Source organism: Pseudomonas sp. GM55 (assembly GCF_000282395.1).
Taxonomy (GTDB): Bacteria; Pseudomonadota; Gammaproteobacteria; order Pseudomonadales; family Pseudomonadaceae; genus Aquipseudomonas; species Aquipseudomonas fluorescens_CC.
On the sequence record NZ_AKJJ01000034.1, the window covers coordinates 230,686 to 288,356 of the forward strand.

Sequence of the window (57,671 nt, forward strand, 5' to 3'; positions counted from 1 at the left end):
GAGCCCTACCGGCCCCTGTGGCTGGGGCCGACCGATGACGGCGTGGCGGCGATGGTCAGTCTGCAAGGTATCAACAATCCGGCCCTGTTGCGGCTCCAGGGTGAGGATCTGCCCGGCGTGACCCTGGTGGATCGACTGGGTGAATTGAACGACGTCTTCGCGGCCACCCAAATCAGTGCCGCAGAACTGAAACTCGCCTCCTGCGTGTTGATCGTGTTGGTGCTGATCCTGCCCTTCGGCCTCGGCGGTGCGCTGCGTATCGTGTCCCTGCCGCTGCTGGCGGCGTTGTGCAGCTTGGCCAGCCTCGGCTGGCTGGGGCAGCCGTTGACCCTGTTCAGTCTGTTCGGCCTGCTGCTGGTGACGGCGATCAGCGTCGATTACGCGATCCTGATGCGCGAGCAGGTCGGCGGCGCGGCCGTGAGCCTGCTGGGCGCCCTGCTCGCGGCGTTGACCACCTGGCTGTCGTTCGGCCTGCTGGCAGTGTCGAGCACCCCGGCGGTGAGCAACTTCGGACTGTCGGTGAGCCTGGGCCTGATCTTCAGCTTCCTGCTCGCGCCATGGGCCGGTCGACAGGTGCATGAGCCCGCGGCCGTGGAGCGTGCAACGTGATGGTCGCTCTGTTCTGGGCAATGGCGCTGGCGTTGTTCGCGGTGGCGACCCGTGTCGGCCGGCATTTCGGATTGATTCCCATCGTCAGCCAGTTGCTGCTGGCGACCCTCGGCTTGCCGCTGCTGATGTATTTCTGGATCGAGCCCCACTGGCAATTGAGCGGTGCGCAGCTGGTGTCGCCGGGCTGGCTGAAGAACGTCTACAGCCTGAGCTTTGCCCTGTTGCTGGGCTACATCCTCAGCGATGTGATCGACCTGCAACTGGATCGCCAAAGCCTGAAAATCGCCCTGCCCAGCTTTTGCATTCCGTTTGCCTGCGGCCTGGCCACGGCTGTCTGGTTGTTGCCGCCGCAACCGTGGATCAGCTCGCTGGCCGTCGGCCTGCTGTTCGCCATCACCGCGATTCCGGTGTTGTACCTGTACCTGCGGCACATCGATTACCCACCCGCTGCCACCCGGCGCCTGGTGCAAACCGCGATCCTCATCGACCTCGCCTGCTGGACCCTGTTCGGCATCGCCCAGGGCAGCCTGCACCTGAGCAGCCTGCTGCTGCCACTGGCCGGCGCGTGCCTGCCGGTACTGCTGCGGCTGCTGGGCCTGCGCCAGACGTGGCTTTACAGCCTGGGCTTTTTCGCCCTGCTGGTGGTTGCTGAACACTACAAGCTCAATGCGCTGATTTTCGGCATCGGTTATGTGTTGATCATGGCCGCACTGAGGGCGCCGCTGGTGCTGCCGTTGCCTGCCATCTGGATGAGCCGTTTGCAGACGTACATCGCCATCCCGTTGATCCTCACGTTCGGCATCGTGCAGATCAACGTGCACAGCGCGATGGACAGCCTCGGCTGGATGCAATTGGCGGCCCTGCTGCTGTTGCCGATGCTGAGCAAACTGCTGGGCAACTGGCTTGGCCTCGGCTGGGCCGGGGCCTCGTTCAAGGGCGCCAGCCGCTGGCGGGAAAGTGTGCTGCTGAACATCCGCGGCTTGAGCGAGATCGTTTTTCTCAACCTGCTGCTGCAACAGCAACTCATCAGCCCGCCGCTGTACTTTGCACTGATGCTGATGGGCCTGATCGCCACGCTGCTGCCGGCCCTGACCGGCATGCACCGAATCCCCCTGAAAACCGCAGTTCCGGCAAGGAGCCCCCATGCCAACCGTTGAAATGGAAATTCGCCAGGTCGTGGTCATTGGCGCCGGTCCTTCCGGTGCCATCGCCGCCGCGTTGCTCAAGCGCAAGGGACACGATGTACTGGTGATCGAGCGTCAGCATTTTCCACGGTTTTCCATCGGTGAAAGCCTGTTGGCCCATTGCCTGGACTTCGTCGAAGAAGCGGGCATGCTCGACGCCGTCAACGCAGCCGGCTTCCAGCTGAAAACCGGTGCCGCGTTTGCCTGGGGCGAACGTTACAGCGCATTCGATTTCAGCGAGACGTTCAGCCACGGCAAATCGACGACATTTCAGGTCCAGCGCGCCGATTTCGACAAGCTGCTGGCTGATCAGGCCACGCTGCAAGGCGTGGAGATCCGCTATGGCGAAAGCATCGTCAGTGTCGACATTGATCCGGAAAAACCGCAGCTCGGCGTGCGCCGTGAAGACGGCAGCGAGTACCGCATCGAGGCTGACTTTCTGCTCGATGCGAGTGGTTACGGCCGCGTGCTGCCGCGCTTGCTCGACCTTGAGGCGCCGTCGAACTTCCCGGTGCGTCAGGCCGTGTTCACGCACGTTGAAGACCGTATCGACCACCCGGCCTTCGACCGCAGCAAGATCCTCGTGACCACTCATCCGACCCAACGCGACGTGTGGTTCTGGACCATCCCGTTCAGCAACGGGCGCTGCTCGGTCGGCGTGGTCGCCGCCGAGCAACGTTTCGCCGGCCGCAGCGACAATCTGGACGAGTGCCTGCGGGGCTTTATCGCCGAAACGCCAAGCCTGGCCGGCGTGTTGCAAAACGCACAGTGGGACACCGCGGCCCGAACCATCGGCGGTTACTCGGCCAACGTCAAAACCCTGCACGGCCCGGGCTTCGCGCTGCTGGGCAATGCCGCGGAATTCCTCGACCCGGTGTTTTCCTCCGGTGTGACAATCGCCATGCGTTCGGCGAGCATGGCCGCCGGAGTATTGCACCGCCAGCTGCAAGGCGAAGCCGTCGACTGGCAGACCGAGTTCGCCGAACCGCTCAAACGCGGCGTCGACACCTTCCGTTGCTATGTCGAAGGCTGGTACGCCGGGACCTTTCAGGATGTAATTTTCCATGAGAGCAGTTCGCCGGAAATCCGCGGAATGATCAGCTCCATTCTTGCCGGATATGCCTGGGACCCACGCAACCCGTTCGTCAGCGAGGCCCGGCGCCGGTTGAAGGTGATATCGGAATTCTGCGCAAGGGATGGGGCATGAACGACTTGAGCGACACTTACGTCGAAGAAACCCGTTTCGGCTTGTGGTTCCTGCGCAGCCGGATCTGGCAACACTATGTGCTGCGGGCGGCCATCAACGACTTGTGCAACCTGTTCAGCGAAGCGCTACCTGTCAACCCGGTGCTGCTGGATGCCGGTTGTGGCCAGGGCAAGTCATTCCCGCTGCTGCGCCAGGCCTTTGCGCCCTCGCGCCTGATCGGCATCGACGCCGACCCGCAGAGCCTGACCCAGAGCGCCGAGGAAGCGGCCCGCCAGGGCATGGACGTGGAGTTGATCGGCAGCGACTGCGCCAGCCTCAAGTTGCCGGACGCCAGTATCGACCTGCTGTTCTGTCACCAGACCTTCCATCATCTGGTGGAGCAGGAACTGGCGCTGGCCGAGTTCTACCGCGTGCTCAAGCCCGGCGGTTATCTGCTGTTCGCCGAATCCACCGAGGCTTACATTGATACCTGGGTGATCCGCTGGTTGTTCCGCCACCCCATGCACGTGCAGAAAAGCGCTGCGCAGTATCTGCAAATGATTCGTCGGCAGGGTTTCGAATTTACCGCGCAAAACGTGTCTTATCCGTATCTGTGGTGGAGTCGCGCCAAGGATTTCGGTCTGCTGGAACACTTGGGTGTGTGCAAGCCAAAACCCTTTGGCCAACGGGAAGAAACCCTGGTGAATGTGGTGGCGCGCAAGCCTTTTGAAGGAACTGTGTGATGTTCATTGCCAACCGCTTGAAACACCAAACCTGTGGGAGCGAGCTCGCTCCCACAGGGGTAACCGGTGTTATGCGATTTCTGTTACTTGCCGTAGCCCTGCTTTTGAGCGCCTGCGCCGGCCGGGCGCCGCTGCCCAAACACAATCCGGATCTGCCGTTGCCGCTGCAACTGCACATCCAGCGCTTGCAGGACGACAAGCGCCAGGACTGGGTGCTGGTGATCCAGCGCGAGGAGCCGGGTATTCGCTGGTCGATGATGGACCTGCTGGGCATTCCCCAGGCTCGCCAGAAACTGATCGACAAAACCTGGGAGTCCGATGGCTTTTTGCCGCCCAACCCGGAAGCGAGGGAGCTGTTTGCGGCGCTGCTGTTTGCGCTGACGCCAAAGGATGAACTGGCGACCAACTACCCAGCCGCCTGGCAACACGGCAGACAACGATCCCTGCCCGAGCGCTGGGACATACGCTACGCACAACCGCAGAACTTTGAATTGAAGCTTGCGAAAGGTCCGACCTATCAAGTCACGCCCCTGAGCGGTGAAGCGCCATGACGGCTTACCTCAATGCCCTCGGCTTGGTCTGCGCGCTGGGGCGCGACAGGCAGGAGGTTGCCCGCAACCTGTTTGCCGGCGACTGTGGCGGCATGCGCGAACAAGCCGGATGGGTGCCGCAACGCACGCTGCCGGTCGCAGCGGTCATGGGCGAACTGGCAACCCTTCCAGCCGACATGTCGCACCATCACAGTCGCAACAATCAGTTGTTGCTGGAAGCCACGCTGCAGATCCGCCCGGACATCGACAGCGCGATCCAGACTTACGGCCGCGATCGCATCGGTGTTGTGCTGGGCACCAGCACTTCGGGTATCGACGAAGCCAGCCAAGGCCTGGCGCATTACCTGCGTGAAAAGCAGTTCCCTGCCGAGTACGACTATCAGCAACAGGAACTCGGGGCGCCGGCAAACTTCCTCGCCGAGTGGCTGCAATTGAGCGGCCCGGCCTATGTCATTTCCACGGCCTGCACCTCCAGTGCCCGAGCCCTGATGAGCGCCCAGCGCCTGTTGGACCTGGGCATTTGCGACGCGGTGCTGTGTGGCGGTGTCGACACCTTGTGCAAGCTGACCCTCAACGGTTTTTCGGCGCTGGAAGCGGTCTCGGCACAGCGTTGCAATCCGTTTTCGGTGAACCGCAATGGCATCAACATTGGCGAAGCGGCGGTGCTGTTTTTGATGACCAAACGTGCAGGCGACAGCCAGCCGATTGCTTTGCTCGGCAGCGGCGCCAGCTCCGATGCGCATCACATTTCCGCCCCGGAGCCGACGGGGCGTGGCGCCCTGCAGGCCATGCGCAAAGCCTTGGTCCGGGCCAACCTGCAACCGGAGCAGATCGCTTATTTGAACCTGCACGGCACTGCCACCCCACACAACGACGCCATGGAAAGCCTGGCCGTGGCAACGCTGTTCCCGGCCGGCGTGCCCTGTTCGTCGAGCAAACCCATGACCGGCCACACCCTCGGTGCAGCCGGGGCGCTGGAAGCGGCGTTCTGTTGGTTGAGCCTGAGCGCAGACAACCGCGAGCATGCCCTGCCACCGCACGTCTGGGACGGGCAGCCCGACCCCGAACTGCCGCCACTGCAATGGGTGACCCCGGCCACTCGCCTGACGTCCATTGCACCCCGCTACCTGATGAGCAATTCCTTTGCCTTCGGTGGCAACAACGTCAGCCTGATTATCGGAGACGCCCCATGATTGACTGGCCGCTCGCCGAACTGCTGCCCCACGCTGGCGACATGATCCTCATCGATCGGATCCTGGCGTTCGATGAAGAGCAGATTCACACCCGCCTGACCGTCAAGCCCGATGGCCTGTTCAACCTCCCCGACGGCAGCCTGCCGGCCTGGGTCGGCATTGAGCTGATGGCCCAGAGCGTGGCCGCCTTTGCCGGCTGCCAAGCGCGTCAGCGCGGTGATGCGGTGGAATTGGGCTTCCTGCTCGGCAGCCGCAAATTCGAATGCAACGTTGAAAGCTTCCCGGCCGGTACCGAGTTGACCATCCACGGGATCCGCTCCCTGGAGGACGATAATGGCATGGGCGTGTTCGAGTGCCACATCAACGCCCACGGGATCCACGCCACCGCCCGTCTGAACGTATATCGCCCACCCCATGCCGCTCAATATCTCCATGAACCCGAAGGAGTCCAGTCATGACTGAATCCGTACTGGTCACCGGTTCCAGCCGTGGCATCGGCCGCGCCATCGCCTTGCGTCTGGCCCAAGCCGGGCACGACATCGTGCTGCATTGCCGCAGCGGCCTGGCCGACGCCGAAGCCGTCAAGGCCGAAGTCGAGGCCTTGGGCCGTTGTGCGCGCATCCTGCAGTTCGACGTGGCCGACCGCGCCCGTTGCAAGGAAGCTCTCGAAGCAGACGTGGAAACCCACGGCGCCTATTACGGCGTGGTGCTCAATGCCGGCCTGACCCGCGACGGTGCTTTTCCGGCCCTGAGCGAGGAAGACTGGGATGTGGTGATGCGCACCAACCTCGACGGCTTCTACAACGTGCTGCACCCGGTGATGATGCCGATGATTCGTCGTCGCGCCGCCGGGCGGATTGTCTGCATCACCTCGGTGTCGGGGCTGATCGGCAACCGTGGCCAGGTCAACTACAGCGCCTCGAAGGCCGGGTTGATCGGCGCGGCCAAGGCATTGGCGATTGAATTGGGCAAGCGCAAAATCACCGTCAACTGTGTCGCACCCGGTCTGATCGACACCGCCATGCTCGACGAAAACGTGCCGCTGGAAGAACTGATGAAAATGATCCCCGCACAACGCATGGGCACCCCTGAAGAGGTGGCCGGCGCGGTGAATTTCCTGATGTCGGCGGAAGCCTCGTACATCACCCGGCAGGTTCTGGCCGTCAACGGAGGCCTGTGCTGATGAAGCGCGTCGTCGTCACCGGCATGGCCGGCATCACCTCACTGGGCAGCGATTGGGACACCATCGCCGGCAACTTCGCGGCCAACCGCAGTGGCATCCGCCGGATGGACGAGTGGGATCGTTTCACCGAACTCAACACGCGCCTGGCTGGCCCCATCGATGACTTCAAGGTGCCCAGCCACTGGACCCGCAAGCAACTGCGCAGCATGGGCCGGGTCTCACGGCTTGCCGTGGGTGCGGCGGAGATGGCGCTGGCCGACGCCGGCCTGTTGGGCGACGAGTCAATCAAGGACGGGCGCATGGGCGTCGCCTGCGGTTCCTCGACCGGCAGCACCGACGAGATCAAGGCGTTCGGCAACATGCTGCTCAACTCGGTGGCCGAAGGCCTGAACGCCAACTCCTACGTGCGGATGATGCCGCACACCACTGCGGCGAACATCAGCATCTTCTTCGGCCTCACCGGTCGCCTGATTCCCACCTCCAGCGCCTGCACCAGCGGCAGTCAGGGCATCGGCTATGCCTACGAGGCCATCAAGTTCGGGCGTCTGCCACTGATGCTCGCTGGCGGCGCCGAAGAACTGTGCCCGACCGAAGCCATGGTCTTCGACGCGCTCTACGCCACCAGCCTGAAGAACGACACCCCACAGCGCAGCCCGCGCCCTTACGACACTGCGCGCGACGGCCTGGTGATCGGAGAAGGCGGCGGCATGCTGGTGCTCGAAGAACTGGAACACGCCCTGGCCCGTGGCGCACGTATCCATGCCGAGATCGTCGGTTTCGGCAGCAATGCCGATGGCCAGCACACCACCCGTCCCGAACAAATCACCATGCGCCGCGCCATGGAACTGGCCCTGGAAGACGCCGGGCTGAAACCTTCGGATATCGGCTACGTCAACGGCCACGGCACCGCCACCGAACAGGGCGACATCGCCGAGACCCTGGCCACCAGCAGCCTGTTCGGTGAACACATGTCGATCAGCTCGCAAAAAAGCTTCCTCGGCCACACCCTCGGCGCCTGCGGTGCGCTGGAATCGTGGTTCAGCATCGAAATGATGAACCGCGACCTCTATGCCCACACCTTCAACCTCGACGAAGTCGACCCGCACTGCGGCAAACTCGACTACCTGCGCGGCGAGTTTCGGCAGATGAGCAACCGGTACGTGATGAACAATAACTTTGCGTTTGGCGGGGTTAATACGTCACTGATTTTCAAGCGCTGGCCGTAACCTGAAATATTTCCCCTGTAGGAGCGAGCCTGCTCGCGAAAAACGTCCGGGCAACGCGTTCATTCAGGCTGCCCGCGTTATCGTTGACGTCCATCGCGAGCAGGCTCGCTCCTACAAAGGTTTACGGTGGATCAAGGTTATCCAGCACCCGATTCACCGCCATTTCCCCCAACATGATCGACTGCTGAATCCCCAACAGTGTGTGGCCCTGCGAGCCCTTCAGGTCTCTGGCGAAGTCACTGGCCATGACATTGGCTGATGCCAGCGACACGCAGGCGTATTCCAGCAGGGTGTGGTTGTCGATGTCGGGGGCGATGAGAAAAATTGGGCTGGGCCGATGTGGCGGGTCCGGATCGGTATCCGGTGGCTTTGGTGTATGGGGCATGATTCAGCGTCCTGAAAAAGAAGGGTGGCAGCTGTACGCAGGTTAGTAGACCGGTCCACATCAATCCGGCGCACCCGAAGGCGCCCTGCGCACAGCTACCGTCAAGGGCAGGTATAGAGATACCTGCCTATCAGGAGCGCCAATGCGCTAGATATGGAAAGCGGGCTACTAAACCCGGCCACTGACAATCAGTGACGCGAATCAAGTTAGCGATGCCCCTCAAAGCGCACAAGCCGGCGGATTCTGGAGTAGTTGTAGGCAGCGCCGCAAGGCGCTGTAGCCTGTCCGGAACAGTTCAGAAATGTCCCACAAACAGTGGTAAAGCTTCTGATCTTCTGTAGGAGCGAGCTCGCTCGCGATGGTCGTTAACGAAGACGCGTGCTTCCTGGATGCACGCGGCGCTCTTCAGTCCATCGCGAGCAGGCTCGCTCCTACAGTGCGAAAGAAACATCTACGAGCAATGAATCGCCACAAACCATGCCCCGCAAAGAAATGACACATTCGGAAACCGGAGTACGTCATTTCGGAAACGCCCCACAATCAGAATTTTGGGTTCGCGTTAGAGTCATGACCCTCTGCGATATCTCGGAACACACGCCACCATGATGACGATCAATACAAGCAATCCGGCGTTGTACATCACGACATTGGTAGCCTCCAGTGCGATGACCTATTACATGGTTTATTCAAATTTCATCGATGGTATCTACCCGACCGACCGGGACTCGATAGCGATTCCACTGGTTGCAACTACCGGGTTACTGGCGATGCTTTTACTGCTATCCCTAAGCCAATACCCCCTGTACAAGCAACTGAAGTCCGGAAAACCATCAAGCCTGATTGCAACTTCATTCGCGCTCCTTGCAACGACAATTTCATCCATGCTGCTTATCGAAAGCACAAATTACTGGTTCAGCCCGAATCACTTCACCCTTTCCACGCTGTACTTCATCACGCTCTCGACCTATCTGTTCCAACAATTCAAATTGTACAAAAGGCTCGTCTCGCCGCTAAAACAAGATTCCCAAAGGGGGTAATCCGGTTGATAGAGCATTCATCAGCGTTTTTACGCCACGGGCTCAACCTTGCGCGTCAACAACTCCACAAACGCCCTCGCCATCGGCGACTTCTGATCCTTGCGCTGAACTAGCCACACCGCCGACACCGCCGCCGGATCCAGCAGCGGTCGATAGACCACGCCATCAATGCGCATCCGCTGATAGGACGCCGGCAGCACCGACACACCGAGCCCCGCCGCTACCAACCCGATGATGGTCATCGCCTCACCGGCCTCCTGGGCGAAATGCGGGCTGAAGCCGGCGTCACGCGCCAGGCTGAGCAATTGGGCGTACAAGCCGCTGCCGTAGCTGCGTGGAAAAAACACAAAGGGCTCAAGGGCCAGGGCTGAAAGATACAAGCCCTCCTCGCTGCCCTCTACCAACGGGTGCTTGGAGCTCAGCACCGCGACCAGCGGTTCGCGCATCAGCTCGACCACGCTGAGGCAGTCCGGCAGCCCGAGCGGGCGCATGATCCCGACTTCAATCGACTCGTCCACCAGCGCATCGGCCACCTGGGTGCTGCTCATTTCCCGCAGGTTCAGGTGCACCGCCGGGAAACGCTGGCGAAACGAGAAGATCGCCTGCGGAATCGTCGAGTTGAAGGGTGCCGACGAGGTGAAGCCGATTTTCAGTTCACCCAACTCACCCAGTTGCGCCCGTCGCGCGACATCCGCCGCTTTGTCGACCTGCGCCAGCACCAACCGCGCCTCTTCGAGAAACAACCGACCGGCCTCGCTCAGTTCGACCCGACGATTGGTACGCTCGAACAGCCGGGCGCCGACTTCCTGTTCCAGCGCCTGAATTTGCTGGCTCAGCGGTGGCTGGGAGATGCCCAGCACCTGTGCGGCGCGGCCGAAGTGCAGTTCTTCGGCGACGGCGATGAAGTAGCGCAGATGACGCAATTCCATGAAAACCTCATTAGGTCGTAGAAGCTATCAAACAGGTCGAACAATATATTGGATTGAATCATTAGCCAGCTATATGCTTTTTTCATTGCCTGACCGGCTGCGCTCCTCCGAGGTCCACCGTGAAAACCGCTTCCGCCCCGCTTGCTCAAGTAGCTCCTCCCGCCGCACCGGACGATGTCGTCGTCGGACTGAAAGAGATCTACATCGAAAAAGGCACGCCGGCGTTCATGCGCACGGTGCTGGCGCTGTTCTGCGGCGGCTTCGCGACCTTCGCCCTGCTCTACTGCGTACAACCGATGATGCCGCTGTTGTCCCACGAATATTCCATCAACGCGGCGCAAAGCAGCCTGATCCTTTCCGTGGCCACCGGCATGCTAGCTTTCGGCCTGCTGATCACCGGGCCGATCTCCGACCGCGTCGGGCGCAAGCCGGTGATGGTCGCCGCGCTGTTCGCCGCCGCCCTGTGCACCATTGCCAGTGCGATGCTGCCGAGCTGGCACGCGGTGCTGGCGATGCGGGCGTTGGTGGGGCTGTCTTTGAGCGGCCTGGCGGCAGTTGCCATGACCTACCTGAGCGAAGAGATTCACCCGCAACACATCGGTCTGGCGATGGGGTTGTACATCGGCGGCAACGCGATTGGCGGGATGTGCGGGCGCCTGATTACCGGGGTGTTGATCGACTTTGTCAGTTGGCACACGGCAATGCTGGTGATCGGCGGCCTGGCCCTGATTGCGGCGGCGGTGTTCTGGAAAATCCTCCCCGAGTCGCGCAACTTCCGCGCCCGCTCGTTGCACCCGCGCAGCCTGCTCGACGGCTTCACCATGCACTTTCGCGATGCCGGCTTGCCGCTGCTGTTCCTTGAAGCCTTTGTGCTGATGGGTGCGTTCGTCACACTGTTCAATTACATAGGCTATCGTCTGCTGGCCGAGCCGTATCACATGGAACAGGCGTACGTCGGGATGCTCTCGGTGGTGTACCTGTCGGGTATCTACAGCTCGGCGAAAATCGGCGCCCTGGCCGACAAGCTCGGTCGACGCAAAATGCTCTGGAGCACTATTGCCCTGATGATCGCCGGCCTGGCCCTGACGATGTTCACGCCGCTGCCGCTGGTGATCATCGGCATGCTGGTGTTCACCTTCGGTTTCTTCGGTGCCCATTCGGTGGCCAGCAGCTGGATCGGCCGCCGCGCCACCAAGGCCAAGGGGCAGGCGTCGTCGCTGTACCTGTTCAGCTACTACGCCGGATCGAGTATTGCAGGCACGGCGGGTGGGGTGTTCTGGCATCTGGGTGGCTGGAACGGCATCGGGCTGTTCATTGGCGGGTTGCTGGTGGTGGCGTTGCTGATTGCGTTGAAATTGGCAAAGCTGCCGCTGCTGGGCGGCCACACCTTGTAGGAGCAGCCGGTCGACGCTCGATTGCTCGCGAAAAACGTCAACGATAAGCCGGGTTGCCTGACGAACCGAGGCGCTCTGACGTCCATCGCGAGCTAGCTCGCTCCTACAAGGATCGTGGAGATACAAAAACGCCCGGCATTGGCCGGGCGTTTTTTATTGGGTGCTGATCACTCGTGATACTGCGCCGACAATTCATGCACGGCACGCAGGAACGCACCAGCATGTTCCGGATCGACTTCCGGCGTGATGCCATGGCCGAGGTTGAACACGTGGCCGCTGCCTTTGCCGTAGCTGGCCAGAATACGTCCAACTTCAGCGCGAATGGCTTCCGGTTTGGCGTAGAGCACGGTCGGGTCCATGTTGCCTTGCAAGGCAACCTTGTCGCCGACACGGGCGCGGGCGTTGCCGATGTCGCAAGTCCAGTCCAGGCCGAGGGCATCAGCGCCGGCGTCGGCAATGCTTTCCAGCCACAGGCCGCCGTTCTTGGTGAACAGGATCACCGGTACCTTGCGACCTTCGTGTTCGCGGATCAGACCGCTGACGATTTTGCGCATGTAGGCCAGGGAGAATTCCTGATACGCCGCGGCGGACAGGTTGCCGCCCCAGGTATCGAAGATCTGCACCGCTTGTGCACCAGCCATGATCTGGCCATTGAGGTAGCTGGTGACCGACTGTGCGAGCTTGTCCAGCAGCAGGTGCATGGCTTGCGGGTTGTCGTAGAGCATGGCCTTGGTCTTGCGGAAGTCTTTCGACGAGCCGCCTTCGACCATGTAGGTGGCCAGGGTCCACGGGCTGCCAGAGAAGCCGATCAACGGCACACGGCCATTGAGTTCGCGGTGGATGGTGCTGACCGCGTCCATCACGTAACCGAGGTCTTTCTGCGGATCGGGAATCGGCAGGGCTTCGATGTCGGCGAGGGTGCTGACGACTTTCCTGAAGCGCGGACCTTCGCCGCTTTCGAAGTACAGGCCTTGGCCCATGGCATCGGGGATGGTCAGGATGTCGGAAAAGAGGATCGCCGCGTCCAGTTGCGGATAGCGGTCGAGCGGCTGCATCGTGACTTCGCAAGCGAACGCCGGGTTCATGCACAGGCTCATGAAATCGCCGGCCTTGGAACGGCTGGCGCGATATTCAGGCAGGTAGCGGCCGGCCTGACGCATCATCCACACGGGGGTGACGTCTACGGGTTGCTTGAGCAGGGCGCGGAGGAAACGGTCGTTCTTCAGGGCAGTCATGTCGGCATCCGGAAAAAAAGTGAGGGCATTTTCTCAGAGCCGGGCGCAAAAGGCACGGATGCAGGTCAGCCTTTTGTCTATCGGGTCAATTTGTCGCAATGGAACACGGTTTTCGTCACACAACAAAACACTGTGGGAGCTGGCTTGCCAGCGATACAGACACCTCGGTTTGTCAGATAGACCGAGGTGATGCTATCGCTGGCAAGCCAGCTCCCACAGGTATTGCATTTCAATCTGTTGGAAAGTGATCAGACGCCCAGGTAATCCAGGATCCCTTCAGCCGCATTGCGGCCTTCGAAGATCGCCGTCACCACCAGGTCGGAACCGCGAACCATATCGCCACCGGCGAAGATTTTCGGGTTGCTGGTCTGGTGCTTGTACTGACCTTGCTCGGGCGCAACAACGCGGCCCTGGCTGTCGGTCTGGATCTCGAACTGCTCGAACCACGGCGCCGGGCTTGGACGGAAACCGAAGGCGATGACCACGGCGTCAGCCGGGATGATCTCTTCGGAACCCGGGATCGGCTCGGGGCTGCGACGGCCACGGGCGTCCGGCTCGCCAAGACGGGTCTCGACCACTTTCACGCCTTCGACCTTGTCTTCACCGACGATGGCAATCGGCTGGCGGTTGTAGAGGAACTTCACGCCTTCTTCCTTGGCGTTCTTCACCTCTTTGCGCGAGCCCGGCATGTTCGCTTCGTCACGACGATAGGCGCAGGTCACCGATTTGGCACCCTGGCGGATCGAAGTACGGTTGCAGTCCATCGCCGTGTCGCCACCGCCCAGTACCACGACCTTCTTGCCTTTCATGTCGACGAAATCTTCCGGCGACTTTTCAAAGCCCAGGTTGCGGTTGACGTTGGCGATCAGGAAGTCCAGCGCGTCGTACACGCCCGGCAGGTCTTCACCGGCAAAGCCGCCCTTCATGTAGGTGTAGGTGCCCATGCCCATGAATACGGCATCGTATTCTTCGAGCAGTTGCTCCATGGTCACGTCCTTGCCCACCTCGGTGTTGAGGCGGAATTCGATGCCCATGCCGCTGAAGACTTCGCGACGATTGCTCAGTACGGTCTTTTCCAGCTTGAACTCGGGGATACCGAAGGTCAGCAGGCCGCCGATTTCCGGGTTCTTGTCGAACACCACCGGGGTCACGCCGCCGCGCACCAGCACGTCGGCACAACCCAGGCCCGCCGGGCCCGCGCCGATGATCGCGACACGCTTGCCGGTCGGCTTGACCTTGGACATGTCCGGGCGCCAGCCCATGGCGAACGCGGTGTCGGTGATGTACTTCTCCACCGAACCGATGGTCACCGCGCCGAAGCCGTCATTGAGGGTGCAGGCACCCTCGCACAGACGGTCCTGCGGGCACACCCGGCCGCAGACTTCCGGCAGGGTGTTGGTCTGGTGCGACAGCTCGGCGGCCTGGAGGATGTTGCCCTCGGCCACCAGCTTCAGCCAGTTGGGAATGAAGTTGTGCACCGGGCACTTCCATTCGCAATACGGGTTACCGCAACCCAGGCAGCGGTGGGCCTGGTCGGCCGACTGCTGGGGTTTGAACGGTTCGTAGATTTCCACGAACTCTTTCTTGCGTTGACGCAACAGTTTCTTCTTCGGATCCTTGCGCCCGACCTCGATGAACTGGAAGTCATTATTCAGACGTTCAGCCATTTTAAAACCTCATCAAACTCTTCAGGCGCATATCACTGCGGGTTGGCACGGGTGCTGGAAAGCAACGATTTCAGGGAGGCAGCCTTTGGCTTGACCAACCAGAAACGGCGCACGTAATCGTCGAGGTTCTCGGCGAGTTCACGACCCCACTCGCTGTCGGTTTCCTCGACGTACTCGTTCAGCACGCGTTGCAAATGGCTGCGGTAGGCTTCCATCGCCTCGCCGCTGATCCGCTGGATTTCCACCAGTTCGTGGTTGACCCGGTCAACGAAGGAGTTGTCCTGGTCGAGCACGTAGGCGAAACCGCCGGTCATGCCAGAGCCGAAGTTGTAACCGGTCTTGCCCAATACGCAGACGAAACCACCGGTCATGTACTCGCAGCAGTGATCGCCAGTACCTTCCACCACAGTGTGGGCACCGGAGTTACGCACGGCGAAGCGTTCGCCAGCGGTGCCAGCGGCGAACAGCTTGCCGCCAGTGGCGCCGTACAGGCAGGTGTTACCGATAATGGCACTGTCCTGAGTACGGTAGACGCTGCCCTTCGGCGGAACGATCACCAGCTTGCCGCCGGTCATGCCCTTGCCGACGTAGTCGTTGGCGTCGCCTTCCAGGTACATGTTCAGGCCGCCGGCGTTCCACACGCCGAAGCTCTGCCCGGCCGTGCCCTTGAAGCGGAAGGTGATCGGCGCATTCGCCATACCCTGGTTGCCGTGCTTGCGCGCGATTTCGCCGGAGATCCGCGCACCGATGGAACGGTCGCAGTTGCAGATATCCAGGGCAAATTCGGCACCGCTCAGGTCGTTGATCGCCGAGGTGGCCATGTCGACCATTTTCTCGGCCAGCAGGCCTTTGTCGAATGGCGGGTTGCGGTCTACACCACAGAATTGCGGTTTGTCCGCCGGCACGTGGTCGCTGCCCAGCAACGGGGTCAGGTCCAGGTGATGTTGCTTGGCGGTCTGGCCTTCGAGGACTTCCAGCAGATCGGTCCGGCCGATCAGCTCTTCGAGGGAACGCACACCCAGCTTGGCCAGCCACTCACGGGTTTCTTCGGCGACGTAGGTGAAGAAGTTCACCACCATGTCGACGGTGCCGATGTAGTGATCCTTGCGCAGCTTCTCGTTCTGAGTCGCGACGCCGGTGGCGCAGTTGTTCAGGTGGCAGATGCGCAGGTACTTGCAGCCCAGGGCGATCATTGGCGCGGTGCCGAAGCCGAAGCTTTCAGCGCCGAGGATCGCAGCCTTGATCACGTCGAGGCCGGTTTTCAGGCCGCCGTCGGTCTGTACCCGGACTTTGCCGCGCAGGTCGTTGCCGCGCAGGGTCTGGTGGGTTTCGGCCAGGCCGAGTTCCCACGGAGCGCCCGCGTATTTGATCGAGGTCAGCGGCGATGCACCGGTACCGCCGTCGTAGCCGGAGATGGTGATCAGGTCTGCGTAGGCCTTGGCCACGCCGGCGGCGATGGTGCCGACGCCCGCTTCTGCGACCAGCTTCACCGAGACCAGCGCCTGCGGGTTGACTTGCTTCAGGTCGAAAATCAGCTGCGACAAGTCTTCGATCGAGTAGATGTCGTGATGCGGTGGCGGCGAAATCAGGGTCACGCCCGGCACTGCATAACGCAGCTTGGCGATCAGGCCGTTGACCTTGCCGCCGGGCAGTTGACCGCCCTCGCCTGGCTTGGCGCCCTGGGCGACCTTGATCTGCAGCACTTCAGCGTTGACCAGGTACTCCGGGGTTACACCGAAACGGCCAGTCGCCACTTGCTTGATTTTCGAGCTCTTGATGGTGCCGTAGCGCGCCGGGTCTTCGCCGCCTTCGCCGGAGTTGGAACGCGCGCCGAGGCGGTTCATGGCTTCGGCCAGGGCTTCGTGAGCTTCCGGCGACAGGGCGCCCAGCGAAATACCGGCGGAGTCGAAGCGCTTGAGCACCGATTCCAGCGGTTCGACTTCGCTCATGTCCAATGGAGTGTCGAGGGTTTTGACTTTCAGCAGGTCGCGGATCATCGACACCGGACGGTTGTCCACCAGCGACGTGTATTCCTTGAACTTGCTGTAGTCGCCCTGTTGCACGGCGGCTTGCAGGGTGTTGACCACGTCCGGGTTGTAGGCGTGGTACTCGCCACCGTGGACGAACTTCAGCAGGCCACCCTGCTGGATCGGCTTGCGCGGGCTCCAGGCTTCGGTGGCCAGGGCTTTCTGCTCGGCTTCGATGTCGACGAAACGCGCGCCCTTGATGCGGCTTGGAACGCCCTTGAAGCTCAGGTTGCAGACTTCTTCGGACAGGCCGATGGCCTCGAACAACTGCGCACCGCGGTACGAAGTGATAGTCGAGATGCCCATCTTCGACAGGATCTTGAGCAGGCCCTTGGTGATGCCTTTACGGTAGTTCTTGAACACCTCGTAGAGGTCGCCCAGAACTTCGCCGGTGCGGATCAGGTCACCCAGCACTTCGTACGCGAGGAACGGATAAACGGCGGAGGCACCGAAACCGACCAGCACGGCAAAGTGATGCGGATCGCGCGCAGTCGCGGTTTCCACGAGGATGTTGGAGTCGCAACGCAGGCCTTTTTCGGTCAGGCGATGGTGCACCGCGCCGGTAGCCAGGGAAGCATGGATCGGCAACTTGCCAGGGGCGATGTGACGGTCACTCAAGACCACCTGGGTACGACCGGAACGCACGGCTTCTTCAGCCTGATCGGCAACATTGCGGATCGCCGCTTCCAGACCGACGCTTTCGTCGTAGTTGAGGTCGATGATCGCGCGCTCGAAGCCCGGGCGATCGAGGTTCATCAGCGAACGCCACTTGGCCGGGGAAATGATCGGCGAGCTGAGGATCACGCGCGAGGCGTGTTCCGGCGACTCCTGGAAAATGTTGCGCTCGGCACCGAGGCAGATCTCCAGCGACATGACGATGGCTTCACGCAACGGGTCGATCGGCGGGTTGGTAACCTGCGCGAACTGCTGGCGGAAGTAGTCGTACGGCGTACGCACGCGCTGGGACAGCACGGCCATCGGCGTATCGTCGCCCATCGAGCCCACGGCTTCGTAGCCTTGCTCGCCGAGCGGACGCAGCACCTGGTCGCGCTCTTCGAACGTGACCTGGTACATCTTCATGTATTGCTTGAGCTGGTCGACGTCGTAGAACGCCGAACCGTGGTCGTTGTCTTCCATGGTCGCCTGGATGCGCAGGGCATTCTTGCGCAGCCATTGCTTGTACGGATGACGGGACTTGAGGCGGTTGTCGATGGCGTCGGTATCGAGGATCTGCCCGGTTTCGGTGTCCACGGCAAAGATCTGGCCAGGTCCCACACGGCCCTTGGCGATCACGTCTTCAGGCTGGTAGTTCCAGACACCGATTTCCGAGGCCAGGGTGATGAAACCGTTCTTGGTGGTGACCCAGCGCGCCGGACGCAGACCGTTACGGTCGAGCAGGCACACCGCGTAACGACCGTCGGTCATGACCACGCCGGCCGGGCCGTCCCACGGCTCCATGTGCATCGAGTTGTACTCGTAGAACGCACGCAGGTCCGGGTCCATGGTCTCGACGTTCTGCCACGCTGGCGGAATGATCATCCGCACGCCACGGAACAGGTCGATGCCGCCGGTGACCATCAGCTCGAGCATGTTGTCCATGCTCGAAGAGTCGGAACCAACGCGGTTGACCAGCGGGCCGAGCTCTTCCAGGTCCATCAAATCGTTGGTGAACTTGGTGCGACGGGCCACGGCCCAGTTGCGGTTGCCGGTGATGGTGTTGATCTCGCCGTTGTGCGCCAGGAAGCGGAACGGTTGGGCCAGCGGCCATTTCGGCAGGGTGTTGGTGGAGAAGCGCTGGTGGAACACGCAAATCGAAGTTTGCAGGCGCTCATCGCTCAGGTCCGGATAGAAGGCGGTCAAATCCGCCGGCATCATCAGGCCTTTGTAAATGATGGTCTTGTGGGAAAAGCTGCACACGTAGTGATCGACGTCGGCGGCGTTGGCCACGGACGAACGACGACGGGAGGTGAACAGCTTGACGGCCATATCCTGATCGCTCAGGCCTTCACCGCCGATGAACACTTGCTCGATTTGCGGCAGGCGCTCAAGGGCCAGGCGGCCGAGGACGCTGGTGTCGATCGGCACTTTGCGCCAGCCGACCAGTTGCAGGCCGGCAGCCAGGATCTCGCGGTTCATGTTCTCGCGAGCGGCTTCGGCCTTGACCGGGTCCTGGTTGAAGAAAACCATGCCCACCGCGTATTGCTTGGGCATTTCGACGCCGAAGGTTTCCTGGGCGATGGCTCGCAGGAACACGTCCGGTTTTTGAATCAGCAGACCGCAACCGTCACCGGTCTTGCCGTCGGCATTAATCCCACCGCGGTGGGTCATGCAGGTCAGGGCCTCAATGGCCGTTTGCAAAAGGGTATGACTGGGCTCGCCCTGCATATGGGCTATCAGGCCGAAACCGCAGTTATCCTTGAATTCATCTGGTTGGTACAGACCTGCTTTCATAGACACTTTCTCACCAGGCTGCCTCTGATCGAGGCAAATTTCTTTTCAATTCAACCACTTGCCATCCGCGCCGAACGTACGCCAGCTTTGCGGGGGCAAAAGGGAGGTCATTGTACACACCGACACTTGGCCCCACAAATTTGACGACGAAATGTCGCAAATCCATGTCGCATTTGTGAAAGGTTTAAAGCGATCTGCTGTGCTAGTCAAAACTTTTTTTTATTTTGACCGCAACGACTCAAAGACTACTGTGACGCAGACACCACAAGGCACGCAGCCCGGAGGGCTGCGCGCACTTGTAGAAATTTTGAGGTGCTTGGAGAGGCGGCCTGGGTAAGGCCGCCGAATCTTCAGCGAGTTGTTGCCAGTTCCTGTTGGACGCTGGCGACAGTGCGAGGCCAAGGTTTACCAGCCTGAACCTTCGCTGGCAAGGCCTTGATGGCGGAAACGGCTGCATCACGATTGGCGAAGTTGCCGTAGGTGATCACGTAAAGCGGCTTGCCATTGAGGACTTTCTTGAAATAACGGTACTCGCCGCCCTGCTCCTTGACGAAGCTTTGTGCGGCAGTTTCGGAACTGGTGCCGAGGATTTGCACCACGTAGTTGCCCGGCGCTTGACCTGCGTACCAGGTGCCGCCTGCAGCCTTGGCCACCGGAGCCGGTTTCTCGACAGGCTTGGTCGCCGCAGCAACGGCTGGCTTGGCTGGCGCCGGTGCAGGCTTGGCCACTGGAGCAGGCGCTGGCTTGGCGGTGGCGATCTGAGTCGGCGCAGGGGTCGGCTTGGCCGCTGGCGTCGGTGCAGGGCCAGCAGGAACGCCCACAGGCGGTGCTGTGGTGGTAACGGTCGGCGGCGTAGCGCTGGAACCTTCGACCGGCACGCCATCGTCACCCTCGGTGATGCCGCCCGCGGCTTCAGCGAGCGGGCCACGCATGACCGGTTGCGAGTTGCCGACCAACGGCAACGGCATCGGTTGCGTGTTGCCGGCAAATTCGACGGCCGGAGCACCGCCATTCGCTGTCGGCTGACCCTGACCGAGCGGCAGTTGCGCCTGCTCGTTGGCCGGTGCACCCGTGGTCGGTGCCTTGTTGCGACCCGGCATCAACCAGGCGGCAGCTACCGCGACCACGACAACAGCGGAAATCGCCAATACGTGTTTCTTCGGCATATTGAACCCCATTTTTGGACGCTTGACCGCTGTGCGGCTGGCGATCATGGCTTCGATCATTGCATCGCGGGCCGCCTGGTTGATGCTGCCAGGCCAGCCTTCGGAGCTTTCGTGAATATCAGAGATCTGATCTGCGGTGAAAAGTTCGATACCGCGGCCAGCGCCTTCAAGCCGCTGCTCCAGATATTCGCGGGTTTCTTCCTCGGTGTAGGGTTGCAGTTCGATGACATGGAAACGCTCTTCCTCGAGGTGCAAAGCCTCAAGCTGAGCAATCATCGAGGATTCACCGAACAGGAACACATGCGGACGGCCTTCAGGCGCGCCGGCAGCCAGGATCATCAGAGCCTCGAGGGCGGACTCGTCGAGCTGTTCGGCGTCATCGACCAGCAGATAGACTTCTTGCCCGGTCAGAGCAAGCTGCACCACTTGCGCCAGAATGGCGTCAACATCAGCCTGGCCGACGTTCAGCGCCTGGGCCACCTGGCGCAACACCCCGGCCGCATCGCCGGCACCGCGGGCAGAAACCACCACACTTTGTACCGATTGCTTGTTGGTGCTGGCGACCAGGGCCTGACGCAACAGGGTCTTGCCACTGCCCTCGGGACCGGTGACCACCAGCAGCAACTGGCTGTAACGGGCCAAGTGATGCAATTGTCCCAGCACGGGCTTGCGCTGGGCCGGGAAAAATTTGAAGCCAGGCACCCGTGGAGCAAAAGGGTCATGACTCAACTGGTAATGGCCGAGGAAAGCCTCGTCGGCATGCAAACTAGTCATCGCGTTCTTATTAACCTTTAAGCTGGGCCAGGGCGCGGTAGTCTGCCCCCAGCGTGGCCTGTAGAACCTCTTTCGGATAATCGTCGGTCACCACCGCTTCACCCATGTGGCGCAGCAGCACCAGGCGCAAACGACCGTCGATCACTTTTTTATCTATGGACATGTGTTCGAGGAAATCGGCTTCTGTCATCTCTTCTGGCGGAATGACCGGCAGCCCCGCACGCTGGAACAGACGAATGCCGCGATCGCGCTCCTGCTCGCTGATCCAGCCCAGTCGCGTGGACATTTCCAGCGCCATTACGGTGCCAGCAGCCACAGCCTCACCATGAAGCCACACACCATAGCCCATGTGGGTTTCGATGGCGTGGCCAAAAGTGTGGCCCAGGTTCAGCGTGGCACGAACACCCGTCTCTTTCTCATCGGCACCGACCACCGCCGCCTTGGCCGCGCAGGAACGCTCGATGGCATAGGTCAGGGCTTGCTGATCCAGGTTGCGCAGACGGTCGACGTTGTCTTCGAGCCAGGTCAGGAACGGCTCATCACAGATCAGACCGTACTTGATGACTTCGGCCAATCCGGCGGACAGCTCGCGCGCCGGCAGGGTATTGAGGCTGGCGGTATCGATCAGCACCACATTCGGCTGATAGAAGGCACCGACCATGTTCTTGCCCAGCGGATGGTTGATCCCGGTCTTGCCGCCCACCGAAGAGTCGACTTGCGACAGCAGCGTGGTCGGAACCTGGATGAAATCGACGCCGCGCTGGTAGCAGGCGGCGGCAAAGCCGGCCATGTCCCCGATCACACCGCCACCGAGGGCGATCACCGTAGTGCGGCGATCATGCCGGGCGGTCAGCAGGCCGTCGAAAATCAGTTGAAGGGTTTCCCAGGTCTTGAAGGCTTCGCCGTCGGGCAGCACCACGGAAATCACCGAGAACTGCGCCAGGCTGCGGGTCAGACGCTCGAGATAGAGCGGCGCAACAGTCTCGTTGGAGATGATCGCTACTTGCCGTCCGCGAATGTGCGGGGCCAGCAGCTCAGGCTGATCCAACAAACCTTCGCCAATATGAATCGGGTAGCTGCGCTCGCCTAGATCGACCTTGAGTGTCTGCATGTGTCCCCACAGTGAAGATGAATCAGGCGTCCTGCCCTGAGTTAACGAATATCCACGGCCTCTGCTGGTGTGACGCCGTTCGGTAGCCATCCGCCACAACCTTGAGCGGTCATGGCGGGACGCCGAGGATAGCGCATTTCGCGTGGCGCTTTAACGGGGTGGCAACTGCTGCAGGCGCTCCAGAATGTCGAGTACGACCATACGTGGCGGCCGCTCATCGGTTTCGACCACCAGGTCGGCAATTTCCCGATAAAGCGGATCGCGGATCGCCAACAGATCCCGAAGGGTCTTGGCCGGATCGGCAGTACGCAACAATGGCCGATTGCGGTCGCGGGCCGTGCGGCCGACCTGCTGCTCGACCGAGGCATGCAGATAAACCACCCGCCCACCGGCATGCAGTGCCCGACGATTGGCTTCGCGCATGACCGCGCCCCCACCTGTCGCCAGCACCACACCGTCGTAATCGCACAGTTCGGCAATCATTGCCTGCTCGCGATCACGAAAGCCCGGTTCGCCTTCCTTATCGAAGATCCAAGGGATATTGGCGCCCGTGCGCAATTCAATTTCCTTATCGGAATCTTTGAATGGCAGGCGCAGTTCTTTGGCCAGCAACCGGCCGATGGTGCTTTTTCCAGCCCCCATCGGTCCAACAAGAATCAAATTTCGCACAGAATCAATGACTCACAGCAATCGCCTGGTTATTCATGATACGCGGAGTGAGGAATACCAACAGCTCGGATTTTTTCTCCGAAATCACATCACGCCGGAAAAGGCGGCCAAGATACGGCACATCGCCAAGAAATGGCACCTTATCTACGACCTTGCTCTGAGTATTTGAGAATACGCCACCAATGACGATGGTCTCGCCATCGTTGACCAGGACCTTGGCGTTGACTTCGTTTTTCTTGATGGGCGGCACATCCTGGACCTTGTTCAGATAGTCCGGCTCGTCCTTGGTCACCTTGACCTCCATGATGATCCGATTATCGGGCGTGATCTGCGGCGTCACTTCCAGCGACAGTGAAGCCTCCTTGAACGACACCGAAGTTGCGCCACTGGAACTGGCTTCCTGATAGGGAATCTCGGTGCCCTTGAGGATTTTGGCGGTCTCCTTGTCGGACGTGACCACCTTGGGTTGCGAGACGATTTCCCCGTTGCCGGTTTTTTCCATCGCCGTCAGCTCCAGGTCCAGCAAGACGTTATCGGTGATGAACGCGATGCCGATTCCCGATGTGTTGTTGACCGCGCCCATGTCGACGAACGGTGAATTGGTACTGGTACTGCCGGGAGTGCCAATGGTCGACGACCCATTGACCCCGTTGCTGACGCCGGAGGTGTTCCAGTTGCCCCTGTTCTGTATCGACCCACCCCAGCGCACCCCGAGGCTTTTGTCATAGTCGACGTTGGCTTCGACGATCCGCGCCTCGATCATCACCTGACGCACCGGGATATCCAGCTGCGTGACGATCCTGCGCAGCTCATCAAGCCGGTCCTGGGTCTGGTAAGCGATGATGTTGTTGGTGCGCTCATCGACGGTGATCGACCCCCGTTCGTCGGGTTTCGCTTCGGCACTGGTCACCGACTGGAAGAGCTTGGCGATATCCGCCGCCTTGGCGTAATTCACCTGCAACAGCTCCCGACGCAATGGCGCCAGATCGGCGATCTGCTTCTGTGATTCCAGCTCCTGACGCTCACGGGCAGCAATTTCATCGGCCGGCGCAACAAGCAGGACGTTGCCGACCTTGCGCTTGTCCAGCCCCTTGGTTTTCAGCACCAGATCCAGCGCCTGATCCCAAGGCACGTTCTGCAAGCGCAACGTGATGCCACCCTGCACGGTGTCGCTGGCCACCAGATTGAGGTTGGTGAAATCGGCGATCAGTTGCAACACCGAACGCACATCGATGTCCTGGAAATTCAGCGAAAGCTTCTCGCCGCTGTAGGCGTGCTGCCCGGCATTGCGCTTTTGCAGGTCGTCGACCGTCGCCGGGCGAACGCTGACCGTAAGCTTGCTGTCGGTCTGATAGGTCGAGTAATCGAACGTGCCACCCGGCTCAATGCTGATGATGGCTCGATCGCCACTCGCGCTGGCATTGACGAATTGCACTGGCGTGGCGAAATCCTTCACATCCAGACGCACGCGCAACGGCTCGGGCAATCGGGTCTTGGCAAACCCGACGATGATCTTGCCCTCGCGCTCTTGTATGTCAGGCGCCATCGATGGATCCGACAAGTCGATCACCACATTGCCTTCGCCCTGTGTGCCTCGCTGAAAATCCACACCCCGAATGGCCTTGCCTGCCGTTACAGCGGCCCGTGCCGGAACCGGCATTGCCGTGGCCGCCGGCCTGGGTGTCGACGACTTGCTCCCCTGTCCGACAACCACCAGCAGATTGTTGCCTTCAATTCGCGAGTCGTATGGGGCCGGCTGGGCCAGGTTGATGATCAATCGCGTACGGTCTCCGGCCTCCATCACCGTTGCACTGCGGGCATTTCCACTGCCGAGATCGCGAGTCTTGCTGGCCAACTGACTGGCGACACCCGGCAAATCCAGCGCAATCCGGGCCGGCGACTCCGTCGTGTAGCCGTGGGGTACCGGGGGCGGCGCATCGAACGACAACTTCAACTCGACACGGTCTCCCGGCAGCGCAGCGACATCCAGCGCCCTGAGATTGGCCGCTTGTACCATCGGCGACAGCAACGCTATCCATAGCGAAAGGCCGAAGGTTGCGAAAATCCTGTTCATTATTCGAGTTCCACTATGAGTGCTCTTTCAAAGGGATGGTCCGGGGACGCTCCAGCCACGCGCCCTGACCATCAGGGACAATTTCAACCACATCGACTTGCGAGCCGCTGATCGCAACGATCCGTCCGTCGTTACGCCCCAGGTAATCGCCGACTTTCAGCCGGTGCACCCCACCCGCCCCGCGCAGCAGGGCGTAAGAGCCTGTTGCATTGGAAAGGGTGCCGACCATTTCAAACTGCTCGATGTTGAAACCTTCGAGGTATTGCTTGACCCGACCAGTGTCGGGTTTGACGTTACGTGAACCCCGCCGCTGAGCCGCCGGATCAGCGCTGCTCTGCGGTGAAAACGGGCTGCGCAGATTTGCCGCGTTGTAGGTGAATGTCGGGTAAGACCGGAATACCGGCGCTGGTTCAATCCTGTCCGGCCCACGCTGGCGCATTTCGTTCATGTACGCGTCCAGATCGTTGTAGTCATCGCCGCCGTCACAACCGGACAGTGCAGACAGCAACACCACCACCGAAAAACATCGCGCCAGCCTCATTGATGCTGCCCCTTGTCGTTGTAGCGGTAGGTCCTGGCGAGGATGCTCAAGCGCAGTTTCGGACCACCCTGGGGGCTGACGGGGGCAAGGTCGAAATCGTGCAAAGTGACGATCCGCGGCAACCCGGCCACACCACTGACAAAGGTGGCCAGAGCGTGGTAATCCCCGGTGACGGTGAGCTGGATCGGCAGTTCGATGTAGAACGGCTGGGCGACCTCCGGCAGCAGCTTGATTTCTTCGAACTCCAGGCCACTGCCCAGACCGGTACGAGTGATGTCTTCCAGCAAGCCGGGCACTTCGGTGTCGCTGGGCAGTTGCCGCAACAGCATGCCGAAGGAGTTCTCCATTTCCTTCAACTGCTGGGTGTAGAGGCCCAGATTCGCCGCCATGCGGGCCTTGCCAGCGAACTGTTCCTTGAGTGTCGACTCTTCCTCGCGCTTGAGATCGAGTTGGCTCTCAAGGTCGCGAGTGGAAAAGTTGTAGCCCAGGGCCAGCACCAGCAGCATGAGCAAACCGGCCACCAGAAACTTGATCGCCGGTGGCCAGGAACCCATGTTGCCGGTATCCAGATCATTGATGTCGATCCTGCGCAGCCCTTCGAGCCAATCGGATGGCCTCATTTGCCCTCCTCCGGTGCTGCGGGTCGAGTCTGGCGAACGGTCAACTGGAAGACGCTGGCCGGTTCCACCTGACCGGCAGCGGTGGCCTTGACTTCGGTCAGGCTCGGCGCCTCGAACCAGTCTGATGCCTCGAGGTTGCGCATCAAATCTGAAACACGGCTGTTCGATTGCGCAGCACCGGTGATGGACAAGGCTTTCCCGGTCATTTTCACTTCGGTGAAATACACGCCGTCGGGCAGGGCTCGCGCCAACTGGTCAAACATTCGCCCGCTGATTTGGCGATTGCCTTGCAGGTCCCGGATGATGCGCATGCGCTCGATCAGTTGCTGACGGCGCGCCTTGAGCTCATTGATCTGTGTGATCCGCTCATCGACCACGGCGATTTGCTTGCCGATGTAATCGTTACGGGCGATTTGCCGGTCGATGGCGCCGCTGATGGCCTGGTTGGCGACCAGTACCGCGCCTGTCGTACCTGCCATCACGGCCACCAGGACCAGCAGGAAGCGCTTGCGGCGTGCCTCACGCCGCTCTTCGCGCCAAGGCAGAAGGTTGATCCGAGCCATCAGTCAAAGCTCCTGAGGGCAAGACCACAGGCGATCATCAATGCCGGGGCATCACTCGCCAGGGCAGCACCATTGACCTTGCTGCCCAGAATCATTTCGGAAAAAGGATTCGCAACCTGGGTCGGCGTACCCAATTGCTGCTCGACCAAACGGTCCAGCCCCGGGACCGACGCGGTACCGCCAGCCAGCAGGATATGGTCGACGGCGCTGTATTGCCCGGAGGCGAAGAAAAACTGCAACGAGCGCGACACCTGCTGCACCAGCGCCTCTCGAAATGGCTGCAAGACCTCACCGGCATAGTCATCCGGCAGGCCGCCCTTCTTCTGTGCCAGGCCCGCCTGCTCCAGCGTCAGGCCATAACGACGCTGGATTTCCTCGGTCAACTGCCGACCGCCGAACAGTTGCTCACGGGTGTAGATAATCCGCCCGTTGTGCAGCACGCTCAGGGTGGTCATGGTGGCGCCGATATCCACCACTGCGACCGTCAAACGTTCCCCGGAGACCGCGAGCCGACTGGCCAGCAAGCCGAACGAGCGCTCCAGCGCGTAGGCCTCGACATCGACCACGCGGGCGGTCAGCCCTGCCAGTGTCAGGGCGGCTTCGCGGACTTCGACGTTCTCCTTGCGGCAAGCGGCGAGCAGCACGTTGACGCGCTCCGGATTGCGCACGGAGGTGCCCTGGACTTCAAAGTCGATCGCAACTTCATCCAGGGGGTAAGGAATGTACTGATCGGCCTCGATCTTCAGCTGGCTTTCCATCTCGTCTTCGCAAAGCCCGGCATCCATCTCGATGGTCTTGGTGATCACGGCCGAGCCGGCCACGGCCACGGCCACGTTCTTGAGGCCGGTTCTGGCCCTGGCCAGCGCGCGAATGAGGGCCAGTCCCACACCTTCGAGCTCAGCGATGTTTTTCTCGATCACAGCGCCGACCGGCAACGGCTCGATCGCATAGGCCTCGACCCGGTAGCGCTCGCCCTGACGGCTCAACTCCAGAAGCTTCACCGAGGTGGAGCTGATATCGATTCCCAGGAGCGTACTGGATTTTTTGTTGAAGAGTCCTGGCACTACCGATTCCCTATGACTTTCCGTGAGTTACGGACTCTGCAATGTCCATTGCGTTCAATCCGCCCGTCTTGACAGCAGCGCCAACCACGCTCCCGATCAGAAAAATGCTTATAATGCCCAGCGTTTTTTTTCCGCATTTGCTCAAGCGCGGGTCGTTCTCATTTAGCCTGAACCCTGTTGCCCAATTCATTTTTGCCCTGGATATCCAAAAGCCTTGATTCGTCTGCTGAAGTTTTTCGGTTGGTCCATCGTCGCGGTTTTCTGCGGACTCCTTCTGGGTCTGAGCGGGGCGTACCTGTACCTTAGTCCCGGGCTGCCGTCCGTGGAGGCGCTGAGAAGCATCCAGTTGCAGATTCCTTTGCGGGTCTACAGCAGCGATAACAAGTTGATCGCAGAATTCGGCGAAATGCGCCGTACACCGATCCGTTTCGCCGACATTCCCCCCAATTTCATCAATGCGTTACTAAGTGCTGAAGACGACAACTTCGCCAACCACTACGGCGTCGATCCGAGCAGCCTGATGCGTGCCGCGACCCAACTGGTCAAAAGCGGACACATCCAGTCCGGCGGCAGCACGATCACCATGCAGGTGGCGAAGAACTTCTTCCTGAGCAGCGAACGCAGCTTTTCGCGCAAGACCACCGAGATCCTGCTGGCCCTGCAAATCGAACGACAGCTGACCAAGGACGAGATCCTCGAGCTGTACGTCAACAAGATCTATCTGGGTAACCGTGCGTACGGCATCGAGGCGGCGGCGCAAGTCTATTACGGCAAATCGATCCGCGATGTCAGCCTGGCGCAGATGGCGATGATTGCCGGCCTGCCCAAGGCGCCGTCGCGCTTCAACCCGCTGGCCAACCCGGCGCGCAGTAAGGAACGTCGCGACTGGATCCTGGGGCGCATGTACAAGCTCGGAAAAATCAGCGAGGCTGACTACACCGCAGCGGTCAACGAGCCGCTGAACGCCAGCTATCACGTGCCGACCCCGGAAGTGAACGCCCCGTACATCGCCGAAATGGCCCGCGCCGAAATGGTCGGACGCTATGGCAGCGACGCATATACCGAAGGCTTCCGCGTCACCACCACGGTGCCGAGCGACCTCCAGGAACTGGCCAACACCGCGGTCCACGAAGGCCTGATGACCTACGATCAGCGCCACGGCTATCGCGGACCCGAATCGAGGCTGCCGGGCAAGACTCGCGAAGCCTGGGCAACCGAGCTGACCAAACAACGCACCATCAGCAGCCTGGAACCGGCCATCGTGATGCAGGTCGACAAGAACGGCCTGCAAGTGCTGACCCGCACCGGTCAGGAACACGTGAACTGGGACACCATGAAATGGGCCCGGCCGTTCCTGAATACCAACAGCATGGGCGCCAACCCGAAACAACCGTCGGACGTGGCCCAGGTCGGCGATCTGATTCGTGTGCAGCGTCAGCCGGACAATTCGCTGAAGTTCAGCCAGATCCCGCAGGCCCAGGGCGCGCTGGTGTCCCTGGACCCACAGAACGGCGCCATTCGTTCGCTGGTCGGCGGATTCGCCTTCGAGCAGAGCAACTACAACCGCGCATTGCAGGCCAAGCGCCAGCCGGGTTCGAGCTTCAAACCGTTCGTCTACAGCGCCGCACTGGATAACGGCTACACCGCCTCCAGCCTGGTGAACGACGCACCGATCGTGTTCGTCGACGAGTACCTGGACAAGGTCTGGCGTCCGAAGAACGACACCAACACCTTCCTCGGCCCGATTCGCCTGCGTGAAGCGCTGTACAAGTCGCGCAACCTGGTGTCGATTCGCTTGCTGCAAGCGATGGGCGTCGGCAAGACCATCGACTACATCACTCGTTTCGGCTTCAACAAACAGGACCTGCCACCCAACCTGTCCCTGGCGCTGGGCACCGCGACCCTGACGCCCATGGAAATCGCCACCGGCTGGAGCGCCTTCGCCAACGGCGGCTACAAGATCACCCCGTACATCATCGACAAGATCGAAAGCCGCAACGGCGACACACTGTTCGTCGCCAACCCGCCGAGCGTGCCTCAGGGCGGCGCGGCCAGCGACGGCATTGCCGCACCAGCCCCGCAAGCCTTCACGGTCAACGTAACGCCGGGCGAAGTCCCAGGCACTACGCCGACGCCACAAGCACCCGCCGTGGCTGAACGCATCATTGACGGGCGCACCACGTACATCCTCAACAGCATGCTCGAGGACGTGATCAAGCTCGGCACCGGTCGCCGTGCACTGGCCCTGGGCCGCCCCGACATTGCCGGCAAGACCGGTACGACCAACGAGTCCAAGGACGCCTGGTTCTCCGGCTACAACGCCGATTACGTGACGACCGTGTGGACCGGTTTCGATCAACCGGAAAGCCTGGGTCGCAAGGAATTCGGCGGCACCGTCGCACTGCCGATCTGGATGAACTACATGGGCCCCGCGCTCAAAGGCAAACCGCCGCATACGCAACCTGAGCCGGAAGGCATCCTCAGCCTGCGAGTCGACCCGGTTAGCGGCCGCGCGGCCAGCCCGGGCACGCCAGGTGCCTACTTCGAGCTGTTCAAGGCCGAAGATACGCCACCGTCGGTCAACGAAATCGGCAGTGGCACGGCACCGGGCAGCCCGTTGCCAGCGGACGAACAGGCGCCGATCGATTTGTTCTGATCCTGATCCGCTGAAAAGCCCCGCCTTCGTGTGAAGTGCGGGGCTTTTTATTGCGCAGCGATTTTTGCATCGCCCGACCCGGCCTCTTCGCTGGCAAGCCAGCTCCTACAGGTACGCGCAATTCTTGTAGGAGCTGGCTTGCCAGCGAAGAGGCCATCAGAAACCCCACAAAACCTTCAGGCACAAAAAAGCCCCGACTCTCACGAGCCAGGGCTTCTGGTTGAAGCGCTACAACGGCTTAGCCGTTGAACACGTCATCCACGCTTTTCAGCGGGTAGTTCTTCGGATACGGCAGGGTCGCCACACCGGTCTCGATGGCGGCTTTGGCCACGGCATCGGAGATCAGGGTGATCAGACGGGCATCCATTGGCTTCGGAATGATGTACTCACGACCGAATTCCAGCTTGATGCCGCCGTAGGCGTCGCACACTTCCTGAGGCACTGGCAGCTTGGCCAGTTCACGCAGGGCGTTGGCCGCAGCCACTTTCATTTCTTCGTTGATGCGCTTGGCGCGAACGTCCAGGGCACCACGGAAGATGAACGGGAAGCCCAGTACGTTGTTGACCTGGTTCGGGTAGTCCGAACGACCGGTGGCCATGATCACGTCGCTACGGGTCGCGTGTGCCAGCTCCGGGGAGATTTCCGGATCAGGGTTGGAGCACGCGAACACGATCGGGTTGGCCGCCATGGACAGCAGGCCTTCAGGGCTCAGCAGGTTCGGGCCGGACAGGCCTACGAACACGTCAGCGCCTTGCAGGGCGTCAGCCAGGGTGCGCTTGTCGGTCGCGTGAGCGAACACCGCTTTGTACTGGTTCAGGTCGTCACGGCCGGAGTGGATCACACCGGTACGGTCGACCATGTAGATGTTTTCGATGTTGGCGCCCATGCTCACCAGCAACTTCATGCAAGAGATGGCGGCAGCGCCGGCACCCAGGCAGACGATCTTGGCTTGCGGCAGGGTTTTGCCAGCGATTTCCAGGGCGTTGATCATGCCGGCGGCGGTCACGATAGCGGTGCCGTGCTGGTCATCGTGGAATACCGGAATATCGCACTGCTCGATCAGAGCGCGTTCGATTTCAAAGCACTCTGGTGCCTTGATGTCTTCCAGGTTGATGCCACCGAAGGTGATGGAGATGCGCTTGACGGTGTCGATGAAGGCCTGCGGGCTTTCGGAGTCGACTTCGATGTCGAAAACGTCGATGCCGGCGAAGCGCTTGAACAGTACGCCTTTACCTTCCATCACTGGCTTGGAAGCCAATGGGCCGAGGTTACCCAGGCCGAGAATCGCGGTGCCATCGGAAATGACTGCAACCAGGTTGCCTTTGCCGGTGTACTTGTAGGCCAGTTCAGGATCGCGGGCGATCTCGCGTACTGGTTCGGCTACGCCCGGGCTGTAGGCCAGCGACAGGTCGCGAGCGGTAGCAGTGGCCTTGGTGAGCTCGACACTCAGCTTCCCTGGACGAGGATTGGCGTGATATTCGAGAGCGGCAGTTTTCAGATCAGACATTTTGGCATTCCGCTTTTACTGTTGGACAGACTGGTCAGCGAGGATACGCGCCTCGCAAAGTCCCCACAAGACTGACCGGTCACCCCTGTCAAGCGCCCCGCCCTACGACTTTGGGCCAAGAGCCACGGCAGACAAGGGCTAGACTGCTCACAATCAGCAGAAAAAATGTCTACAATTTTTTATCACTGTTCCGCTTGGAGCATTGCCGGGTCGGTCAAGGGCAACATCCAGCGTGCCTGGCCTTCCTTGAGACCGCCTTTGCGCGAGCGATCCAACACCCAGCCGCGCGCTTCGACCTGCCTGCCCTTGAGGCTTTCCAGCGAATTCACATCGAAACGCGCCAGCAGATTGGGTGCAACGCGCAATACAACCGAATCCTGTAACTCGATCCAAACTCCGCCGCGATTGCGTTGCACCTTGCTCACACGACCGCTGAGCACGGCAAAACCGGAAGTGCTGATCTGCTCCGCTTTCAGTACAGGCGACTGGCGCCAGACACCCAGTCCGGCCTGTCGAGCATTGCGCTCGGCGGCTTGCTGACAGGCGACCAGATCGACATTCGGCGCCACCGCCACCTGAAAACCCAGGCCTTCGGCGAGCATTTGCGCTTCCAGGTTGGCGCCGTCTGCACCGTAGACATGGGCCAGAGTGCGGCCGTAATGGTCCTTGCTTTCTTTGCCAGGCACCAACCCGACCCGACCGTCGCTCGCCGCCACCAAGGCCTCGAGGCGTTTGCGCGCGGCCACGGCGAACGGTTCGTCGGAACGGCCCTTTTTGCCCAGCTCCGGCGTGTTCAAGCCGATCATGCGCACATTGCGGCCATCGCTCAGGCGCAGGGTGTCGCCGTCCACCACCCGCTGCACCGCAACGGGCGTCAGGCCGCCTGGCGCCGGGCAAAAGGCCTGAGCGGCGGACAGCCAAATTGCAGACATAAAAAAGGCGCCCGCGAGGGACGCCTTCTTCATCAGCATGGAAAAACCGTGGCGGTTTCCCAAGTTGATCGGCCTTAGGCCTTTTTCGCGCCGAAAGCACCGAAACGGTCGGCGAACTTCTGTACGCGACCACCGGTGTCCAGAGTCTTCTGCTTACCGGTGTAGAACGGGTGGCATTCGTTGCAAACGTCGATCGCCAGGGCTTTGCCGAAGGTCGAACGGGTTTCGAACTTGTTGCCGCAGCTGCAGGTAACAGCAACTGCTGGGTATTCTGGATGGATATCAGCTTTCATGGTGTCTTCCTCAGGCTAGCGTGCCGCCACCCAACACTATTGTTGAATACCGCACGTAATTAGGCCGCGGATTCTACCAGACAATCCTGATCACGCAAGCTGTCGCTTCTACCGACCGTCTGCTAGGCTCCCGCCCCTGTAGGAGCGAGCTTGCTCGCGAATGCGTCGTGTCAGATGACATGGATTCCGCCTGACACGCCCTCTTCGCGAGCAAGCTCGCTCCTACAGATTGCGTGCCTTCTTTGTTTCCGCCGATCGAGATCCCCCCGCGTGCCCGACGCCATTCTGCGCCTCGCCCTGCCTTCGCCGCTGCGCCGCCTGTTCGACTACCGCGCTCCGGCCGGCGTCCTGCGCAGCCAGTTGCACCCAGGCATGCGCCTGCGGGTACCGTTCGGCCGGCGCGAGATGATCGGAATCCTGGTGGAAGTCACCAACTCCAGCGAAGTGCCGGCCGAGAAACTCAAGCCGGCCCTGGCCCTGCTCGACGTTACCCCACCGCTGCCGCCCGCGCTGTTCAAGCTGTGCCTGTGGACCTCCCAGTATTACCAGCACAGCCTCGGCGACACCTTGAGCTGGGCGCTGCCGGTGCTGCTGCGCCAGGGTGAGCTGGCCGAAGCGCGCCAGGAACGTTTCTGGTCCGCCGCGCCGGGCGCCAGCCTCGATGATCCGCGCATCGCCCGCGCCCCGCGCCAGCGCGAAGCCTTGGCTACGCTGGCCCAGCATCCTCACGGCGTCGCCCATCAATTGCTGAGCAAGCTGATGCTGAGCAAGGACAGCCTGGATTTGCTGCTGGCCAAGGAGCTGGTGCAAGTCGAGATCCGCCGCCACGCTCCCGGTGCACGCCACGAACACTGGCTGGCGCAACCGGAACTCCCGCTGAATCCGGAGCAGCGCGCCGCCTATGAGGCGATTCGCGCCGGCTTCGACAGTTATCACGCGTTCCTGCTGGCCGGCGTCACCGGCAGTGGCAAGACCGAAGTCTATTTGCAGTTGATCCGCGAAACGCTGGAGGCCGGCAAGCAGGCATTGGTGCTGATCCCGGAAATCAACCTGGGCCCGCAGACCCTGGCGCGCTTCGAGCAACGCTTCAATGCCCGTATCGCGCTGATCCATTCGGCGGTCAATGACCGCGAACGCCTCGACGCCTGGCTGGCCGCCCGGGACGGCGAGGCCGACATCATTATCGGCACGCGCTCGGCCCTGTTCACGCCGATGAAGAACCCCGGCCTGATCATCATCGACGAAGAACACGACGGCTCCTATAAACAGCAGGAAGGTTTGCGCTACCACGCCCGCGATCTGGCACTGGTGCGGGCGCGACAGGAACGCATCCCGATCGTCCTCGGCTCCGCCACCCCTTCGCTGGAAAGCCTGCACAACGCCTACACCGGCCGCTACGGGCTACTGCGCTTGAACGAGCGCGCCGGCGGCGCCAAGCAGCCGCGCTTCCTGCGCCTGGATGTCAAAAGCCGCCCGCTGGACAGCGGCATTTCCGGGCCGATGCAACAAGCCATCGGCCAGACCCTGGCCGCCGGGCAGCAGGTCCTGGTGTTCCTCAATCGCCGCGGCTTCGCCCCGACCCTGTTGTGCCATGACTGTGGCTGGATGTCCGAGTGCCAGCGCTGCGATGCGCGGATGACCGTGCATCAGCGTTACGGCGAGTTGCGCTGCCACCACTGCGGCTACGTCGAACGCGTGCCGCGCCAGTGCCCGAAGTGCAACAAGGTCGATCTGCGCCCCGTTGGCGCCGGCACCGAACGGGCCGAGGAGCGCCTGGCGATTCTGTTCCCGGACTATCCGGTGCTGCGGGTCGACCGCGACAGCACATCGCGCAAGGACGCGATGAACCAGTTGTTCGCAACCATTCAAAAAGGCCAGCCGTGCATCCTGATCGGCACGCAAATGCTTGCCAAAGGCCACCATTTTCCACGGGTGACGCTGGTGTCGATCCTCGACGCCGACGGCGGCCTGTTCTCCGGCGACTTCCGTGCCAGCGAGCGCATGGCACAGCTGATCGTCCAGGTCGCCGGCCGCGCAGGCCGTGCCGAAGAGCCGGGCAAGGTGATTATCCAGACGCACCTGGCCGACCATCCGCTGCTGGTGCAATTGACCGAGCAGGGCTATTTCGCCTTTGCCGAACAGGCCTTGAGCGAACGCCGCGCGGCGGGTCTTCCGCCGTTTGCGCACTTGGCGCTGCTACGAGCCGAGGCGCACAAACCAGGGCAGGCCGAAGGTTTCCTGGATGAGGCGTGCAGCGAGGCCGAGCGTTTGCTGGCTGAACAGAACCTGACCGGCATCGAGCTGCTGGGGCCGGTACCGGCACCGATGGAACGCCGGGCCGGGCGTTACCGTGCTCAGCTACTCTTGCAGGCCACGGCTCGGGCGCAGCTGCATCGGTTGCTGGCCAGTTGGCTGCTGGTGCTGGAACAGATGCCGAGCGGGCGGGCGGTGCGTTGGTCGCTGGATGTTGATCCGGTGGATTTGTATTGATTGGGAGATTGCCTTCGCTGGCGAGCCAGCTCCTACAGTAGTCACATCGGGTCTGTGCAGGTGCTGGCTTGCCAACGAAAGCGGCCAATTTGTCACCACACATCCACATCCTGCCTGCTAAGGTTGGCAAGCCCGACTTCGCAACGGATAATGCCCAGTTTTTCCACCAGCGCACGATGCGCCGCCGCGCCTGCGGTCGAAAGAGAAGACCATGAAAGACACCATTCGCCAGCTGATCCAACAAGCCATCACCCAACTCGTCAACGAAGGTGTGTTGCCTGAAGGCCTGTCGCCGGCGATCCAGGTGGAAAACTCCCGCGACAAGAAAAACGGCGACTTCGCCAGCAACATCGCCATGATGCTGGCCAAGCCGGCCGGCATGAAGCCTCGCGATCTGGCGGAAAAAATCATTGCCGCGCTGCCGGCTGACGAAAACGTCGCCAAGACCGAAATCGCCGGCCCTGGCTTCCTGAACTTCTTCCAGAACACCGACGCCCTGGCCGCACGCCTGGATGCCGCCCTGGCCGACGCCAACATCGGCGTGCGCAAGGCCGGCCCCGTACAGCGTACCGTGGTCGACCTGTCGGCTCCGAACCTGGCCAAAGAGATGCACGTCGGTCACCTGCGCTCGACCATCATCGGCGACGGCGTGGCCCGTGTGCTGGAGTTCCTCGGCGACACCGTGATCCGTCAGAACCACGTCGGCGACTGGGGCACCCAGTTCGGCATGCTGATGGCTTACCTGCAGGAAAACCCGATCACCAGCGACGAACTGTCGGACCTGGAAAACTTCTACCGCGCCGCCAAGCAACGCTTCGACGAATCCGAAGAGTTCGCCGACCGCGCCCGTGGCCTGGTGGTCAAGCTGCAGGCCGGGGATGCCGATTGCCTGGCGCTGTGGACCAAGTTCAAGGACATCTCGCTGTCCCACTGCCAGAAGATCTATGAACTGCTCAACGTCAAGCTGACCATGGCCGACGTGATGGGCGAAAGTGCCTACAACGACGACCTGATCAACGTGGTCAACGATTTGAAGGCGGCGGGCATGCTGGTCGAGAGCAACGGTGCCCAGTGCGTGTTCCTCGATGAGTTCAAGAACGCCGACGGCGACCCGCTGCCGGTGATCATCGTCAAAGCTGACGGCGGCTATCTGTACGCCACCACCGACCTGGCGGCCGTGCGCTACCGCAGCGGCAAACTCAAGGCCGATCGCGCGCTGTACTTCGTCGACCAGCGTCAGGCCCTGCACTTCCAGCAAGTGTTCGCCGTGGCGCGCAAGGCCGGTTTCGTGACCCATCCGATGGAAATGGAGCACATGGGCTTCGGCACCATGAACGGTGCTGACGGCCGTCCGTTCAAGACCCGTGATGGCGGCACCGTGAAGCTGATCGACCTGCTGACCGAAGCCCAGGAACGCGCCTATACCCTGGTCAAGGACAAGAACCCGGAACTGGCCGAAGCCGAGCTGCGCAACATCGCCAAGGTCGTGGGCATCGGCGCGGTGAAATACGCTGACCTGTCCAAGCACCGCACCAGCGACTACAGCTTCAACTTCGACCTGATGCTCAATTTCGAAGGCAACACCGCGCCGTACCTGCTGTACGCCTACACCCGCGTGGCCGGTGTGTTCCGCAAACTCGGCAAGGACTTCAGCGAAGTCGAAGGCCAGATCGTTCTGGAAGCTGCGCACGAACACGAGCTGGCGGCGAAACTTGCGCAGTTCGGTGAAATCCTGAACAACGTGTCCGAAAAAGGCACCCCGCACATCCTCTGCACTTACCTGTACGACGTCGCCGGCCTGTTCTCCAGCTTCTACGAGAACTGCCCGATCCTCGCCGCCGATACCCCGGCACAAATGCAGAGCCGCCTGCGCCTCGCCGCGCTGACCGGACGCACTCTCAAGCAAGGCCTGGAACTCTTGGGCCTGGAAACTCTGGAGCGTATGTAAGTTGGCTGCCAAGAAAAAACCTGCACCCAAGCGTGGCGCCAGCCGTTACCAAGCTCCTGCAAAACAACCGATTCCGGGCTGGCTGTGGATGGCCATCGGCCTGACGGTCGGCGCGTTCATCGTATTCCTGATGAAACTGGAACCGGGCAAGGGCAGCGACACGGTCAAGCGTGAAAAGGTCGAGCAACAGCAACAGCAGAAAGCCACCAAGATCGCCGAGGCCAACAAGACTCCGCCGAGCCCGACGCAGCCGGTGAAGCCGAAGTACGACTTCTACACCTTGCTGCCGGAATCGGAAGTCATCGTGCCGCCGGATGCCGTGCCGGAAAAAACCCTGCCGACACCACAAGTGCCGGCCATCCCGACAACGCCGGTCACCCCGGCCGAAGCGGCGAAAATCGACACGGCTCGCGCCCAGGCAGCTCTGGCCGGGATCACGCCGCCGCCAGCGCCTCCGGTCAAGGCGGCGCCGGTGACCAGGTTCTTCCTGCAGGCCGGTTCGTTCCGCAAGGAGGCCGATGCGGACAAGGTTCGGGCGCAGATCATCCTGCTCGGCCAGGCTGTCTCGGTCGAGTCCGGCACGGTGAAGGACGAAACCTGGTATCGGGTTCTGGTCGGACCGTTCAGCAACCGCGAACAACTGACCACCGCCCAGAAACAATTGGCCGGCGCCGGCTTCAGCAATCTGTTGTTACAACAACGCCAGAGCCGCTGAATCCGTCAGGACTACCGCGCCATCGTTCTTCGCTGGCAAGCCAGCTCCTACAGAACATTCGTCAAACCTTGTAGGAGCCGGCTTGCCGGCGAAGGCGTCCTGGCGGACAACACATCCTCCACCCGCGTCCAACCGCTCGTCCCTCGCTTCACCCCGCAGTTGAAATCCTCTCCACCACCCCCATATGTGTTGGGATAAGGCATTTTCGCCCCGCTGCGTGGAGACTCTTCCCTTGACCACCATCGTTTCAGTTCGCCGCCACGGCAAAGTCGTCATGGGCGGCGACGGCCAGGTTTCCCTCGGCAATACCGTGATGAAAGGCAACGCGAAAAAAGTTCGTCGCCTGTACCACGGCCAGGTCATCGCCGGGTTTGCCGGTGCCACCGCTGACGCCTTTACCCTCTTCGAACGCTTCGAAGGCCAGCTTGAAAAACACCAGGGCCATCTGGTTCGCGCCGCTGTCGAACTCGCCAAGGAATGGCGCACCGACCGTTCCCTGAGCCGCCTTGAAGCCATGCTCGCGGTCGCCAACAAGGATGCCTCCCTGATCATCACCGGCAACGGCGACGTGGTCGAGCCCGAAGAAGGCCTGATCGCCATGGGTTCCGGTGGCGCCTACGCCCAGGCCGCTGCCAGCGCACTGCTGAAAAAGACCGACCTGTCGGCCCGGGAAATCGTCGAAACCGCCCTCGGTATCGCCGGCGACATCTGTGTATTCACCAACCACACCCAGACCATTGAGGAGCAGGACTGCGCCGAGTAAGCCCGTGCAGCCCACCGCACCACGGCCCATTCTTGCTTGAGGTCCACTGAATATCATGCCCATGACCCCCCGTGAAATCGTCCACGAACTCAACCGCCACATCATCGGCCAGGACGATGCCAAGCGCGCCGTCGCCATTGCCCTGCGCAACCGCTGGCGCCGCATGCAGCTGCCTGAAGAGCTGCGAGTTGAAGTCACGCCAAAGAACATCCTGATGATCGGCCCGACCGGTGTCGGTAAAACCGAGATCGCCCGTCGCCTGGCGAAACTGGCCAACGCACCGTTCATCAAGGTCGAAGCGACCAAGTTCACTGAAGTCGGCTATGTCGGCCGCGACGTCGAATCGATCATTCGTGACTTGGCCGATGCCGCGATCAAGCTGCTGCGCGAGCAGGAAATCACCAAGGTTCGCCACCGTGCCGAAGACGCCGCTGAAGAGCGCATCCTCGACGCCCTGCTGCCTCCGGCACGTATGGGCTTCAGCAGCGACGATGCCCCGACACAGGATTCCAACACCCGCCAGCTGTTCCGCAAGCGCCTGCGCGAAGGTCAGCTGGACGATAAGGAGATCGAAATCGAAGTCGCCGAAATGACCGGCGTCGATATCTCCGCGCCACCGGGCATGGAAGAAATGACCAACCAGCTGCAAAGCCTGTTTGCCAACATGGGCAAGGGCAAGCGCAAGAGCCGCAAGCTCAAGGTCAAGGAAGCGCTCAAGCTGGTGCGCGACGAAGAAGCCAGCCGCCTGGTCAACGATGAAGAGTTGAAGGCCAAGGCCCTGGAAGCGGTCGAGCAGCACGGCATCGTGTTCATCGACGAAATCGACAAGGTCGCCAAGCGTGGCAATACCGGTGGCGTCGATGTATCCCGCGAAGGCGTGCAACGCGACTTGCTGCCGCTGATCGAAGGTTGCACTGTCAACACCAAGCTGGGCATGGTCAAGACCGACCACATCCTGTTCATTGCTTCCGGTGCGTTTCACCTGAGCAAGCCGAGCGATCTGGTGCCGGAACTGCAAGGTCGCCTGCCGATTCGTGTCGAACTCAAGGCCCTTTCGCCAGAAGACTTCGAACGCATCCTCAGCGAACCGCACGCCTCGCTCACCGAGCAATATTGCGCGCTGCTGAAAACCGAAGGCCTGGGCATCGAGTTCCAGCCGAGCGGCATCAAGCGCATCGCGGAGATTGCCTGGCAGGTCAACGAGAAAACCGAAAACATCGGCGCCCGTCGCCTGCACACCTTGCTCGAGCGCCTGCTCGAAGAGGTGTCGTTCAGCGCCGGCGACCTGGCCAGCGCCCATGACGACAAGGTGATCCAGATCGACGCCGACTACGTCAACAGCCACCTGGGCGAATTGGCGCAGAACGAAGACCTTTCCCGTTATATCCTGTAGTCATGTGAGACCTTTGTAGGAGCTGGCTTGCCAGCGAAGGCGATCGCGAGGACGCCTTCGCCGGCAAGCCAGCTCCTACAAAGGGTCGCTACCGTTCCACACAAACGGACTTCAGGCCATGACCCAACTCCCAACCGACATCAAGCTGCACAAAGCCTCGAAAACCCTGTCGCTGAAATACGCGTCCGGCGAGGAATACACCCTGCCCGCCGAATTCCTTCGCGTGCACTCTCCTTCCGCCGAGGTCCAGGGCCACGGCAAACCCATCCTGCAATTTGGCAAGATCAACGTAGGCCTGACCAAGGTAGAACCGGCCGGTCAGTACGCACTGAAACTGACCTTCGATGACGGTCACGACAGTGGTCTGTTTACCTGGGAATACCTCTACGAACTGGCGCGACGTTATGACGCACTCTGGGATGACTATCTGGCCGAACTGAAAGCGGCTGGAAAAACCCGCGATCCGAACGAATCCGTCGTCAAGCTGATGCTCTAGTCTGAGCTTCTTGCTCTTTAGAGGGCATTTTCTAATTTCATCTGTTTGAATGCTTGGCCGCGAGGTCAGTCATTGGCCTGCTTGCGAAAAAAATTAAACTCGGGTAACCAATGGAACTGGCAAGTTCCCTGCAGTGCTCTCTGCGAACTAAAAAGCAGCGATGCAGAATTAACGGTCACCCGAGCAGTAGTACCTGGCCTTGGCTGTGTGACTACACAGCAGGACCCCGGTACTCGTCTCAGGACAATGGAGCGTCGTAGATGAGTAACAAGAATAACGATGACTTGAAGTATCAGGCCTCGGAAAACACCTTGGGACTGAATCCTGTCGTTGGGCTGCGTGGAAAAGATCTACTGGGTTCTGCTCGAATGGTGCTCAGGCAGGCCATCAAACAACCGATTCACAGCGCCAGGCATGTCGCTCATTTCGGCCTTGAACTCAAGAACGTGCTGTTCGGCAAATCCGAACTTCAACCGACCAGCGATGACCGCCGCTTCGCGGATCCGGCCTGGAGCCAGAACCCGCTCTACAAACGTTATCTGCAAACCTACCTGGCATGGCGCAAGGAACTCCATGACTGGATCGAAGACAGCAACCTGCCGCCCAAGGACGTCAGCCGCGGGCACTTCGTGATCAACCTCATGACCGAAGCCTTCGCCCCGACCAACACGGCGGCCAACCCGGCGGCGGTCAAGCGCTTCTTCGAAACCGGTGGTAAAAGCCTGCTCGATGGCCTCTCGCATCTGGCCAAGGACCTGGTGCATAACGGCGGCATGCCGAGCCAGGTCAACATGGGCGCATTCGAGGTCGGCAAGACCCTTGGCGTGACCGAGGGTGCGGTGGTCTTTCGCAACGACGTGCTGGAACTGATCCAGTACAAGCCGATCACCGAGCAGGTGCATGAACGCCCACTGCTGGTGGTACCGCCGCAGATCAACAAATTCTACGTTTTCGACCTGAGCCCGGAAAAGAGCCTGGCGCGATTCTGCCTGCGCAACAACGTGCAGACCTTCATCGTCAGCTGGCGCAACCCGACCAAGGAGCAGCGCGAGTGGGGCCTGTCGACCTACATCGAAGCGCTCAAGGAAGCGGTTGATGTGGTCACCGCCATTACCGGCAGCAAAGACGTGAACATGCTCGGCGCCTGCTCCGGCGGCATCACCTGCACCGCGCTGCTGGGCCACTACGCCGCAATCGGCGAGAACAAGGTCAACGCCCTGACCCTGCTGGTCAGCGTGCTCGACACCACCCTGGACAGCGACGTGGCCCTGTTCGTCGACGAGCAGACCCTCGAGGCCGCCAAGCGCCAATCGTACCAGGCCGGAGTGCTGGAAGGCCGCGACATGGCCAAGGTCTTCGCCTGGATGCGCCCCAACGACCTGATCTGGAACTACTGGGTCAACAACTACCTGTTGGGCAACGAACCGCCGGTATTCGACATTCTGTTCTGGAACAACGACACCACCCGCTTGCCTGCGGCGTTCCATGGCGACCTGATCGAAATGTTCAAAAGCAACCCGTTGACCCGCGCTGATGCACTGGAAGTGTGCGGCACGCCGATCGACCTGAAGAAGGTCACCGCCGACATCTTCTCGCTGGCCGGCACCAGCGACCACATCACGCCGTGGCGCTCCTGCTACAAGTCGGCACAACTGTTCGGCGGCAACGTTGAATTCGTGCTGTCCAGCAGCGGGCACATCCAGAGCATTCTGAACCCGCCGGGCAATCCGAAATCGCGTTACATGACCAGCACCCAAATGCCCGCCGATGCCGATGACTGGCAGGAAGAGTCGACCAAGCACGCCGACTCCTGGTGGCTGCACTGGCAGGCATGGCAGGCACAGCGTTCGGGCAACCTGAAAAAAGCACCGGCAAAACTGGGCAACAAGGCCTACCCGGAAGGGGAAGCCGCACCGGGCACTTACGTGCATGAGCGGTAACTGACACACCTCGCCCTACTGTAGGAGCGAGCTCGCTCGCGATGGACGTCAACGATAACGCGCACGGCCTGGTTAACGTGTCGTCCTCGCGTTTTTCGCGAGCAAGCTCGCTCCTACAGGGGATGGGGAAGAATTCAAGAGAGCGACCCACAGGGCCAGAAGCATGCCGCAACCCTTCATATTCCGTACCGTCGAGCTGGATGGCCAGACGCTCCGCACGGCGGTACGCCCCGGCAAGCCTCACTTGACGCCCCTGCTGATTTTCAACGGCATTGGCGCCAACCTGGAGCTGGTGTTCCCGTTCATCGCGGCGCTGGACCCGGACCTGGAAGTCATCGCTTTCGACGTACCCGGCGTCGGTGGTTCATCGACACCGAACCGGCCGTATCGTTTTCCGGGGCTGGCCAAGCTCACGGCGCGGATGCTCGACTATCTCGACTACGGGCAGGTCAACGTCATCGGCGTGTCCTGGGGTGGTGCCCTGGCCCAACAGTTCGCTTACGACTATCCGGAGCGCTGCAAGAAACTCGTGCTGGCGGCGACGGCGGCGGGTGCGGTGATGGTGCCGGGCAAGCCGAAAGTGTTGTGGATGATGGCCAGCCCGCGACGTTACATCCAGCCGTCCCACGTGATCCGCATTGCGCCGATGATCTACGGCGGCGCTTTCCGTCGCGACCCGACGCTGGCCGCGAGCCATGCGGCCAAGGTGCGCTCAGCCGGCAAGCTCGGTTACTACTGGCAGCTGTTCGCCGGTCTCGGCTGGACCAGCATTCACTGGTTGCACAAGATCCGCCAGCCAACCCTGGTACTGGCCGGCGACGATGACCCACTGATCCCGTTGGTCAACATGCGCTTGCTGGCCTGGCGGATTCCCAACGCCCAGTTGCACATCATCGATGACGGGCATTTGTTCCTGATTACCCGGGCCGAAGCGGTGGCCCCGATCATCATGAAATTCCTGGAAGAGGAGCGCCAGCGCGCGGTGATGCATCCGCGCCCGGCGCCATTGGGCAGCTAAACCGCTGCATCAGCGGCCGGCAGGACGCCACGCCGCGCAACAACCCGTTACAGCGTCTATGGTGTTCTGGTTCGGTGTGTTTGTTTTTAGCCTGAAGACGAAGGAGTGTTGACTCATGCGCGAGAAACCAGCGAGGGATTCCTTACCGACTCCCGCCGCGTTCATCAATGCACAGAGTGCGATTACCGGCCTGCGCGGTCGGGATCTGTTATCGACCCTGCGTAGTGTGGCCGCCCATGGCTTGCGCAATCCGGTGCACAGTGCCCGACATGCCCTCAAACTCGGCGGCCAGCTTGGTCGTGTGCTGCTGGGCGAAACCCTGCATCCGACCAACCCGCAGGATGCTCGCTTCGCCGATCCGGCGTGGAGCCTCAACCCGTTTTACCGGCGCAGCCTGCAGGCTTATCTGAGCTGGCAGAAGCAGGTCAAAAGCTGGATCGACGAGAGCAACATGAGCCCGGACGACCGTGCCCGCGCCCACTTCGCGTTCGCCTTGCTCAACGACGCCGTATCGCCCTCCAACACCCTGCTCAATCCATTGGCGGTCAAGGAGCTTTTCAATTCCGGGGGTAACAGTCTGGTGCGTGGCATCGGTCATCTGGTGGACGATCTGCTGCACAACGATGGCCTGCCCCGGCAAGTCACCAAGCAAGCGTTCGAGGTCGGCAAGACGGTCGCCACCACCACCGGTGCCGTGGTGTTTCGCAACGAACTGCTGGAGTTGATCCAGTACAAGCCGATGAGCGAAAAGCAGTATTCCAAGCCCCTGTTGGTGGTGCCGCCACAAATCAACAAGTACTACATTTTCGACCTGAGCCCGCACAACAGCTTCGTCCAGTACGCGCTGAAAAACGGCCTGCAAACCTTCATGATCAGCTGGCGCAACCCGGATGTGCGTCACCGCGAATGGGGGCTTTCGACCTATGTGGAAGCCGTGGAAGAGGCCATGAACGTCTGCCGGGCGATCACTGGCGCACGCGAGATCAACCTGATGGGCGCCTGCGCCGGCGGGCTGACCATTGCCGCGCTGCAAGGCCACTTGCAGGCCAAACGGCAAATCCGAAGGGTGTCCAGTGCGACGTATCTGGTGAGCCTGCTCGACAGCCAGCTGGACAGCCCCGCTTCGCTGTTCGCCGACGAACAGACTCTGGAGGCTGCCAAGCGCCGCTCCTATCAGAAAGGTGTGCTGGACGGCCGCGACATGGCCAAGGTCTTCGCCTGGATGCGCCCCAACGATTTGATCTGGAGCTACTTCGTCAACAATTACCTGTTGGGCAAGGAGCCGCCGGCGTTCGACATCCTCTACTGGAACAACGACAGCACGCGCTTGCCTGCCGCCCTGCATGGCGACCTGCTGGACTTCTTCAAGCACAACCCGCTGACCCACCCGGGTGGCCTGGAAGTGTGTGGCACGCCGATCGATTTGCAGAAGGTCACCGTCGACAGCTTCAGCGTCGCCGGCATCAACGATCACATCACGCCGTGGGATGCGGTGTATCGCTCGACGCTGTTGCTCGGTGGCGAGCGGCGCTTCGTGCTGTCCAACAGCGGCCATGTGCAGAGCATCCTCAACCCGCCGAGCAACCCGAAAGCCAACTACGTCGAGAATGGCAAACTGAGCAGCGACCCCCGCGCCTGGTACTACGACGCCAGGCATGTCGACGGCAGTTGGTGGACCCAATGGCTGAGCTGGATTCAGGAACGCTCCGGCGCACAGAAGGAAACCCACATGGCGCTCGGCAACCAGAATTACCCACCGATGGAGGCAGCACCCGGTACCTACGTACGTGTGCGCTGAACCTAAAAAAGGCCGCAGTCAGTCTCCGCCCCAGTAGGAGCGAGCATGCTCGCGATGGATATCCAGACGCCGCGGGTAATCAGGTAGCCCGCGTAATCGTTAACGACCATCGCGAGCATGCTCGCTCCTACAGGACTGGAGGTTGACCTGGCACGAACATTAAGAAGACTGGATGAAAACCCGCGACCGGATCCTCGAATGTGCCCTGCAGTTGTTCAATCAAAAGGGCGAACCGAATGTCTCCACCATGGAAGTTGCCAACGAAATGGGCATCAGCCCAGGCAACCTCTACTACCACTTCCACGGCAAGGAACCGCTGATTCTCGGGCTGTTCGAGCGCTTTCAGGGCGAACTCGCCCCGCTGCTCGATCCACCGGCCGATGTCGAACTGGCGCCTGAGGACTACTGGCTGTTTCTGCACCTGATCGTCGAACGCCTGTCCCACTACCGGTTTCTCTTCCAGGACCTGTCGAACCTCGCCGGGCGCCTGCCGAAACTGGCCAAGGGCATTCGCAATCTGCTCAATGCACTCAAGCGCACACTGGCGTCGTTGCTGGCACGGTTGCAGGCGCAAGGGCTGCTGGTCAGCGATACCCAGGCACTGGGGCAATTGGTGGAGCAAATCACCATGACCCTGCTGTTCTCACTGGATTACCAGCGGATTCTCGATCGTGAAGGCGAGGTGCGGCTGGTGGTTTACCAGATCATGATGCTGGTGGCGCCACACTTGCTGGCGCCGATCAAGGCGGCGACCGAGCAGATGGCGATGCAATACCTCGAAGAACACGAATAATCCCGACCACCACTAACCTGTGGGAGCGGGCTTGCCCGCGATAGCATTCTTCCCACCGACATCAATATCGAATGTGCCGGCCTCATCGCGGGCAAGCCCGCTCCCACAGGATTAGCGGTGTTCTTGGGGGGTGCACAAACAAAAACGCCCGACCTTCACAGGCCGGGCGTTTTCTTGAGCCCTGAAAATCAGGACTGACTGGTTGGCGTCGATGGAACTGGCGCGGCAGTCGGGGTGACAGCAGGGGTTGGCGCGGCAGCGGAGTTCGATGCGCTGACCGGAGCTGCTGGCGTTACCGGCGTTACCGGTTTGGCAGCTGCTACTGCTGGTTTTGGCGCGGCTGCTTTTGGAGCTGCCGGCTTTTTCACTGCAGGTTTTTTCGCCGCAGCGGGTTTGGCCGCTGCAGTTTTTGCTGCTGGCTTGGCGGCCGGTTTAGCCGCTGGTTTGGCGGCGGCTTTTGCAGCCACCGGCTTGGCCGCTGGTTTGGCCGCAGCCGGTTTGGCGGCTGCAGTTTTAGCCGCAGGCTTGGCAGCAGGTTTAGCCGCTGCTTTTGCCAGTGGCTTGGCTGCGGTTTTGGCGACTGGCTTGGCAGCAGGTTTGGCCGCTGCGGTTTTCGCCGCAACAGGCGCAACCTTGGCACCGGTCAGTTTTTCGATTTGCTTGGTCAGGGTTTCGACCTTGCTGTGCAGTGCCTTGACTTCGTTGCGGCTCGGTACGCCCAGACGCGAAATGGCGCTGTTCAGACGCTTGTCAAAAGCGCCTTCGAGCTCATCCCACTTGCCCAGTGCGCGATCTTTCACGCCGCTGATGCGCGACTTGGCCGAAGAAGCGGAGTCCTTGGCGGCGTCGACTGTCTTGCCAACGGCACTCTTGGTGAGCTTCTCGGCTTTCTCGCCGTCCTTAACCAATGCATCGAAGAGTTTGCTGCCGTCAGTGTCGATCTTCGAGTACACGCCTAAACCAGCCAGCCAGATTTTTCGGGAGTAATCTTCAACCTTCCCGATCCACGAGCTGCCTTCTTTTTCGGTTTTCTTTTTAACAGCCATCCCGTTCTCCTTAAGATTTACGCGCGACGCGTTCGAGCAATGCCGTCAGCTCATCGAGCTTAGCAGAGAGTGCCTCAACGTCATGTTTAGACGGAATGCCGATACGATTCAAGGTACTTGCGACACGCGTATCGAACGCCTTCTCGACCCTGTCGAGTTGAACTTCGACCTTGCTTTTGAAAGTGCTGACTTCACTCTTGGCTTCATCGATCTCGGCATTGGCCGCTTCAAGTTTCTCAGCGACTACCTTTTTGCCTTTCTTTTCAACAACCTGACCCGCTTTGACCAGCTCTTGAAAGTACTCGCTGCCCTCTTGGCCGACCTTGGTGTAGGCACCCAGGCCTGCCAGCCAGATCTTGCGGGCATAGGTTTTGACGTCGCTCAGCGTGCTGGTCGATGTGTCGGTTTTTTTCTTCAAAATAACTTTGGCCATGGTGCACCTCACGCGCAGAAGGTTTGAGGAACTGCCCGCGAAATTCGGGCGCAGGCACAAAGTAATGATAAAAATTAGAAACAGCACCCTAGCTTGCTGTTTTCGAAATAACTTTTCCGCGGCCTTGGCTACACGCCCTCTGTCATTCAACGGTTCGCGAATTGGAGAGCTCGATTACCACGTTCCTGGCACTGCGAAATGCACAGCCGACTCGCTATGCCTGGAATGCAAAGGGAGAAGCAACTTTGCACAAAATACAGCGAGCCCGTGAGGCAATGGCCTCACGGGCTCGCGGGCAAATCATTTCTAAAACAGCACACCAGGTTCATTTCGCCCCCAGGGTGCTGCCATCAAACAGGGCACGATGCTGGAAAAACAGCCCCACACCCCTGCCAAAAGCACTCATCTGAAGGGATCAAGCGAGAGCCTCGTCGAGGACTTTGTTGATTTCCGACTCGATCACGCCCTTGAGCACCTGCTGGAAAAAATTAAGGTCAACATAGACCTTGATATCATTTTCCGAAACGAGCGCTTGCCCAGTGATGCCGGTAATCCCATGCCGAACAGAGACTTCATTGCCGGTCCAGCGGTATTCGCAACCGTACTGCGTTGCCAACTCCGACACCAGGACCCTGGCTTTCTCCATCGCGGCGTCGAGACCGAGCTTATGGGGGCGCGTGATACTTATTTCCTTGGCCATCTTTGACTTCCTTTTCTGTGGGGTGAATCTCCATGCCCCCAAGGTTACCCCACACAAAAAGTCAGTCAAATCACTGCATGAATAGCGCACCAGTTCGGGTAAATGACAAGAAGGCTCTGGCATAAGGCGTACAGCCCATCGGTTAAATTTTCGCCCACCTCGAAGCGAAATTCCTCACATCTCCTGCCACCAAACCTTATGGGTAATGAGGAAAACTCCGACTCACACCAAGATTTTGTCCAGCGCCTTTTCGATTTCCGCTTTGATCATGCCGCTCATGGCCGACATCATCAGGCCCAGTTCCACGTCGACGCGAATCGAATCCTCGGCGACATGCACCGCGCCCTTCACACCCGAGCGTTTGAGGTTCAGGGTGTCGCCGGACCACTGCGGCTCCAGGCCATATTGATCGGAAAGTTTCTGTGCCAGCTTGTCGGCCTTCTCGCGCGCCGCTTCCTTACCCAGGCCATGGGCACGTTCAACACTAATACGGGCCATCAAATGACTCCTGCTTTATGGATGCTTTCCCCAGGCATCTTGACCTCTGCTGCGTCAAAACGCCCCGATGGTTACCCATCTTACCTTCAGCCTTGCCAAGACAAAGCATGCCTTGGGGATTAGAATGTCGCGCATTCTCTTTTGGTGACAGCGATATGACTGATCAGCGCAAAGGCAGCGATGCCGAACCCACCACTCACTTCGGCTTCAAAAACGTTCCGGAAAGCCAGAAAGCGGAAAAAGTCGCTGAGGTTTTCCACTCGGTAGCCGCCAAGTACGACCTGATGAACGACCTCCTGTCGGGCGGCATGCACCGTCTGTGGAAGCGTTTCGCGATCGAACTGTCGGGCGTTCGTGCCGGCAATCGCGTACTCGACATCGCTGGTGGCACCGGCGACCTGACCAGGAAGTTCTCGCACCTGGTAGGCCCGACCGGCCAGGTCGTGTTGGCCGACATCAACGAATCCATGCTCAAGGTCGGTCGTGACCGCCTGCTGGACCTCGGTGTGGCCGGCAACGTTGAATTCGTCCAGGCCGATGCGGAAAAGCTGCCGTTCCCGGACAACCATTTCGACTGCGTGACCATCGCCTTCGGCCTGCGCAACGTGACCCACAAGGAAGATGCCCTGCGTTCGATGCTGCGCGTGCTCAAGCCTGGCGGCCGCCTGCTGGTGCTGGAGTTCTCCAAGCCGACCAATGCGCTGATGTCCAAGGCCTACGACGCCTACTCGTTCGCCTTCATGCCGTTGATGGGCAAGCTGATCACCAACGACTCGGAAAGCTATCGCTACCTGGCCGAATCGATCCGCATGCACCCGAACCAGGAAACCCTGAAGTCGATGATGGTCGAGGCCGGTTTCGACCGCGTGACCTATCACAACATGACCGCAGGCATCGTTGCCTTGCACCGCGGCATCAAGCCCTGATGCTGCTCACCGGCCTGCTCGCCAGCGTTGAGCCCGGCCTGAACCGGGTGCTGCGTCTCGACAGCACGGCGCTGCCGCGGCTGGCGCATTTGACCGGCAAGGTGATTGCCGTCGACTGCCGCAGCCCGACGCTGCAACTGTTCATCCTGCCCGGCGACGAAGGCCTGATGCTCGCCTCCCAGTGGGAAGCCGGCGCTGACTGCACCCTGCGTGCACCGGCTTCGAGCCTGTTGAAACTGGCCATGAGCAAGGACAAGACCTCGATCCTGCACAGCCCTGAGGTCGAACTCGACGGTGACAGCGGCGTGCTGCTGGAACTGGCGGCGATCCTCCAGGACCTTGAACTGGACTGGGAGTACGAACTCTCGCGCTGGCTGGGGCCGGTGGCCACACAACTGATCGGCGGTCACCTGCGCAGCCGCGCCCGCTGGTATCAGCAAGGCTTTGCCAGCCTGGGCCAGAACCTGGGCGAATACCTGGCCGAAGAGTCGCGCACCCTTGTCGGTCAGCGCGAAGCCGAAGCCCGATTCAGTGAACTGGACCAGATCAAGCTCGATCTGGAACGTCTCGAGGCGCGTTTCGAGCGCCTTTCCCGATCCCTCGACCCAAGCGATAACGCATGAAGCTGCTTGCCGTCCGCCGTCTGCTGCGCATCCAGCGCGTCGTGATCCGCTACCGCCTCGATGATCTGCTGTTCGATCTGCCACTGCCCTGGTTTCTGATGGCGCTGCGCTATGCCTTGCCGTGGCGCTGGTTCCCGCGCAAGCCACTGGACCTGAGTCGTGGCGCACGCCTGCGCCTGGCGTTGCTGGACCTGGGGCCGATCTTCATCAAGTTCGGGCAGATCCTGTCCACTCGCCGCGACCTGTTGCCGGAAGACATCGCCGATGAACTGATGAAGCTGCAGGACCGCGTGCCGCCGTTCGATTCGCAGGTGTCGGTGAAGCTGATCGAAGAACAGCTGGGCAAGAAAATCAGCGACGTATTCAGCCGTTTCGACGTTGAACCGCTGGCCTCGGCCTCAGTGGCGCAGGTGCATGCCGCGCAACTGAAAACCGGTGAAGAAGTCGTCGTCAAGGTGATCCGCCCAGGCCTCAAACCGGTCATCAAGCAGGATCTGGCGTGGCTGTTCATTCTCGCGCGCGCTGCCGAAAAAGTGTCTGCCGATGCGCGCCTGCTGCACCCGGTAGACGTGGTCAGCGACTACGAAAAAACCATCTACGACGAACTCGACCTGCTGCGCGAGGCGGCCAATGCCAGCCAGTTGAAGCGCAACTTCGACGGCTCGCCGCTGCTGTACGTGCCGCAAGTCTATTGGGACTGGTGCCGGCCGAAAGTACTGGTGATGGAGCGCATCTACGGCATCCAGGTCACTGATCTGGCCACCCTGGCCGACCAGCGCACGGATATGAAAATGCTCGCCGAGCGCGGCGTGGAGATCTTCTTCACCCAGGTGTTCCGCGACAGTTTCTTCCACGCCGACATGCACCCCGGCAACATCTTCGTCAGCACCGTGCAGCCGTGGAGCCCGCAGTACATTGCGATCGACTGCGGCATCGTCGGCAGCCTGACCCCGGAAGACCAGGATTACCTGGCGCGCAACCTGTTCGCCTTCTTCAAACGTGATTACCGCCGCGTGGCGCAATTGCACATTGATTCGGGCTGGGTGCCGGCGGAAACCAAACTCAACGAATTCGAAGCAGCGATCCGTACCGTGTGCGAGCCGATCTTCGAAAAACCGTTAAAGGATATTTCCTTCGGTCAGGTGCTGATGCGCCTGTTCCAGACCGCGCGGCGCTTCAACATGGAAGTGCAGCCGCAGTTGGTCCTGCTGCAAAAAACCTTGTTGAACATCGAAGGCCTGGGCCGCCAGCTGTACCCGGACCTCGATTTGTGGAACACCGCGCAACCGTTCCTCGAACGCTGGATGCGTGAGCGCGTCAGCCCCAAAGCCTTGTTTGGCAACGTGCAGAGCCAGATCGAACAGATCCCGCACTTGGCCAACATGACGCGTGACCTGCTCGAACGCCTGTCCCAGCCCCATGCCAACGATCCTCCTCCAACATGGCACCGACGCCGGGACGACTGGTTCCTGCGCCTGCTCGGCACGGCTCACCTGGCCGGGGGCGCCATCCTTGCCGCCGGCGGCCCGCTGAACCAGTTGGCTTACTGGCCGGCTGGCATCATGATGGCGGTCGGTTTGTATCTGGTCGTTCGCCGATAGCCAGTCTTGCAACACGCTGGCACACTGTTTGGACGCTGCATTGAACGCAGGCCCCCGATTTTTGAAGTGCGGGCCCGTATCGGAGTCGTTGATGAAGAATTGGCTGGACGAGATCAAGTGGGACGCTGATGGCCTAGTGCCGGCGATTGCCCAGGATCACAAGACCGGGCGCGTCCTGATGATGGCCTGGATGAACCGCGAAGCACTGGAACTGACCGCTGCCGAGAACCGCGCCATTTACTGGTCGCGCTCCCGTGGCAAGCTGTGGCGCAAGGGCGAAGAGTCCGGCCATGTGCAGACCCTGCATGAGATGCGCCTGGACTGTGACGCCGACGTGATCATCCTGATGGTCGAGCAGATCGGCGACATCGCCTGCCATACCGGTCGTCAGAGCTGCTTCTACCGCGTCTATGAAAACGGCGACTGGACAACCGTCGATCCGGTCCTGAAAGATCCGCATGCCATCTATTCCGCAGGAAACAAACATGAGTGACACTCTGACCCGTCTGGCCGCCGTGCTGGAAGAGCGCAAAGGCGCTGCCGCCGACAGTTCGTATGTCGCGAGCCTGTATCACAAGGGCCTGAACAAGATTCTGGAAAAAGTCGGCGAAGAGTCGGTCGAGACCATCATTGCCGCCAAGGATGCCGCCGTCAGCGGTGACTGCAGTGATTTGATCTACGAAACCGCCGATTTGTGGTTCCACAGCATGGTCATGCTCGCCCAATTGGGGCAGCATCCACAGGCTGTACTCGATGAACTGGACCGTCGTTTCGGTCTCTCCGGACACGCCGAGAAAGCCTCGCGCCCGTCCGCCTGAATAACTATTAGAGAGGAGCAGCAGCATGGGCATTTTTGACTGGAAACACTGGATCGTCATCCTGGTTGTCGTGGTACTGGTATTCGGCACCAAGAAACTGAAAAACCTCGGCACCGACGTCGGCGAATCGATCAAGGGCTTCAAGAAAGCCATGAACGACGACGAAAAACCGGCCGACCCGGCAGCGACCCCGACCCAACCGGTTCCGCCTGTTCAGCCGCAGGCCTCGGTGAACCAGCCGCACACCATCGACGTGCAGGCCCAGAAAGTCGAAGAGCCGATCCGCAAAGACGTGTGAGCACTGACTAATGTTTGGTATCAGCTTCTCTGAACTGCTGCTCGTCGGCCTCGTCGCCCTGCTGGTGCTGGGCCCCGAGCGCTTGCCGGGCGCTGCGCGCACCGCTGGCCTGTGGGTCGGGCGTCTGAAGCGCAGCTTCAACGCGATCAAACAGGAAGTTGAACGTGAAATCGGTGCCGACGAGATTCGTCGGCAACTGCACAACGAACACATCCTGTCGCTTGAGCAGGAGGCGCGGAAAATCTTCACGCCGACCCAGCAGGAGCCTACGCCGGTGGAGCATGTGGGAGAGCAGACGATTCAGGCTCCCGCCGCCAGCGTCGCAACACCTGCGGCAGCGGCAGAACCTGCACCCGTTGTTGCAGCCATACCGGTTGAACCTGTCACACCTGCGGCTGCGCCTGTTGCGCCAGCCCCTCATGACCCAACACTGCCGCCGCGAGCCCCATGAGCGATCTTCCTGAAAACGACCAGCACATGCCGCTGGTTTCGCACCTCACCGAGTTGCGTACCCGACTGCTGCGCTGCGTAGCGGCGATTTTCATCATCTTCGCCGGCCTGTTTGCTTTCACCCAGCAGATCTACACCTTCGTCTCCACACCGCTGCGCCAGTACCTGCCGGCCGGCGCGACGATGATTGCCACCGACGTGTCATCACCGTTCCTGACGCCACTGAAGCTGACCATGATGGTCTCGCTGTTCCTGGCGATTCCGGTGATCCTGCATCAGATCTGGGGTTTCATCGCCCCCGGCCTGTACAAGCATGAAAAGCGCATTGCCGTGCCGCTGCTGGTGTCCAGCATCCTGCTGTTCTACGCCGGCATGGCCTTCGCCTATTTCCTGGTGTTCCCGTTGATCTTCAAGTTCTTCGCCGCGGCCACCCCGGCCGGCGTGGAAATGATGACCGACATCACCAGCTACCTCGATTTCGTCATGACGCTGTTCTTCGCCTTTGGCGTGGCGTTCGAAATCCCGGTGGCCGTGGTGCTGCTGGTGTGGATCGGCGTGGTCGACGTCAAATACCTGAAGAAAATCCGCCCGTACGTGATCATCGGCTGCTTCGTGGTCGGCATGATCCTGACGCCGCCGGACATCTTCTCGCAGACCCTGCTGGCCGTGCCGATGTGGCTGTTGTTCGAGATCGGCATCCTGTTTGGCAGCCTGATCAGCAAGCGCAGCGACCATCAGGAAGACCAGCCGGCTGACGATCACAACGACCAGCCGCCAGCGACCCAAGCGTGAACCTGCTGCTCCTCGAAGAGGCCGATTTCATTGCGGCCGACCGGGCGGTCCTGCGTGATCGCCGGTTGACCCACATGCAGGAAGTCCACCGCTGCGAAGTCGGCGACAGCATGCGCGTCGGGCGGATCGGCGGGCTGATGGGCTCGGCCGAAGTGCTGCGCCTGGACGCCGACGAAGCGGAATTGCGTGTCACCCTCGACCAGCCACCTCCTACCAAGCTGCCATTGACCCTGGTGTTGGCCCTGCCAAGGCCCAAAATGCTCCGTAGGGTGTTCCAGACCGTGGCGGCCATGGGTGTGCCGCGTGTGGTGCTGGTCAACAGCTATCGCGTCGAGAAGAGCTTCTGGCAGACCCCCTTCCTGGAGCCAGAGGCAATTCGCGAGCAGTTGATCCTCGGCCTGGAACAGGCGCGGGACAGCGTGCTGCCGGAAGTCGTCATCGAGAAGCGCTTCAAGCCCTTCGTCGAAGACCGTTTGCCGGCGATCACCGACGGTACCCTCGGCCTGGTGGGGCATCCGGGCAATTACCCGCCCTGCCCTCGCGCACTCAGCGAACCGGTGACCCTGGCCATCGGCCCCGAAGGTGGCTGGATTCCCTACGAGATCGACCTGCTGGGCAAATCCGGCCTGCAGCCGGTGCAACTGGGCGAGCGTATTCTCCGGGTCGAAACCGCCGTGACCGCGCTGCTGGCACGCCTTTTCTAATTCCCGACACCATCCCACAGGACATCATCCGCCGGTACATCGGGCAGCGCCTACAGATTCAGGCGCCCCTGCCGATACACCCCCCATAAAACCAAATTGCGGTCCGGGGAGTTTCAGCATGTATCAATGGCTAGCCGAGAATCTGGGAAACATCAGCGTCAAACGCAAGCTGGGGATCGGCTTCGGTCTGGTGCTGTTACTGACCCTGCTGATCACCTTCACCGGCTGGAGCGGCCTGAGCGGCGTGACCAGCCGTGGCGATAAACTGGGGTTCATCGCCAGTCTCAACGACCTGACCAAGGACCTGCGCATTGCACGCCTGGATTACGAGATGCGTCGCGGCGAACAAGGTCCCGGCGCCGTCAACGATCTGTTGGGCAAACTCGAAAGCGGCCTGCAGACCGCCCGCGGCCTGATCGAGCAACCGGTTGATACGGCCATGGTCGAGCGACAACTGGCTGCTGTCGCCGAATACCGTCGTGCATTCGGCGACATGACCCAGGCCGGCGCCCAGCGTGAAGACGCCCGCAGCAAACTCGGCGCCACCGCCGACAATGCCGTGGCCCGCGTTGCCGAAGTGGAAAAATCCATGCTGCAAGGCGACAGCGTCGCAACGTTCAACAGCGTGATAGACCTGAGCAAACTGATCCAGCAGGCGCGCTTCCAGGTTCGCGGCTACACCTACAGCGGCAAGAGCGACGCCGAACAGCCGGCCCTCGACGCCATCGACAACGCCCTGAAAAACCTCGAGAGCCTGCCGGCCAGGCTCCCGGAAGAACACATCGCCAACCTGCAACAGGCGACGGATTCGCTGAAGGCCTACCGCGCCGCCGTCAGCCAGTTCCGCGACTCCCAGGTGGCCAGCGCCAAAGCTCTGGCACGCATAGCTGCCCAAGGCGAGATCCTGTTGGACATGAGCCAGAAACTCACCGTTTCGCAAACCGTCGTGCGCGACGCCGATGCCGCCCACGCCAAGAACATGCTGACCCTCGCCACAGTGCTGGCGATCGCCTGCGGACTGCTGGCCGCCTGGGCGATCACCCGGCAAATCATCATTCCGCTGAACCAGACCCTGGCCGTCGCTGAACGCGTTGCCAGTGGCGACCTGACTCACAACCTGACATCACAGCGCCGCGATGAACTCGGCCAGTTGCAGCGCGCCATGCAGAGCATGACCCAGGGCCTGCGTGAACTGATCGGCGGCATCAGCGATGGCGTCACGCAGATTGCCAGCGCCGCCGAAGAGCTGTCCGCCGTCACCGAACAGACCAGCGCCGGGGTCAACAGCCAGAAGGTCGAGACCGATCAGGTCGCGACGGCCATGAACGAAATGGCCGCCACCGTGCAGGAAGTGGCGCGCAATGCCGAAGAGGCCTCCGAAGCCGCCGTCGCTGCCGACCAACAGGCCCGTGAGGGCGACAAAGTGGTCGGTGAAGCCATCGCCCAGATCGAACGCCTGGCCGCGGAAGTCGGTCACTCCACCGAAGCCATGGGCGAACTCAAGCGCGAAAGCGACAAGATCGGCAGCGTGCTCGACGTCATAAAGTCCGTGGCCCAGCAAACCAACCTGCTGGCACTCAACGCGGCGATTGAAGCCGCCCGCGCCGGTGAAGCCGGGCGCGGTTTTGCCGTGGTGGCAGACGAAGTCCGCAGCTTGGCCCAGCGCACCCAGAAGTCCACCGAAGAGATCGAAGAGCTGATCGTCGGCCTGCAAAACGGCACGCAGCAAGTCGCGACCATCATGGACAACAGCCGCACCCTGACCGACAGCAGCGTCGAGCTGACCCGCCGCGCCGGTGGCTCACTGGAAAGCATCACCCGCACCGTGTCCGCCATTCAGGCAATGAACCAGCAGATCGCCGCTGCGGCCGAACAGCAGAGCGCAGTGGCCGAAGAGATCAATCGCAGCGTGTTGAATGTGCGGGACGTGTCGGATCAGACCTCGGCGGCGAGTGAGGAGACCGCGGCGTCCAGCGTTGAGCTGGCGCGGTTGGGGACGCATTTGCAGATGCTGGTGGGCCGGTTCAAAGTTTAAATACTTGGGGCTCTTGTTATTAGCATATTGGACGATAACAAGAGCCTCATCGGAAAAATCAACCATTACCGCACTATTGACGACCTCGACAACCGTAACATCAAGAACAGCAATTCGCACTCACCCCAAAAGCTTACATGCTAAGTTCACTCTCAACATTTAAATAACCATCGGCAACACTGCGCTCATCGCCATATTTTATCGAAAAAACACCCGCGCAGAAGCCGATCATTATTCACAGGGAGTGAAACCAATGAACGACACAAACCAAGTACTCAACAACAATGCCTGGATGACACAAATATACGAACACATTAAAAATTTGCGAGTACACCAACTCGCATTACCTTCATCACATAACGCCGGAGTGGATCGTGGCGCGGTGGAAGTAATTGGTGGTCATTGGGCTGCGTGCCAGGACTA

53 protein-coding genes and 2 pseudogenes (2 of these 55 only partly in view) are annotated in these 57,671 nt (G+C 60.8%); 35 read left to right on the forward strand and 20 right to left on the reverse strand.

Features of this window, described 5'->3' with window-relative positions; all coding sequences use genetic code 11:
* The 9 genes in view from PMI31_RS06550 to PMI31_RS06590 are tightly spaced (each overlapping or abutting the next) and all read left to right on the forward strand, a layout consistent with a single transcriptional unit that may run on beyond the window.
* A protein-coding gene (locus PMI31_RS06550) for an MMPL family transporter (protein WP_008016995.1) crosses the window boundary here: on the forward strand, nt 1-609 show its end. Its footprint begins 1,731 nt before the window's first position; the window shows 609 of its 2,340 coding nt (coding positions 1,732-2,340); its start codon lies beyond the left edge, outside the window; the stop codon is at nt 607-609.
* Entirely contained in the window at nt 609-1,766 is a 1,158-nt protein-coding gene (locus tag PMI31_RS06555) for a hypothetical protein (RefSeq protein WP_008016996.1), read from the forward strand. The genes PMI31_RS06550 and PMI31_RS06555 overlap by 1 nt, the downstream gene beginning before the upstream one ends.
* A complete protein-coding gene (locus tag PMI31_RS06560) occupies nt 1,753-3,000 on the forward strand; it encodes an NAD(P)/FAD-dependent oxidoreductase (RefSeq protein WP_008016997.1) in 1,248 nt (415 codons plus the stop codon). The genes PMI31_RS06555 and PMI31_RS06560 overlap by 14 nt, the downstream gene beginning before the upstream one ends.
* A complete protein-coding gene (locus PMI31_RS06565; protein WP_008016998.1) occupies nt 2,997-3,722 on the forward strand; it encodes a class I SAM-dependent methyltransferase in 726 nt (241 codons plus the stop codon). Before PMI31_RS06560 ends, PMI31_RS06565 begins: the two co-directional genes overlap by 4 nt.
* The gene (locus PMI31_RS06570) at nt 3,722-4,273 is read left to right on the forward strand and encodes a hypothetical protein (protein WP_008016999.1); all 552 of its coding nucleotides are present in this window, start codon (nt 3,722-3,724) and stop codon (nt 4,271-4,273) included. Before PMI31_RS06565 ends, PMI31_RS06570 begins: the two co-directional genes overlap by 1 nt.
* Nucleotides 4,270-5,466 (forward strand): beta-ketoacyl-[acyl-carrier-protein] synthase family protein, encoded by a 1,197-nt coding sequence (locus PMI31_RS06575; protein ID WP_008017000.1) that lies wholly within the window; start codon nt 4,270-4,272, stop codon nt 5,464-5,466. The genes PMI31_RS06570 and PMI31_RS06575 overlap by 4 nt, the downstream gene beginning before the upstream one ends.
* Entirely contained in the window at nt 5,463-5,924 is a 462-nt protein-coding gene (locus PMI31_RS06580) for a hotdog family protein (RefSeq protein ID WP_008017003.1), read from the forward strand. The genes PMI31_RS06575 and PMI31_RS06580 overlap by 4 nt, the downstream gene beginning before the upstream one ends.
* Entirely contained in the window at nt 5,921-6,649 is a 729-nt protein-coding gene (gene fabG, locus PMI31_RS06585) for a 3-oxoacyl-ACP reductase FabG (protein ID WP_008017004.1), read from the forward strand. The genes PMI31_RS06580 and fabG overlap by 4 nt, the downstream gene beginning before the upstream one ends.
* On the forward strand, nt 6,649-7,875 hold the full coding sequence (locus PMI31_RS06590; protein ID WP_008017006.1) for a beta-ketoacyl-ACP synthase: 1,227 nt from the start codon (nt 6,649-6,651) through the stop codon (nt 7,873-7,875). The genes fabG and PMI31_RS06590 overlap by 1 nt, the downstream gene beginning before the upstream one ends.
* Nucleotides 7,876-7,996: 121 nt before the next feature.
* Here the strand turns inward: PMI31_RS06590 and PMI31_RS06595 are convergent, their stop codons facing one another.
* Nucleotides 7,997-8,260 (reverse strand): DUF6124 family protein, encoded by a 264-nt coding sequence (locus PMI31_RS06595; protein ID WP_008017007.1) that lies wholly within the window; start codon nt 8,258-8,260, stop codon nt 7,997-7,999.
* A 602-nt stretch (nt 8,261-8,862) separates the two neighbouring features.
* Here PMI31_RS06595 and PMI31_RS06600 point away from each other — a divergent pair.
* Entirely contained in the window at nt 8,863-9,297 is a 435-nt protein-coding gene (locus PMI31_RS06600; protein WP_008017008.1) for a hypothetical protein, read from the forward strand.
* Nucleotides 9,298-9,326: 29 nt separating this feature from the next.
* Here PMI31_RS06600 and PMI31_RS06605 read toward each other — a convergent pair whose 3' ends face one another.
* Nucleotides 9,327-10,226, reverse strand: coding sequence for a LysR family transcriptional regulator (locus PMI31_RS06605; RefSeq protein ID WP_008017010.1), 900 nt, complete (start codon nt 10,224-10,226; stop codon nt 9,327-9,329).
* Between the two features lie 119 nt (nt 10,227-10,345).
* Between PMI31_RS06605 and PMI31_RS06610 the strand changes: the two genes are divergently transcribed.
* Nucleotides 10,346-11,620, forward strand: coding sequence for an MFS transporter (locus PMI31_RS06610; RefSeq protein ID WP_008017011.1), 1,275 nt, complete (start codon nt 10,346-10,348; stop codon nt 11,618-11,620).
* A gap of 167 nt (nt 11,621-11,787) precedes the next feature.
* On the opposite strand, the gene hemE is transcribed toward PMI31_RS06610, so the two are convergent.
* The 11 genes from hemE to PMI31_RS06665 all read right to left on the reverse strand — a co-directional run bounded on the left by hemE (nt 11,788) and on the right by PMI31_RS06665 (nt 27,582).
* Nucleotides 11,788-12,855: a uroporphyrinogen decarboxylase gene (hemE, locus tag PMI31_RS06615; RefSeq protein ID WP_008017012.1), complete on the reverse strand. Its 1,068-nt coding sequence runs from the start codon at nt 12,853-12,855 to the stop codon at nt 11,788-11,790.
* 248 nt (nt 12,856-13,103) lie between these two features.
* Nucleotides 13,104-14,522 (reverse strand): FAD-dependent oxidoreductase, encoded by a 1,419-nt coding sequence (locus PMI31_RS06620; RefSeq protein WP_007997363.1) that lies wholly within the window; start codon nt 14,520-14,522, stop codon nt 13,104-13,106.
* Between the two features lie 32 nt (nt 14,523-14,554).
* Nucleotides 14,555-19,000: a glutamate synthase large subunit gene (gene gltB, locus PMI31_RS06625; RefSeq protein ID WP_008017014.1), complete on the reverse strand. Its 4,446-nt coding sequence runs from the start codon at nt 18,998-19,000 to the stop codon at nt 14,555-14,557.
* 350 nt (nt 19,001-19,350) lie between these two features.
* Nucleotides 19,351-20,940 (reverse strand): AAA family ATPase, encoded by a 1,590-nt coding sequence (locus tag PMI31_RS06630; RefSeq protein ID WP_008017015.1) that lies wholly within the window; start codon nt 20,938-20,940, stop codon nt 19,351-19,353.
* A gap of 10 nt (nt 20,941-20,950) precedes the next feature.
* Nucleotides 20,951-22,051 (reverse strand): 3-dehydroquinate synthase, encoded by a 1,101-nt coding sequence (gene aroB / locus PMI31_RS06635; RefSeq protein ID WP_007999227.1) that lies wholly within the window; start codon nt 22,049-22,051, stop codon nt 20,951-20,953.
* A 150-nt stretch (nt 22,052-22,201) separates the two neighbouring features.
* On the reverse strand, nt 22,202-22,720 hold the full coding sequence (gene aroK / locus PMI31_RS06640) for a shikimate kinase AroK (RefSeq protein WP_015093141.1): 519 nt from the start codon (nt 22,718-22,720) through the stop codon (nt 22,202-22,204).
* A gap of 4 nt (nt 22,721-22,724) precedes the next feature.
* Entirely contained in the window at nt 22,725-24,794 is a 2,070-nt protein-coding gene (pilQ, locus tag PMI31_RS06645; protein ID WP_008017016.1) for a type IV pilus secretin PilQ, read from the reverse strand.
* A gap of 13 nt (nt 24,795-24,807) precedes the next feature.
* Entirely contained in the window at nt 24,808-25,335 is a 528-nt protein-coding gene (locus PMI31_RS06650; RefSeq protein ID WP_008017017.1) for a pilus assembly protein PilP, read from the reverse strand.
* Entirely contained in the window at nt 25,332-25,955 is a 624-nt protein-coding gene (gene pilO / locus PMI31_RS06655) for a type 4a pilus biogenesis protein PilO (RefSeq protein ID WP_008017018.1), read from the reverse strand. The genes PMI31_RS06650 and pilO overlap by 4 nt, the downstream gene beginning before the upstream one ends.
* Nucleotides 25,952-26,518 (reverse strand): PilN domain-containing protein, encoded by a 567-nt coding sequence (locus tag PMI31_RS06660; protein ID WP_008017019.1) that lies wholly within the window; start codon nt 26,516-26,518, stop codon nt 25,952-25,954. Before PMI31_RS06660 ends, pilO begins: the two co-directional genes overlap by 4 nt.
* Nucleotides 26,518-27,582: a pilus assembly protein PilM gene (locus PMI31_RS06665; protein ID WP_008017020.1), complete on the reverse strand. Its 1,065-nt coding sequence runs from the start codon at nt 27,580-27,582 to the stop codon at nt 26,518-26,520. Before PMI31_RS06665 ends, PMI31_RS06660 begins: the two co-directional genes overlap by 1 nt.
* 217 nt (nt 27,583-27,799) lie before the next feature.
* Here PMI31_RS06665 and PMI31_RS06670 point away from each other — a divergent pair, with 217 nt between their 5' ends.
* Nucleotides 27,800-30,238 (forward strand): penicillin-binding protein 1A, encoded by a 2,439-nt coding sequence (locus tag PMI31_RS06670; protein ID WP_443216987.1) that lies wholly within the window; start codon nt 27,800-27,802, stop codon nt 30,236-30,238.
* A 238-nt stretch (nt 30,239-30,476) separates the two neighbouring features.
* Here the strand turns inward: PMI31_RS06670 and PMI31_RS06675 are convergent, their stop codons facing one another.
* From PMI31_RS06675 to rpmE, 3 genes are all read right to left on the reverse strand, one after another.
* Entirely contained in the window at nt 30,477-31,745 is a 1,269-nt protein-coding gene (locus tag PMI31_RS06675; protein ID WP_008017023.1) for a malic enzyme-like NAD(P)-binding protein, read from the reverse strand.
* A 182-nt stretch (nt 31,746-31,927) separates the two neighbouring features.
* On the reverse strand, nt 31,928-32,716 hold the full coding sequence (locus PMI31_RS06680) for a thermonuclease family protein (RefSeq protein ID WP_008017024.1): 789 nt from the start codon (nt 32,714-32,716) through the stop codon (nt 31,928-31,930).
* A gap of 35 nt (nt 32,717-32,751) precedes the next feature.
* Complete coding sequence (rpmE, locus tag PMI31_RS06685; RefSeq protein WP_007975586.1) at nt 32,752-32,970, reverse strand: 50S ribosomal protein L31; 219 nt, start codon at nt 32,968-32,970, stop codon at nt 32,752-32,754.
* A gap of 270 nt (nt 32,971-33,240) precedes the next feature.
* Between rpmE and PMI31_RS06690 the strand changes: the two genes are divergently transcribed.
* The 10 genes from PMI31_RS06690 (at nt 33,241) to PMI31_RS06735 (ending at nt 46,324) form a co-directional block, all read left to right on the forward strand.
* Nucleotides 33,241-35,460, forward strand: a complete 2,220-nt coding sequence (locus tag PMI31_RS06690; RefSeq protein ID WP_008017025.1) for a primosomal protein N' — start codon at nt 33,241-33,243, stop codon at nt 35,458-35,460.
* Nucleotides 35,461-35,671: 211 nt separating this feature from the next.
* Complete coding sequence (argS, locus tag PMI31_RS06695) at nt 35,672-37,408, forward strand: arginine--tRNA ligase (RefSeq protein ID WP_008017027.1); 1,737 nt, start codon at nt 35,672-35,674, stop codon at nt 37,406-37,408.
* Nucleotide 37,409: 1 nt separating this feature from the next.
* Nucleotides 37,410-38,123 carry an SPOR domain-containing protein gene (locus PMI31_RS06700; protein ID WP_008017028.1) on the forward strand — a complete coding sequence of 238 codons (714 nt, stop codon included), beginning with the start codon at nt 37,410-37,412 and terminating at the stop codon, nt 38,121-38,123.
* A 232-nt stretch (nt 38,124-38,355) separates the two neighbouring features.
* Nucleotides 38,356-38,886, forward strand: coding sequence for an ATP-dependent protease subunit HslV (gene hslV, locus PMI31_RS06705; protein ID WP_008017029.1), 531 nt, complete (start codon nt 38,356-38,358; stop codon nt 38,884-38,886).
* 55 nt (nt 38,887-38,941) lie between these two features.
* Complete coding sequence (gene hslU / locus PMI31_RS06710) at nt 38,942-40,279, forward strand: ATP-dependent protease ATPase subunit HslU (protein WP_008017031.1); 1,338 nt, start codon at nt 38,942-38,944, stop codon at nt 40,277-40,279.
* A gap of 118 nt (nt 40,280-40,397) precedes the next feature.
* Complete coding sequence (locus PMI31_RS06715) at nt 40,398-40,775, forward strand: gamma-butyrobetaine hydroxylase-like domain-containing protein (protein WP_008017032.1); 378 nt, start codon at nt 40,398-40,400, stop codon at nt 40,773-40,775.
* Between the two features lie 260 nt (nt 40,776-41,035).
* Entirely contained in the window at nt 41,036-42,715 is a 1,680-nt protein-coding gene (gene phaC / locus PMI31_RS06720) for a class II poly(R)-hydroxyalkanoic acid synthase (protein ID WP_008017033.1), read from the forward strand.
* A gap of 163 nt (nt 42,716-42,878) precedes the next feature.
* A complete protein-coding gene (gene phaZ, locus PMI31_RS06725; RefSeq protein WP_008017034.1) occupies nt 42,879-43,733 on the forward strand; it encodes a poly(3-hydroxyalkanoate) depolymerase in 855 nt (284 codons plus the stop codon).
* Between the two features lie 115 nt (nt 43,734-43,848).
* The gene (gene phaC, locus PMI31_RS06730) at nt 43,849-45,531 is read left to right on the forward strand and encodes a class II poly(R)-hydroxyalkanoic acid synthase (protein ID WP_008017035.1); all 1,683 of its coding nucleotides are present in this window, start codon (nt 43,849-43,851) and stop codon (nt 45,529-45,531) included.
* A gap of 172 nt (nt 45,532-45,703) precedes the next feature.
* Nucleotides 45,704-46,324, forward strand: a complete 621-nt coding sequence (locus PMI31_RS06735) for a TetR/AcrR family transcriptional regulator (RefSeq protein ID WP_008017038.1) — start codon at nt 45,704-45,706, stop codon at nt 46,322-46,324.
* Nucleotides 46,325-46,512: 188 nt separating this feature from the next.
* On the opposite strand, the gene PMI31_RS06740 is transcribed toward PMI31_RS06735, so the two are convergent.
* Nucleotides 46,513-47,370, reverse strand: a complete 858-nt coding sequence (locus tag PMI31_RS06740) for a phasin family protein (protein ID WP_008017039.1) — start codon at nt 47,368-47,370, stop codon at nt 46,513-46,515.
* 10 nt (nt 47,371-47,380) lie between these two features.
* On the reverse strand, nt 47,381-47,803 hold the full coding sequence (locus tag PMI31_RS06745; protein ID WP_008017041.1) for a phasin family protein: 423 nt from the start codon (nt 47,801-47,803) through the stop codon (nt 47,381-47,383).
* 146 nt (nt 47,804-47,949) lie between these two features.
* On the opposite strand from PMI31_RS06745, the pseudogene PMI31_RS30725 reads away from it, so the two are divergent.
* Nucleotides 47,950-48,090: pseudogene (locus tag PMI31_RS30725) on the forward strand (IS630 family transposase); the annotation flags it as partial.
* Nucleotides 48,091-48,218: 128 nt separating this feature from the next.
* On the opposite strand, the gene PMI31_RS06750 reads toward PMI31_RS30725, so the two are convergent.
* On the reverse strand, nt 48,219-48,503 hold the full coding sequence (locus tag PMI31_RS06750; protein ID WP_008017042.1) for a polyhydroxyalkanoic acid system family protein: 285 nt from the start codon (nt 48,501-48,503) through the stop codon (nt 48,219-48,221).
* A gap of 222 nt (nt 48,504-48,725) precedes the next feature.
* On the reverse strand, nt 48,726-49,001 hold the full coding sequence (locus PMI31_RS06755) for a polyhydroxyalkanoic acid system family protein (RefSeq protein ID WP_008017043.1): 276 nt from the start codon (nt 48,999-49,001) through the stop codon (nt 48,726-48,728).
* A 155-nt stretch (nt 49,002-49,156) separates the two neighbouring features.
* Between PMI31_RS06755 and ubiE the strand changes: the two genes are divergently transcribed.
* The 12 genes and pseudogenes from ubiE to PMI31_RS06810 form a co-directional block, all read left to right on the forward strand.
* Nucleotides 49,157-49,927: a bifunctional demethylmenaquinone methyltransferase/2-methoxy-6-polyprenyl-1,4-benzoquinol methylase UbiE gene (gene ubiE, locus PMI31_RS06760; protein ID WP_007975568.1), complete on the forward strand. Its 771-nt coding sequence runs from the start codon at nt 49,157-49,159 to the stop codon at nt 49,925-49,927.
* Nucleotides 49,927-50,550, forward strand: coding sequence for a ubiquinone biosynthesis accessory factor UbiJ (locus PMI31_RS06765; protein WP_008017044.1), 624 nt, complete (start codon nt 49,927-49,929; stop codon nt 50,548-50,550). The genes ubiE and PMI31_RS06765 overlap by 1 nt, the downstream gene beginning before the upstream one ends.
* A complete protein-coding gene (gene ubiB / locus PMI31_RS06770; RefSeq protein ID WP_008017045.1) occupies nt 50,547-52,151 on the forward strand; it encodes a ubiquinone biosynthesis regulatory protein kinase UbiB in 1,605 nt (534 codons plus the stop codon). The genes PMI31_RS06765 and ubiB overlap by 4 nt, the downstream gene beginning before the upstream one ends.
* Before the next feature lie 91 nt (nt 52,152-52,242).
* On the forward strand, nt 52,243-52,644 hold the full coding sequence (gene hisI, locus PMI31_RS06775) for a phosphoribosyl-AMP cyclohydrolase (RefSeq protein ID WP_008017046.1): 402 nt from the start codon (nt 52,243-52,245) through the stop codon (nt 52,642-52,644).
* Complete coding sequence (locus PMI31_RS06780; RefSeq protein WP_008017047.1) at nt 52,637-52,969, forward strand: phosphoribosyl-ATP diphosphatase; 333 nt, start codon at nt 52,637-52,639, stop codon at nt 52,967-52,969. Before hisI ends, PMI31_RS06780 begins: the two co-directional genes overlap by 8 nt.
* A 25-nt stretch (nt 52,970-52,994) precedes the next feature.
* Complete coding sequence (locus PMI31_RS06785; RefSeq protein WP_008017048.1) at nt 52,995-53,267, forward strand: twin-arginine translocase TatA/TatE family subunit; 273 nt, start codon at nt 52,995-52,997, stop codon at nt 53,265-53,267.
* Between the two features lie 10 nt (nt 53,268-53,277).
* Nucleotides 53,278-53,718 (forward strand): Sec-independent protein translocase protein TatB, encoded by a 441-nt coding sequence (gene tatB / locus PMI31_RS06790; protein ID WP_008017049.1) that lies wholly within the window; start codon nt 53,278-53,280, stop codon nt 53,716-53,718.
* Nucleotides 53,715-54,509, forward strand: coding sequence for a twin-arginine translocase subunit TatC (gene tatC, locus PMI31_RS06795; protein ID WP_008017050.1), 795 nt, complete (start codon nt 53,715-53,717; stop codon nt 54,507-54,509). The genes tatB and tatC overlap by 4 nt, the downstream gene beginning before the upstream one ends.
* Nucleotides 54,506-55,213 carry a 16S rRNA (uracil(1498)-N(3))-methyltransferase gene (locus PMI31_RS06800; RefSeq protein ID WP_008017051.1) on the forward strand — a complete coding sequence of 236 codons (708 nt, stop codon included), beginning with the start codon at nt 54,506-54,508 and terminating at the stop codon, nt 55,211-55,213. The genes tatC and PMI31_RS06800 overlap by 4 nt, the downstream gene beginning before the upstream one ends.
* A 118-nt stretch (nt 55,214-55,331) precedes the next feature.
* Nucleotides 55,332-56,393 (forward strand): annotated as a pseudogene (locus PMI31_RS31820) (methyl-accepting chemotaxis protein); the annotation flags it as partial.
* A 141-nt stretch (nt 56,394-56,534) separates the two neighbouring features.
* Nucleotides 56,535-57,248: a methyl-accepting chemotaxis protein gene (locus tag PMI31_RS31825; RefSeq protein WP_407047289.1), complete on the forward strand. Its 714-nt coding sequence runs from the start codon at nt 56,535-56,537 to the stop codon at nt 57,246-57,248.
* 253 nt (nt 57,249-57,501) lie between these two features.
* Nucleotides 57,502-57,671: the beginning of a hypothetical protein gene (locus PMI31_RS06810; RefSeq protein WP_008017055.1), read on the forward strand. It continues 697 nt past the right edge of the window; 170 of the gene's 867 nt are visible here — the first part of the coding sequence; the start codon lies at nt 57,502-57,504; the stop codon falls past the right edge of the window.

Coding starts and splice junctions, on each gene's coding strand:
- PMI31_RS06555 (WP_008016996.1), top strand. CDS start 609: ATGGTCGCTCTGTTCTGGGCAATGGCGCTGGCGTTGTTCGCGGTGGCG.
- PMI31_RS06560 (WP_008016997.1), top strand. CDS start 1,753: ATGCCAACCGTTGAAATGGAAATTCGCCAGGTCGTGGTCATTGGCGCC.
- PMI31_RS06565 (WP_008016998.1), top strand. CDS start 2,997: ATGAACGACTTGAGCGACACTTACGTCGAAGAAACCCGTTTCGGCTTG.
- PMI31_RS06570 (WP_008016999.1), top strand. CDS start 3,722: ATGTTCATTGCCAACCGCTTGAAACACCAAACCTGTGGGAGCGAGCTC.
- PMI31_RS06575 (WP_008017000.1), top strand. CDS start 4,270: ATGACGGCTTACCTCAATGCCCTCGGCTTGGTCTGCGCGCTGGGGCGC.
- PMI31_RS06580 (WP_008017003.1), top strand. CDS start 5,463: ATGATTGACTGGCCGCTCGCCGAACTGCTGCCCCACGCTGGCGACATG.
- fabG (WP_008017004.1), top strand. CDS start 5,921: ATGACTGAATCCGTACTGGTCACCGGTTCCAGCCGTGGCATCGGCCGC.
- PMI31_RS06590 (WP_008017006.1), top strand. CDS start 6,649: ATGAAGCGCGTCGTCGTCACCGGCATGGCCGGCATCACCTCACTGGGC.
- PMI31_RS06595 (WP_008017007.1), bottom strand. CDS start 8,260: ATGCCCCATACACCAAAGCCACCGGATACCGATCCGGACCCGCCACAT.
- PMI31_RS06600 (WP_008017008.1), top strand. CDS start 8,863: ATGATGACGATCAATACAAGCAATCCGGCGTTGTACATCACGACATTG.
- PMI31_RS06605 (WP_008017010.1), bottom strand. CDS start 10,226: ATGGAATTGCGTCATCTGCGCTACTTCATCGCCGTCGCCGAAGAACTG.
- hemE (WP_008017012.1), bottom strand. CDS start 12,855: ATGACTGCCCTGAAGAACGACCGTTTCCTCCGCGCCCTGCTCAAGCAA.
- PMI31_RS06620 (WP_007997363.1), bottom strand. CDS start 14,522: ATGGCTGAACGTCTGAATAATGACTTCCAGTTCATCGAGGTCGGGCGC.
- gltB (WP_008017014.1), bottom strand. CDS start 19,000: ATGAAAGCAGGTCTGTACCAACCAGATGAATTCAAGGATAACTGCGGT.
- PMI31_RS06630 (WP_008017015.1), bottom strand. CDS start 20,940: ATGACTAGTTTGCATGCCGACGAGGCTTTCCTCGGCCATTACCAGTTG.
- aroB (WP_007999227.1), bottom strand. CDS start 22,051: ATGCAGACACTCAAGGTCGATCTAGGCGAGCGCAGCTACCCGATTCAT.
- pilQ (WP_008017016.1), bottom strand. CDS start 24,794: ATGAACAGGATTTTCGCAACCTTCGGCCTTTCGCTATGGATAGCGTTG.
- PMI31_RS06650 (WP_008017017.1), bottom strand. CDS start 25,335: ATGAGGCTGGCGCGATGTTTTTCGGTGGTGGTGTTGCTGTCTGCACTG.
- pilO (WP_008017018.1), bottom strand. CDS start 25,955: ATGAGGCCATCCGATTGGCTCGAAGGGCTGCGCAGGATCGACATCAAT.
- PMI31_RS06660 (WP_008017019.1), bottom strand. CDS start 26,518: ATGGCTCGGATCAACCTTCTGCCTTGGCGCGAAGAGCGGCGTGAGGCA.
- PMI31_RS06675 (WP_008017023.1), bottom strand. CDS start 31,745: ATGTCTGATCTGAAAACTGCCGCTCTCGAATATCACGCCAATCCTCGT.
- PMI31_RS06680 (WP_008017024.1), bottom strand. CDS start 32,716: ATGCTGATGAAGAAGGCGTCCCTCGCGGGCGCCTTTTTTATGTCTGCA.
- rpmE (WP_007975586.1), bottom strand. CDS start 32,970: ATGAAAGCTGATATCCATCCAGAATACCCAGCAGTTGCTGTTACCTGC.
- argS (WP_008017027.1), top strand. CDS start 35,672: ATGAAAGACACCATTCGCCAGCTGATCCAACAAGCCATCACCCAACTC.
- hslU (WP_008017031.1), top strand. CDS start 38,942: ATGCCCATGACCCCCCGTGAAATCGTCCACGAACTCAACCGCCACATC.
- PMI31_RS06715 (WP_008017032.1), top strand. CDS start 40,398: ATGACCCAACTCCCAACCGACATCAAGCTGCACAAAGCCTCGAAAACC.
- phaC (WP_008017033.1), top strand. CDS start 41,036: ATGAGTAACAAGAATAACGATGACTTGAAGTATCAGGCCTCGGAAAAC.
- phaZ (WP_008017034.1), top strand. CDS start 42,879: ATGCCGCAACCCTTCATATTCCGTACCGTCGAGCTGGATGGCCAGACG.
- phaC (WP_008017035.1), top strand. CDS start 43,849: ATGCGCGAGAAACCAGCGAGGGATTCCTTACCGACTCCCGCCGCGTTC.
- PMI31_RS06735 (WP_008017038.1), top strand. CDS start 45,704: ATGAAAACCCGCGACCGGATCCTCGAATGTGCCCTGCAGTTGTTCAAT.
- PMI31_RS06740 (WP_008017039.1), bottom strand. CDS start 47,370: ATGGCTGTTAAAAAGAAAACCGAAAAAGAAGGCAGCTCGTGGATCGGG.
- PMI31_RS06745 (WP_008017041.1), bottom strand. CDS start 47,803: ATGGCCAAAGTTATTTTGAAGAAAAAAACCGACACATCGACCAGCACG.
- PMI31_RS06750 (WP_008017042.1), bottom strand. CDS start 48,503: ATGGCCAAGGAAATAAGTATCACGCGCCCCCATAAGCTCGGTCTCGAC.
- PMI31_RS06755 (WP_008017043.1), bottom strand. CDS start 49,001: ATGGCCCGTATTAGTGTTGAACGTGCCCATGGCCTGGGTAAGGAAGCG.
- ubiE (WP_007975568.1), top strand. CDS start 49,157: ATGACTGATCAGCGCAAAGGCAGCGATGCCGAACCCACCACTCACTTC.
- PMI31_RS06765 (WP_008017044.1), top strand. CDS start 49,927: ATGCTGCTCACCGGCCTGCTCGCCAGCGTTGAGCCCGGCCTGAACCGG.
- ubiB (WP_008017045.1), top strand. CDS start 50,547: ATGAAGCTGCTTGCCGTCCGCCGTCTGCTGCGCATCCAGCGCGTCGTG.
- hisI (WP_008017046.1), top strand. CDS start 52,243: ATGAAGAATTGGCTGGACGAGATCAAGTGGGACGCTGATGGCCTAGTG.
- PMI31_RS06780 (WP_008017047.1), top strand. CDS start 52,637: ATGAGTGACACTCTGACCCGTCTGGCCGCCGTGCTGGAAGAGCGCAAA.
- PMI31_RS06785 (WP_008017048.1), top strand. CDS start 52,995: ATGGGCATTTTTGACTGGAAACACTGGATCGTCATCCTGGTTGTCGTG.
- tatB (WP_008017049.1), top strand. CDS start 53,278: ATGTTTGGTATCAGCTTCTCTGAACTGCTGCTCGTCGGCCTCGTCGCC.
- tatC (WP_008017050.1), top strand. CDS start 53,715: ATGAGCGATCTTCCTGAAAACGACCAGCACATGCCGCTGGTTTCGCAC.
- PMI31_RS31825 (WP_407047289.1), top strand. CDS start 56,535: ATGAACGAAATGGCCGCCACCGTGCAGGAAGTGGCGCGCAATGCCGAA.